Source organism: Streptomyces sp. JJ38, assembly GCF_019303475.1.
Taxonomy (GTDB): domain Bacteria; phylum Actinomycetota; class Actinomycetes; order Streptomycetales; family Streptomycetaceae; genus Streptomyces.
In genome coordinates this window covers 1-48,019 of record NZ_JABLSI010000040.1, presented here as the reverse complement: position 1 = coordinate 48,019, position 48,019 = coordinate 1, and the positions used below count along the sequence as shown (strand labels likewise).

Annotated in this window: 47 protein-coding genes; 12 read left to right on the top strand and 35 right to left on the bottom strand. The window is 72.8% G+C overall.

Annotated features, from left to right (window positions below; genetic code table 11):
* Positions 1-69: 69 nt before the first annotated feature.
* The 9 genes from trpA to hisI form a co-directional block, all read right to left on the bottom strand.
* On the bottom strand, positions 70-969 hold the full coding sequence (gene trpA, locus HPT28_RS20430) for a tryptophan synthase subunit alpha (RefSeq protein ID WP_219092618.1): 900 nt from the start codon (positions 967-969) through the stop codon (positions 70-72).
* A complete protein-coding gene (trpB, locus tag HPT28_RS20425) occupies positions 969-2,267 on the bottom strand; it encodes a tryptophan synthase subunit beta (protein ID WP_219092617.1) in 1,299 nt (432 codons plus the stop codon). Before trpB ends, trpA begins: the two co-directional genes overlap by 1 nt.
* 98 nt (positions 2,268-2,365) lie before the next feature.
* Positions 2,366-2,530 (bottom strand): tryptophan biosynthesis modulator TrpM, encoded by a 165-nt coding sequence (gene trpM / locus HPT28_RS27765; RefSeq protein WP_374226990.1) that lies wholly within the window; start codon positions 2,528-2,530, stop codon positions 2,366-2,368.
* A gap of 26 nt (positions 2,531-2,556) precedes the next feature.
* Positions 2,557-3,363 (bottom strand): indole-3-glycerol phosphate synthase TrpC, encoded by an 807-nt coding sequence (gene trpC / locus HPT28_RS20420; RefSeq protein WP_219092616.1) that lies wholly within the window; start codon positions 3,361-3,363, stop codon positions 2,557-2,559.
* Between the two features lie 157 nt (positions 3,364-3,520).
* A complete protein-coding gene (locus HPT28_RS27650) occupies positions 3,521-3,928 on the bottom strand; it encodes a DUF2752 domain-containing protein (RefSeq protein WP_219092615.1) in 408 nt (135 codons plus the stop codon).
* Between the two features lie 78 nt (positions 3,929-4,006).
* Entirely contained in the window at positions 4,007-4,252 is a 246-nt protein-coding gene (locus tag HPT28_RS20410; protein ID WP_219092622.1) for an HGxxPAAW family protein, read from the bottom strand.
* Between the two features lie 75 nt (positions 4,253-4,327).
* A complete protein-coding gene (locus tag HPT28_RS20405) occupies positions 4,328-5,065 on the bottom strand; it encodes a TIGR02234 family membrane protein (protein ID WP_374226989.1) in 738 nt (245 codons plus the stop codon).
* Positions 5,062-6,606 carry an anthranilate synthase component I gene (locus HPT28_RS20400; RefSeq protein ID WP_219092614.1) on the bottom strand — a complete coding sequence of 515 codons (1,545 nt, stop codon included), beginning with the start codon at positions 6,604-6,606 and terminating at the stop codon, positions 5,062-5,064. Before HPT28_RS20400 ends, HPT28_RS20405 begins: the two co-directional genes overlap by 4 nt.
* Positions 6,607-6,614: 8 nt before the next feature.
* Positions 6,615-7,022 carry a phosphoribosyl-AMP cyclohydrolase gene (gene hisI / locus HPT28_RS20395; protein ID WP_219092613.1) on the bottom strand — a complete coding sequence of 136 codons (408 nt, stop codon included), beginning with the start codon at positions 7,020-7,022 and terminating at the stop codon, positions 6,615-6,617.
* Between the two features lie 146 nt (positions 7,023-7,168).
* Here hisI and HPT28_RS20390 point away from each other — a divergent pair, with 146 nt between their 5' ends.
* On the top strand, positions 7,169-8,047 hold the full coding sequence (locus tag HPT28_RS20390) for a hypothetical protein (RefSeq protein WP_219092612.1): 879 nt from the start codon (positions 7,169-7,171) through the stop codon (positions 8,045-8,047).
* 39 nt (positions 8,048-8,086) lie between these two features.
* Positions 8,087-8,719 (top strand): TIGR03085 family metal-binding protein, encoded by a 633-nt coding sequence (locus HPT28_RS20385; RefSeq protein WP_219092611.1) that lies wholly within the window; start codon positions 8,087-8,089, stop codon positions 8,717-8,719.
* Between the two features lie 70 nt (positions 8,720-8,789).
* Here the strand turns inward: HPT28_RS20385 and hisF are convergent, their stop codons facing one another.
* From hisF to hisD, 8 genes are read right to left on the bottom strand one after another with little or no spacing between them, the layout of a single operon-like run.
* Positions 8,790-9,545, bottom strand: coding sequence for an imidazole glycerol phosphate synthase subunit HisF (gene hisF, locus HPT28_RS20380; protein WP_219092610.1), 756 nt, complete (start codon positions 9,543-9,545; stop codon positions 8,790-8,792).
* Positions 9,542-9,940, bottom strand: coding sequence for a Rid family hydrolase (locus tag HPT28_RS20375; RefSeq protein WP_219092609.1), 399 nt, complete (start codon positions 9,938-9,940; stop codon positions 9,542-9,544). The genes hisF and HPT28_RS20375 overlap by 4 nt, the downstream gene beginning before the upstream one ends.
* On the bottom strand, positions 9,937-10,668 hold the full coding sequence (priA, locus tag HPT28_RS20370) for a bifunctional 1-(5-phosphoribosyl)-5-((5-phosphoribosylamino)methylideneamino)imidazole-4-carboxamide isomerase/phosphoribosylanthranilate isomerase PriA (RefSeq protein WP_219092608.1): 732 nt from the start codon (positions 10,666-10,668) through the stop codon (positions 9,937-9,939). The genes HPT28_RS20375 and priA overlap by 4 nt, the downstream gene beginning before the upstream one ends.
* A complete protein-coding gene (gene hisH / locus HPT28_RS20365) occupies positions 10,668-11,312 on the bottom strand; it encodes an imidazole glycerol phosphate synthase subunit HisH (protein WP_219092607.1) in 645 nt (214 codons plus the stop codon). Before hisH ends, priA begins: the two co-directional genes overlap by 1 nt.
* Positions 11,303-11,467 (bottom strand): hypothetical protein, encoded by a 165-nt coding sequence (locus tag HPT28_RS20360; RefSeq protein WP_219092606.1) that lies wholly within the window; start codon positions 11,465-11,467, stop codon positions 11,303-11,305. The genes hisH and HPT28_RS20360 overlap by 10 nt, the downstream gene beginning before the upstream one ends.
* Positions 11,464-12,057 (bottom strand): imidazoleglycerol-phosphate dehydratase HisB, encoded by a 594-nt coding sequence (gene hisB / locus HPT28_RS20355; protein WP_219092605.1) that lies wholly within the window; start codon positions 12,055-12,057, stop codon positions 11,464-11,466. The genes HPT28_RS20360 and hisB overlap by 4 nt, the downstream gene beginning before the upstream one ends.
* Positions 12,054-13,178 carry a histidinol-phosphate transaminase gene (locus HPT28_RS20350; RefSeq protein ID WP_219092604.1) on the bottom strand — a complete coding sequence of 375 codons (1,125 nt, stop codon included), beginning with the start codon at positions 13,176-13,178 and terminating at the stop codon, positions 12,054-12,056. The genes hisB and HPT28_RS20350 overlap by 4 nt, the downstream gene beginning before the upstream one ends.
* On the bottom strand, positions 13,175-14,512 hold the full coding sequence (gene hisD, locus HPT28_RS20345) for a histidinol dehydrogenase (protein ID WP_257579005.1): 1,338 nt from the start codon (positions 14,510-14,512) through the stop codon (positions 13,175-13,177). Before hisD ends, HPT28_RS20350 begins: the two co-directional genes overlap by 4 nt.
* Positions 14,513-14,676: 164 nt before the next feature.
* Between hisD and HPT28_RS20340 the strand changes: the two genes are divergently transcribed.
* The 3 genes from HPT28_RS20340 to ybaK all read left to right on the top strand — a co-directional run bounded on the left by HPT28_RS20340 (position 14,677) and on the right by ybaK (position 17,674).
* Complete coding sequence (locus HPT28_RS20340) at positions 14,677-16,341, top strand: oxidoreductase (RefSeq protein WP_219092603.1); 1,665 nt, start codon at positions 14,677-14,679, stop codon at positions 16,339-16,341.
* A gap of 69 nt (positions 16,342-16,410) precedes the next feature.
* Complete coding sequence (locus tag HPT28_RS20335) at positions 16,411-17,148, top strand: LON peptidase substrate-binding domain-containing protein (RefSeq protein WP_219092602.1); 738 nt, start codon at positions 16,411-16,413, stop codon at positions 17,146-17,148.
* Between the two features lie 13 nt (positions 17,149-17,161).
* The gene (ybaK, locus tag HPT28_RS20330; protein ID WP_219092601.1) at positions 17,162-17,674 is read left to right on the top strand and encodes a Cys-tRNA(Pro) deacylase; all 513 of its coding nucleotides are present in this window, start codon (positions 17,162-17,164) and stop codon (positions 17,672-17,674) included.
* Between the two features lie 63 nt (positions 17,675-17,737).
* Here the strand turns inward: ybaK and HPT28_RS20325 are convergent, their stop codons facing one another.
* The 4 genes from HPT28_RS20325 to HPT28_RS20310 all read right to left on the bottom strand — a co-directional run bounded on the left by HPT28_RS20325 (position 17,738) and on the right by HPT28_RS20310 (position 21,799).
* Positions 17,738-18,565: a TMEM198/TM7SF3 family protein gene (locus HPT28_RS20325; RefSeq protein WP_219092600.1), complete on the bottom strand. Its 828-nt coding sequence runs from the start codon at positions 18,563-18,565 to the stop codon at positions 17,738-17,740.
* 58 nt (positions 18,566-18,623) lie between these two features.
* The gene (locus tag HPT28_RS20320; RefSeq protein ID WP_219092599.1) at positions 18,624-19,457 is read right to left on the bottom strand and encodes an ABC transporter permease; all 834 of its coding nucleotides are present in this window, start codon (positions 19,455-19,457) and stop codon (positions 18,624-18,626) included.
* Positions 19,454-20,467, bottom strand: coding sequence for an ABC transporter ATP-binding protein (locus HPT28_RS27490; RefSeq protein ID WP_219092598.1), 1,014 nt, complete (start codon positions 20,465-20,467; stop codon positions 19,454-19,456). Before HPT28_RS27490 ends, HPT28_RS20320 begins: the two co-directional genes overlap by 4 nt.
* A gap of 102 nt (positions 20,468-20,569) precedes the next feature.
* Entirely contained in the window at positions 20,570-21,799 is a 1,230-nt protein-coding gene (locus tag HPT28_RS20310; RefSeq protein WP_219092597.1) for an NYN domain-containing protein, read from the bottom strand.
* Positions 21,800-22,057: 258 nt separating this feature from the next.
* Between HPT28_RS20310 and HPT28_RS20305 the strand changes: the two genes are divergently transcribed.
* The gene (locus HPT28_RS20305) at positions 22,058-22,210 is read left to right on the top strand and encodes a hypothetical protein (RefSeq protein WP_219092596.1); all 153 of its coding nucleotides are present in this window, start codon (positions 22,058-22,060) and stop codon (positions 22,208-22,210) included.
* Between the two features lie 239 nt (positions 22,211-22,449).
* Here the strand turns inward: HPT28_RS20305 and dnaE are convergent, their stop codons facing one another.
* Positions 22,450-25,992, bottom strand: a complete 3,543-nt coding sequence (dnaE, locus tag HPT28_RS20300) for a DNA polymerase III subunit alpha (protein WP_219092595.1) — start codon at positions 25,990-25,992, stop codon at positions 22,450-22,452.
* Between the two features lie 198 nt (positions 25,993-26,190).
* Here dnaE and HPT28_RS20295 point away from each other — a divergent pair, with 198 nt between their 5' ends.
* The 3 genes from HPT28_RS20295 (at position 26,191) to HPT28_RS20285 (ending at position 29,735) form a co-directional block, all read left to right on the top strand.
* The gene (locus HPT28_RS20295) at positions 26,191-26,874 is read left to right on the top strand and encodes a hypothetical protein (RefSeq protein WP_219092594.1); all 684 of its coding nucleotides are present in this window, start codon (positions 26,191-26,193) and stop codon (positions 26,872-26,874) included.
* 79 nt (positions 26,875-26,953) lie between these two features.
* On the top strand, positions 26,954-27,841 hold the full coding sequence (locus HPT28_RS20290; RefSeq protein ID WP_219092593.1) for a DsbA family protein: 888 nt from the start codon (positions 26,954-26,956) through the stop codon (positions 27,839-27,841).
* A gap of 205 nt (positions 27,842-28,046) precedes the next feature.
* Positions 28,047-29,735 carry an alkaline phosphatase gene (locus HPT28_RS20285; RefSeq protein ID WP_219092592.1) on the top strand — a complete coding sequence of 563 codons (1,689 nt, stop codon included), beginning with the start codon at positions 28,047-28,049 and terminating at the stop codon, positions 29,733-29,735.
* 52 nt (positions 29,736-29,787) lie between these two features.
* On the opposite strand, the gene HPT28_RS20280 is transcribed toward HPT28_RS20285, so the two are convergent.
* Complete coding sequence (locus tag HPT28_RS20280; protein WP_219092591.1) at positions 29,788-30,396, bottom strand: dienelactone hydrolase family protein; 609 nt, start codon at positions 30,394-30,396, stop codon at positions 29,788-29,790.
* Between the two features lie 106 nt (positions 30,397-30,502).
* Here HPT28_RS20280 and HPT28_RS20275 point away from each other — a divergent pair, with 106 nt between their 5' ends.
* Positions 30,503-31,531, top strand: a complete 1,029-nt coding sequence (locus HPT28_RS20275) for a mechanosensitive ion channel family protein (RefSeq protein ID WP_219092590.1) — start codon at positions 30,503-30,505, stop codon at positions 31,529-31,531.
* A gap of 52 nt (positions 31,532-31,583) precedes the next feature.
* Here HPT28_RS20275 and HPT28_RS20270 read toward each other — a convergent pair whose 3' ends face one another.
* The gene (locus HPT28_RS20270) at positions 31,584-32,531 is read right to left on the bottom strand and encodes an RluA family pseudouridine synthase (protein ID WP_219092589.1); all 948 of its coding nucleotides are present in this window, start codon (positions 32,529-32,531) and stop codon (positions 31,584-31,586) included.
* Between the two features lie 147 nt (positions 32,532-32,678).
* Between HPT28_RS20270 and HPT28_RS20265 the strand changes: the two genes are divergently transcribed.
* Complete coding sequence (locus HPT28_RS20265) at positions 32,679-33,929, top strand: peptidase M6 (protein ID WP_219092588.1); 1,251 nt, start codon at positions 32,679-32,681, stop codon at positions 33,927-33,929.
* Between the two features lie 12 nt (positions 33,930-33,941).
* On the opposite strand, the gene lspA is transcribed toward HPT28_RS20265, so the two are convergent.
* Together lspA and HPT28_RS20255 are read right to left on the bottom strand one after the other, a co-directional pair.
* Positions 33,942-34,499, bottom strand: a complete 558-nt coding sequence (gene lspA, locus HPT28_RS20260) for a signal peptidase II (protein ID WP_219092619.1) — start codon at positions 34,497-34,499, stop codon at positions 33,942-33,944.
* A 46-nt stretch (positions 34,500-34,545) separates the two neighbouring features.
* A complete protein-coding gene (locus tag HPT28_RS20255; protein ID WP_219092587.1) occupies positions 34,546-35,439 on the bottom strand; it encodes a TraR/DksA family transcriptional regulator in 894 nt (297 codons plus the stop codon).
* A gap of 511 nt (positions 35,440-35,950) precedes the next feature.
* Here HPT28_RS20255 and ileS point away from each other — a divergent pair.
* The gene (gene ileS / locus HPT28_RS20250) at positions 35,951-39,094 is read left to right on the top strand and encodes an isoleucine--tRNA ligase (RefSeq protein WP_219092586.1); all 3,144 of its coding nucleotides are present in this window, start codon (positions 35,951-35,953) and stop codon (positions 39,092-39,094) included.
* Positions 39,095-39,328: 234 nt separating this feature from the next.
* On the opposite strand, the gene HPT28_RS20245 is transcribed toward ileS, so the two are convergent.
* From HPT28_RS20245 to ftsW, 9 genes are all read right to left on the bottom strand, one after another.
* Positions 39,329-40,459, bottom strand: coding sequence for a DivIVA domain-containing protein (locus tag HPT28_RS20245; RefSeq protein ID WP_219092585.1), 1,131 nt, complete (start codon positions 40,457-40,459; stop codon positions 39,329-39,331).
* 49 nt (positions 40,460-40,508) lie between these two features.
* Entirely contained in the window at positions 40,509-40,793 is a 285-nt protein-coding gene (locus tag HPT28_RS20240) for a YggT family protein (protein WP_219092584.1), read from the bottom strand.
* A gap of 69 nt (positions 40,794-40,862) precedes the next feature.
* On the bottom strand, positions 40,863-41,483 hold the full coding sequence (locus HPT28_RS20235; protein WP_219092583.1) for a cell division protein SepF: 621 nt from the start codon (positions 41,481-41,483) through the stop codon (positions 40,863-40,865).
* A 120-nt stretch (positions 41,484-41,603) separates the two neighbouring features.
* Positions 41,604-42,362: a YggS family pyridoxal phosphate-dependent enzyme gene (locus tag HPT28_RS20230; protein ID WP_219092582.1), complete on the bottom strand. Its 759-nt coding sequence runs from the start codon at positions 42,360-42,362 to the stop codon at positions 41,604-41,606.
* A gap of 3 nt (positions 42,363-42,365) precedes the next feature.
* Positions 42,366-43,097, bottom strand: coding sequence for a peptidoglycan editing factor PgeF (pgeF, locus tag HPT28_RS20225; protein WP_219092581.1), 732 nt, complete (start codon positions 43,095-43,097; stop codon positions 42,366-42,368).
* Between the two features lie 35 nt (positions 43,098-43,132).
* Complete coding sequence (ftsZ, locus tag HPT28_RS20220; RefSeq protein ID WP_219092580.1) at positions 43,133-44,359, bottom strand: cell division protein FtsZ; 1,227 nt, start codon at positions 44,357-44,359, stop codon at positions 43,133-43,135.
* A gap of 397 nt (positions 44,360-44,756) precedes the next feature.
* A complete protein-coding gene (locus HPT28_RS20215) occupies positions 44,757-45,620 on the bottom strand; it encodes an FtsQ-type POTRA domain-containing protein (RefSeq protein WP_219092579.1) in 864 nt (287 codons plus the stop codon).
* A 33-nt stretch (positions 45,621-45,653) separates the two neighbouring features.
* Positions 45,654-46,748, bottom strand: coding sequence for an undecaprenyldiphospho-muramoylpentapeptide beta-N-acetylglucosaminyltransferase (gene murG, locus HPT28_RS20210; RefSeq protein ID WP_219092578.1), 1,095 nt, complete (start codon positions 46,746-46,748; stop codon positions 45,654-45,656).
* A 6-nt stretch (positions 46,749-46,754) separates the two neighbouring features.
* Positions 46,755-48,014 carry a putative lipid II flippase FtsW gene (ftsW, locus tag HPT28_RS20205; RefSeq protein ID WP_257578996.1) on the bottom strand — a complete coding sequence of 420 codons (1,260 nt, stop codon included), beginning with the start codon at positions 48,012-48,014 and terminating at the stop codon, positions 46,755-46,757.
* Between the last annotated feature and the right edge of the window lie 5 nt (positions 48,015-48,019).

The following is a 48,019-nucleotide window of genomic DNA, read 5'->3' as shown; positions in this document are numbered from 1 at the left end:
CGCCGGGGGCGGCGCTTGCCGGCCCTGCGCGAAGGCGCGGGGCCGGCAAGCGCAGGCCGCGTGACGGCCTCAGCCGCGGCGGACGCCGGCCGCGAGCTCACCGGCCAGGCGGCGGACGCCGGCGAGCCCGGCCTCCAGGTCGTCCGGGTGGGCGAGCAGCTCCTTGACGAACGCCGAGCCGACGATGACCCCGTCGGCGAATCCGGCGACCTCGGCGGCCTGTTCCGGGGTGGAGACGCCGAGGCCGACACACACCGGCAGCTCGGTCGTCGCCCTCGTGCGGGCGACCAGGTTTGCGGCCTCCCGGCCCACGGACTCGCGCGTCCCGGTGACGCCCATCAGCGAGGCCGCGTACACGAAGCCGCTGCCGGCCGCGGTGATGGTGGCCAGCCGCTCGTCGCGGCTGCTGGGCGCCACGACGAAGACGGTGGCGAGCCCGTGATGGGCCGCCGACTTCCGCCAGCCGTCGGACTCCTCCACCGGCAGGTCGGGCAGGATGCAGCCCGCCCCGCCCGCGGCGGCCAGCTCGGCGGCGAACCGCTCGGGGCCGTAGCGGTCCACCGGGTTCCAGTACGTCATGCACAACACCGGCTTGCCGGTGGCGGCGTGGGCCTCACGCACCGTGCGCAGGACGTCGGCGATGCGGACGCCGCCGCGCAGCGCGATGTCGTCGGCGGTCTGGATGACCGGGCCGTCCAGCACCGGGTCGCTGTGCGGGAGTCCGACCTCGACGACGTCGCAGCCGCTCTCCAGCAGTGCGGTACAGGCGGCGATGCCGCCGTCGACGGTCGGGAAGCCCGCGGGCAGGTAACCCACCAGGGCGGCGCGGTTCTCGGCCCGGGCCGCGGCCAGGACGGAGGTGAGGAGCTCCAGGTTGCCGCGCGCGTCGCCGGGGACGGGCGGCAGGTCGGCCGCGTCGTGGTGGGCGGCCGGGGTCGGGGTGCCGTGGACGTGTGCGGTACCGGCCATCACTCGGCCTCCTTCGGCTGCGCGGCGGACGGGGCGGCGGACGGCCCACCGCCCTGGTCGTCGGGCTCGTCGTAGTACCCGAAGTAGCGGGCGGCGGTGTCCATGTCCTTGTCCCCGCGGCCGGAGAGGTTGACCAGGACCAGCCCCTCGGGGCCGAGCTCCCGGCCCAGGTCCAGGGCCCCGGCCAGCGCGTGCGCGCTCTCGATGGCCGGGATGATGCCCTCGGTCTGGGAGAGCAGCCGCAGCGCCTGCATCGCCTCGTCGTCGGTGACGGGACGGTACTCGGCGCGGCCCGTGTCCTTCAGGTAGGAGTGCTCGGGGCCGATGCCCGGGTAGTCCAGACCCGCGGAGATGGAGTAGGGCTCGGTGATCTGGCCCTCGTCGTCCTGGAGGACGTAGGAGCGGGAGCCGTGCAGGATGCCCGGCTCGCCCGCGGTGAGCGTGGCGGCGTGCTCCCCGGAGTCCACACCGTGCCCGGCGGCCTCCAGACCCACCAGGCGGACGTGTTCGTCGCCGATGAAGGCGTGGAAGAGGCCGATGGCGTTGGAGCCGCCGCCGACGCAGGCGGCCACGGCGTCCGGCAGCCGCCCGGCGCGCTCCTGGATCTGGCGGCGTGCCTCGACGCCGATGACCCGGTGGAAGTCGCGGACGAGCGCGGGGAAGGGGTGCGGTCCGGCGACGGTCCCGAAGAGGTAGTGCGTGTGGTCGACGTTGGCGACCCAGTCGCGGAACGCCTCGTTGATGGCGTCCTTGAGGGTGCGGCTGCCGGAGGTCACCGGGACGACCTCGGCGCCCAGCATCCGCATCCGGGCGACGTTGAGCGCCTGGCGCCGGGTGTCGACCTCGCCCATGTAGATGGTGCACTCCAGGCCGAAGAGCGCGCAGGCGGTGGCGGTGGCGACGCCGTGCTGGCCGGCGCCGGTCTCGGCGATGACCCGGGTCTTGCCCATGCGACGGGTGAGCAGGGCCTGCCCGAGCACGTTGTTGATCTTGTGCGAGCCGGTGTGGTTGAGGTCCTCGCGCTTGAGGAACACCCGGGCACCGCCCGCGTGCTCGGCGAAGCGCGGGACCTCGGTGAGGGCGCTGGGCCGGCCGGTGTAGTTGACGAGCAGGTCGTTCAGTTCGGCGGTGAAGGCGGGGTCGGCCTTGGCCTTGGCGTACTCGGCGGCGACCTCGTCCACGGCGGCGACGAGGGCCTCCGGGATGAACTTGCCACCGAACGCACCGAAGTAGCCGGATGCGCTGGGCACGCGGCCTTCGGGATCGGGAAGGAAGGAATCAACGGATTCGACGGACATCGGGGCACTCCACGAAGGTGACACGAAGAGACACGAAGAACGGGGCGGGCGGCGGCGCCGCGTCGCCCGGGAAGGCGCGGTGTGGCCGCCCCCCGGCGTCAGCGACGGGGCCGCGGCCTGCCCGGGCGCCATCGCCGCCCGTTGATCTGCCCCGGCTCGGCTCCGATGTGGTACCGCACCCGCCGCCCGTGCACGCGCCGCGCCGGGGCGCGGCAGCCGCGCGGCCGGCAGCCGCGGGCGAGTCGGGCGTGGGTGGCGTTCATGGCGGGCTCGTGCTCGGCTTCCCTGTTCAGCGTCCGTGGCGCAGGGCGGGGTGGGCCCCGGCGGCGACGAGGTCGGCCACCGCGGCCTTCGGGTCCTTGCCGGTGACCAGCGACTCGCCGACGAGCACGGCGTCCGCGCCGTCGTTGGCGTAGGCGATGAGATCGTGCGGGCCGCGGACGCCGGACTCGGCGATCTTGACGACGGTGTCCGGGATCTCGGGGGCGACGCGGGCGAAGTTGCCGCGGTCGACCTCCAGGGTCTTCAGGTTGCGCGCGTTGACGCCGATGATCCGGGCGCCCGCGTCGAGGGCCCGGGCGACCTCCTCCTCGTCGTGCACCTCGACGAGCGGGGTGAGGCCGATGGACTCGGCCCGCTCGATCAGCGAGACCAGGGCGTCCTGTTCGAGGGCCGCGACGATGAGCAGTGCGAGGTCGGCGCCGTAGGCGCGGGCCTCCCACAGCTGGTACGCGGTGACGATGAAGTCCTTGCGCAGGACGGGGATGCCGACGCGCCCCCGCACGGCCTCCAGGTCGGCGAGTGAACCGCCGAAGCGGCGCTGCTCGGTGAGCACGGAGATGACCGCGGCGCCGCCCGTCTCGTAGTCGGCCGCAAGCCCGGCCGGGTCGGCGATGGCCGCGAGCGCACCCTTGGAGGGGCTGGAGCGTTTGACCTCGCAGATGACCTTGATGTCCTCGCCCTTCAGGGCGGCCACGCCGTCCTGGGCCGGCGGCGCCTTCGCGACGCGCTCCTTGAGGTCGTCGAGGCTGACGCGCTGCTGGCGCTCGGCGAGGTCCGCGCGGACTCCGTCGATGATCTCGGCGAGCACACTCACGCGAGCGGCCCCTTTCTGCTGAGTTACGGAACGTCGCGGTCAATCCCTGTGATGGTATCCGGCCAGCCACGGAGGACTCGCATCCGGTTGACCGTGATCTCATATTCCGGACAAATCACCCAGTCGCGCCGCGTTCGGGCGGGCCTGCCGACAGGCGCTACGGCGCGAGAGCGGCCCCGAAGGGGAGGTTGCGGACCACGGTGAAGCCGCAGGCCACGGCGAGAACCACACCGGCGTGCCAGGCCCGCACCCGCGGCGGACGCTCCGGCCGCAGCCACCACGCCAGCCACAGCACGGCCAGCGCGGCCGCCCCCAGGACGACGAGCGCGTTCGCGCCGAGCGCCACGCCGAACTCGCCACCCGCCAGGCCGTGGACGGCACGGAGCCCGCCGCAGCCGGGACAGAGCAGCCCCGTCAGGCGCGGCACCGGGCAGGGCGGGAAGAGACCGGACTCGGCCGGGTCGACGACGCCGAGCCAGGCCGTACCGGCCACGGTGACGGCGAGAGCGGCGAGCGGCGCCGGGCGGCCTGCCGGGGCCGGGCGCGGCGGAACGGTGCGTGCCACCGCTCCAGCTTCCTCTCCCGGCCGCCGCGCCGCAGCCGGGAGACCCCCGAGCGGGGGTCTTCGACGGCCGACCGGGGCTCAGCTCTGGAGGCTGGCGGCCTTCTCGCGGCGCGCGACGAGCTCCGGGTCCTCCTTGGGCATGCCCATTCCCATCGAGCTCATCACGCCGCCCACGACGCCGCCCAGCGCGACCACGACCAGCCCGGCCCAGAAACCCACCGGCTCGGCCATGACCATGAACACACCGGCGATGCAGAAGCCGATGAAGGCGATGCTGACGCCGGTCCAGGCTGCGGGGGTGTGTCCGTGGCTGCTGTCCGCCATGATGTGCTCCTCGTCGATCTGCGAATCGGGCGAGCCGACCGCCGCGGGGGCGCCGGGGCTCACCGGATCATTCTGTCAGGACGCCTGCGGGCGCTCGCCCCCGGCTGCCCCACCGGCGGGCGGGGCCTCCCGCGGCTCGGAGGAACCGGTCGGATCCTCGCCCCGGTCGAGGGCCTGCCACAGGTCCTCGGGCCGCTCCACGGCATCGGCCGACGCGCGACGGGCGCGCCGCGGGGCCGCACCGCGCTCGTACCGGCTCCCCATCGCCGGCCAGTGGCGTCCGTACCGCAGTGCCAGCAGACCGGCCAGGAGCAGCAGCACGCCCCCGGCCGCCGCGCCGTACGGCCACCCGGTGCGGCTCACCTGCTCGAGCGAGACGCTCGTGACCCCGGCCGCGGAGACGGCCGTCTCGCGCAGGGCGTCGTCGCCGGCGGAGGCCGCGAGGGCCGCGGTGGCGGCGCCCGCACCGCACAGGGCGAGCACCGCGGCCACCAGCGTCCGGGGCCTGCCCCGGACGGCGAAAACCGCGACGAGCCCGGCCAGCCCGACCAACGCCAGGGCGCTGGGCAGCCCGGTGACATCGCTGCCGCTCGCCTCCACCGGCATCCGCGTCAGGCCGCCCGTCGCGAACGCGCGCGCCCAGGTCTGCCCGGCCGACACCAGGGCGAGCGCGGCGCCCAGCGCGCCGAGGAAGAGGGCGGCGCCGAGGGCGCGGCGCGCGTGCGCGGCCGGCCCGACCGGCTCCGGGTCGGGCTCGGCCACCGGCTTGGGCGCGGCGTCGGGCGAGGAGGAGTCTGAGCGGGAACTGGTCACCCCGCCACGCTACCCCCGAGCCGTCCGGCCGCGTGGACCGCCCGGAGCACTGCCGAGGCCTTGTTCCGGCACTCCGTGTCCTCCGCGACGGGGTCGGAGTCGGCCACGACCCCCGCGCCCGCCTGGACGTAGGCGGTGCCGTCCCTCAGGAGGGCCGTGCGGATGGCGATGGCCGTGTCGGCGTCCCCGGCGAAGTCCAGATAGCCCACACAGCCGCCGTACAGGCCGCGCCGGACGGGCTCCAGCTCCTCGATGATCTGCAGGGCCCGCGGTTTGGGGGCGCCGGAGAGCGTCCCGGCGGGGAAGCAGGCCAGCAGCGCGTCGAAGGCCGTCCGGTCCTCGGCGATCCGGCCGGTTACGGTCGAGACGATGTGCATGACGTGGCTGTAGCGCTCGATCGTCATGAACTCGACGACCTCGACGCTGCCCGGCGCGCACACGCGGCCGAGGTCGTTGCGGCCCAGGTCGACGAGCATGAGGTGCTCGGCCCGCTCCTTGGGGTCGGCGAGGAGTTCCTCGGCGAGGGCGTTGTCGCGCTGCGGCGTCTCGCCCCGCGGCCGGGTGCCGGCGATGGGGTGCACCATCGCCCGCCCGTCCTCCACCTTGACCAGGGCCTCGGGGCTGGAGCCGACGACGTCGAACGCCGCCTCGCCGTCGGAGGCGCCGCCCCCGCCCGAGGGGTCGCCGAAGCGGAACAGGTACATGTACGGGCTGGGGTTGGTCGCGCGCAGTACCCGGTAGACGTCCAGCGCGCTGGCGTCGGACGGCGTCTCGAAGCGCTGGGAGGGCACCACCTGGAAGGCCTCCCCGGCGCGGATGCGCTCCTTGATGTCCACCACGGCCGCCTGATAGTTCTCCCCGCCCCACAGCCCGGCGTACCCGGGCACGGCTGGCTCGGGGAGGACGGCCGCCCCGGAGCCCGGGGCCGGGCGGTCGAGGTCGGCCGACATGGCGTCCAGCCGGGCGACGGCGTCGGCGTACGCCTCGTCGACGCCGGTGTCCAGGTCGTTGTGGTTGATGGCGTTGGCGATGAGGAGCACGGTGCCGTCGCGGTGGTCGAGGACCGCGAGGTCGGAGGCGAGCAGCATGGTCAGTTCCGGCAGCCCCATGTCGTCCTCGGCGCTGTCGCCGATACGCTCCAGGCGGCGGACGACGTCGTAGCCGAGGTAGCCGACCATGCCGCCGGTGAACGGCGGCAGCTCGGGGTCGCGCGGGGTGTGCAGCGTCTCCACCGTGGCGCGCAGCGCGGCGAGCGGATCGCCTCCGGTGGGGACGCCGACGGGCGGGGTGCCGATCCAGTGCGCCTCGCCGTCGCGCACGGTGAGGGCCGCGGCACTGCGGACCCCGACGAACGAGTAGCGCGACCAGGTGTGGCCGTTCTCCGCGGACTCCAACAGGAAGGTGCCGGGGCGTTCGGCGGCGAGCTTGCGGTACAGGGCGATCGGGGTGTCGGCGTCGGCCAGGAGGCGGCGGGTCACCGGGATGACCCGGCGGTCCTTGGCCAGGGTGCGGAAGGTCTCGAGGTCGGGGGCTGCGGTCATGGGGTGGCTCAGCGCTCCTGTTCCGGCGTTCCGGCCCGCTGGTCGGCCGCGGCGTCGATCCCGGCGCCGGCGAGCGGCAGCCGGCCGGCGTCGAAGCAGGTCCGGTCGCCGGTGTGGCAGGCGGCGCCCACCTGGTCGACCTGGACGAGCACGGTGTCGCCGTCGCAGTCGAGCGCGACGGACCTGACGTGCTGGACGTGCCCCGAGGTGTCGCCCTTCACCCAGTACTCGCGGCGACTGCGGCTCCAGTAGGTGCACCGGCCGGTCGTGAGCGTGCGGCGCAGGGCCTCGTCGTCCATCCAGCCGAGCATGAGGACTTCACCGGTGTCGTACTGCTGGGCGATGGCGGGCAGCAGGCCGTCGGCGTTCCGCTTGAGGCGGGCGGCGATGGCGGGATCGAGCGCTGATGCGGGCATGGGGCCATTCTGCCGTCGTCACGGCCGAAACGAGAAAGCCGACATAACACGCTTATCCGGATGGGGTGTTCGACAACGTCCCCTGTTCCAGAGCTGTGACGGGGCCGGGACATGCCATGTCGGCGCCATGGGGCATGCTTTCGGACATGAGTTATCCTCCGCCGCCGAACAACCAGTCCGGGTCCGGCGCCGGCGGCGGCTTCGGTCCGCCGCAGGGTTTCGGTCCCGCAGAACAGCCCGGTCCGCCCGCTGGCGGCTACGGCTATCCCCAGCAGCCCGGCCAGCCCGGAGGCTACGGCTATCCGGGCGCGCCCGGTGGCCCGCCCGGCCAGCCGCCCTACGGCGGCGGCCCGGGCATACCCGGCGGCCCGCCCGGTGGCCCGGGCGGCTATCCGCCACCGCCGCCGCCGAGCGGGGGCAACGGGCCGAAAGTCGCCGCGATCGTCATCGCCGCCGTCCTGGTGGCCGCCCTCGCCGTGGGCGGCATCCTGATCGCCACCTCCGGCGGGGACGACGACGAGCCGAACCAGGCCAACAGCAGCGCGACGCCGACCGCCGACGAGAGCCCGGGCCCCGACGGCTCCTCGGACGACCCCTCCGAGGAGCCGTCCGAGGACCCGCACGAGTTCGAGACGCCGACGACGGACCCGGCGGAGCCCGAGGTCCTGGACTACGTCATCCTCAAGCCGGGCACCTGCTTCGACCACCCGTCCCTGAGCAGCGATGTCGACGACATCGAGAAGAAGCCCTGCTCGGGGCCGCACGACGCCGAGGTCATCACGAACATCACCCTCACCGGTGACTTCGCGGACGACAGCGCCATCGGGGACAAGTCGATCTCCCTGTGCGAGACCGACGCCCAGGGCCGGGTGAACAAGATGCCCGCCGACGGGAAGACGTACTACCCGTTCGCCCTCTACCCGCTGGTGTCGACGTACGAGATCCAGGGCGAGGACCAGGTCTCGTGCGCGCTCACCCTGAGCAACGTCCAGGACGGCCCGGAGCTCACGGGCACCCTGCCCTGACGCCGGCGGCCGTAGGTCCACAGAGCCTACGCTGGGCGCATGTCGACTCATGCCAAGCGTGAACGTCTGCTCCTCGCCGACCTGTTGGAGGCCGCGGGTCCGGACGCCCCGACCCTGTGCGGGGCGTGGCGGGCCCGCGACCTCGCCGCCCACCTCGTCGTCCGCGAGCACCGTCCGGACGCGGCGGGCGGCGTTCTGATCAAGCCGCTCGCCGCCCGGCTGGAACGGGTGCAGGGCGAGTACGTGGCGAAGCCCTACGAGGAGCTGATCCGGCTGCTGCGCAGCGGCCCGCCCCGGCACTCGCCCTTCTCCCTCAAGCAGGTCGACGAGGCGGCGAACACCGTCGAGTTCTACATCCACACCGAGGACGTGCGCCGGGCGCAGCCGGAGTGGAGCCCGCGCATCATGGACCCCGTCTTCGCGGACGTGCTGTGGCGGCGGCTGGAGACGGCCGCCCGGCTGCTGGGACGCAGGTGCCCGGTGGGCCTCGTCCTGCGCCGCCCCGACGGCCGGACCGTCGTGGCCCGCAAGGGCGCCCCGGTCGTCACGGTCACCGGCGAACCGGGCGAGCTGTTGCTGTTCACCTACGGCCGGCAGAGCGTCGCGAAGGTCGAGCTGGACGGTGAGGACGCGGCGGTGGAGCAGGCCCGCACCGCCGACCTCGGCATCTGAACCGCCCGGACGCACGGGACCGGAGCCGGGCCGGGCGGCCACCGAGCACCAGGCCGCCCGGGCCCCGGGCTCAGCGGACGGGCTGGCCCGCGCCGCGCAGCGCCTCCTTGACCTGCGCGATGCGCAGATCGCCGAAGTGGAAGACGGAGGCGGCCAGCACCGCGTCCGCGCCCGCGGTGACCGCGGCCGGGAAGTCGGCCACCCGGCCCGCGCCGCCGGAGGCGATGACCGGCACCGAGACGTGCCGGCGCACCGCAGCGATCATCTCCGTGTCGTAGCCGTCCTTCGTGCCGTCGGCGTCCATGGAGTTCAGCAGGATCTCCCCGGCCCCCAGCTCGGCGGCACGGTGCGCCCACTCCACGGCGTCGATGCCGGTGCCCTTGCGCCCGCCGTGCGTCGTCACCTCGAAGGAGCCGGACGGCGTGCGGCGGGCGTCCACCGACAGGACGAGCACCTGACGGCCGAACCGCTCGGCGATTTCCCGGATGAGCTCCGGGCGGGCGATCGCCGCGGTGTTGACGCCGACCTTGTCGGCGCCCGCGCGCAGCAGCCGGTCCACGTCCTCGGCCGTGCGCACGCCGCCGCCGACCGTGAGCGGGATGAAGACCTGCTCGGCGGTCCGCCGCACGACGTCGTAGGTCGTCTCCCGGTTCCCGGAGGAGGCGGTGATGTCGAGGAAAGTCAGCTCGTCGGCGCCCTCGGCGTCGTAGACCTTCGCCATCTCCACCGGGTCGCCGGCGTCGCGCAGGTTCTGGAAGTTGACGCCCTTGACGACCCGGCCCGCGTCCACGTCCAGGCAGGGGATGACTCGTACGGCCAGGGTCACGAACGTTCTCCCGATACTTCTCGCTGTGCTTCCACTTCGACCTCCACCAGGATCCGGGAGTCGGCGAAGCCCGACACCACGACGAGCGTGGCGACGGGCCGCACCGCGCCGAAGATCTCCTGGTGGGCCCGGCCCACCTCGTCCACGTCACGTGCGTGGGCCAGATACATGCGGGTGCGGATGACGGACCCGACGCCCGTGCCGAACTCGGCCAGCGCGTCCAGCGCGAGGGTGAAGGCGGCCCGTGCCTGCTCGTACGGATCGCCCTCGGCCAGCACCATGCCGTCCGTGAACGGCATGGTGGCCGCCACGACCAGGTCACCCGCGGCGACCGCGCGTGCGGAACCGATCGTCTCCTCCCAGAAACTGCGGCCAGGCACGCGCTCGATGGTCATCCCGACACCGCCTCCAGAGCCTCTTCCAGGGTGAACGCCTTCGCGTAGAGAGCCTTGCCCACGATGGCGCCCTCCACGCCCTGCGGCACCAGCGAGGCGATGGCCCGCAGGTCGTCCAGGGAGGAAACGCCCCCGGAGGCCACCACGGGGCGGTCGGTGGCGGCGCAGACGTTGCCCAGCAGCTCCAGGTTGGGGCCCTGCAGCGTGCCGTCCTTGTTGATGTCGGTGACGACGTAGCGGGCGCAGCCCTCGGAGTTGAGCCGCTCCAGCGTCTCGTACAGGTCGCCGCCGTCACGCGTCCAGCCGCGTCCGCGCAGCGTGGTGCCCCGCACGTCGAGGCCGACGGCGATCCGGTCGCCGTGCTCGGCGATGGCCTTGGCCACCCACTCGGGCGACTCCAGCGCGGCCGTGCCCAGGTTGACGCGGGTGCAGCCGGTGGCCAGCGCGGCGGCGAGGGAGGCGTCGTCGCGGATGCCGCCGGACAGCTCGACCTTGAGCTCCATCCGGCGGACGACCTCGGCGATCTGCTCCCGGTTGTCCCCGGTACCGAAGGCGGCGTCCAGGTCGACCAGGTGCAGCCACTCGGCTCCGGCCGCCTGCCAGGCGAGGGCCGCCTGCAACGGGTCGCCGTAGGAGGTCTCGGAGCCGGACTCGCCGTGCACGAGGCGGACGGCCTGGCCGTCGCGGACGTCGACGGCGGGAAGCAGTTCGAGCTGCTGGGTGGTCATCACAGGGTCTCGATCCAGTTGGTGAGGAGCTGCGCGCCGGCGTCGCCGGACTTCTCGGGGTGGAACTGGGTGGCCCACAGCGGCCCGTTCTCCACGGCCGCGACGAAGCGCTCGCCGTGCGTGGACCAGGTCACCTTGGCCGCCTTGAGCGCGGGGTTGTGTGTCTCCAGCTCCCAGGTGTGGGCGGCGTAGGAGTGCACGAAGTAGAAGCGGGCGTCGGTGTCCAGCCCCGCGAACAGCGCGGAGTCGGCGGGCGCGGTGACGGTGTTCCAGCCCATGTGCGGGACGACGTCGGCCTTGAGCGGGCCGACGGTGCCGGGCCACTCGTCCAGGCCCTCGGCCTCCACGCCGTGCTCGACGCCGCGGGCGAAGAGGATCTGCATGCCGACGCAGATGCCCATGACCGGGCGGCCCCCGGCCAGCCGGCGGCCGATGACCCAGTCGCCCCGGGCCGCCCTGAGCCCCTCGATACAGGCCGCGAACGCGCCGACCCCGGGGACGAGCAGCCCGTCGGCGTTCATGGCCGCGTCGAAGTCACGGGTGATCTCCACGTCGGCGCCGACGCGGGCCAGCGCGCGCTCGGCGGAGCGCACGTTGCCGAAGCCGTAGTCGAAGACGACGACCTTCTTGGCGGTCACTGCCACACCTCCAGACGCAGGACGCCGGCCAGCAGCGCGAGGGCGGAGCCGATGCCGAGCAGGACGACGACGCCCCGGGGCAGGCCCTGCCGCCAGAACGAGATCGCCCCGCCCAGCAGAAACAGGCCGACGAAGATCAGAACAGCCGACAATCCTGTCACAGCGCGCCCTTGGTGGAGGGGATGCCCGTCTGCCGGGGGTCGATCTCGCTGGCGTAGCGCAGGGCCCGCGCCAGGGCCTTGAACTGGCACTCCACGATGTGGTGCGCGTTGCGCCCGTAGGGCACGTGGACGTGGAGGGCGACCTGCGCCTGGGCGACGAAGGACTCCAGGATGTGCCGGGTCATCGTCGTGTCGTAGTCGGGCCCGATCATCGGGGCCATGTTCTCCGGCTCGGTGTGCACCAGGTAGGGGCGCCCGGAGAGGTCCACGGTCACCTGGGCGAGGGACTCGTCCAGCGGCACCGAGGCGTTCGCGAAGCGCACGATGCCACGCTTGTCGCCCAGCGCCTGGCGGAAGGCGGCGCCCAGGGCCAGCGAGGTGTCCTCGATGGTGTGGTGGCTGTCGATGTGCAGGTCGCCGTCGGTCTTGACGGTGAGGTCGAACAGGCCGTGCCGGCCCAGCTGGTCGAGCATGTGGTCGAAGAAGCCGACGCCCGTGGCCACATCGACCCTGCCCGTGCCGTCGAGGTTGATCTCGACGACGACGGATGTCTCCTTGGTGGTGCGTTCCACCCGGCCCACGCGGCTCATCGGTTGCTCTCCTTCATCACTGCGCGTACTGCGTCCAGGAACGCGTCGTTCTCCTCGGGGGTGCCGGCCGTGACGCGCAGCCAGCCGGGCACGCCGTTGTCGCGCACCAGGACCCCCTGCTCCAGCAGCGCCTGCCAGACGGCGTGCGCGCCGCCCTCACCTTCGAACCGGCCGAACTGCACGAAGTTCGCGTCCGACGCGGTGACCTCGCAGCCGGCCGCCCGCAGCTCCGTGACCAGCCGGTCGCGCTCGGCCTTGAGCTGCTCGACGTAGCCGAGGAGCGTGTCGGTGTACTCCAGCGCGGCGAGCGCGGTGGCCTGGGTGACGGCCGAGAGGTGGTAGGGCAGCCGCACGAGCTGCACGGCGTCGACGACGGCCGGGGCGGCGGCCAGATAGCCGAGCCGCAGCCCGGCGGCGCCGAACGCCTTCGACATCGTACGGGAGAGCACCAGGCCCGGTCGGCCCTCCAACAGCGGCAGCAGGGACGGGTGGTGGCTGAACTCGCCGTACGCCTCGTCCACGACCACGAGGGCGCCCTTGCCGGGTGCCGCGCGCTGGGCGGCCTCGTACAGGGCCAGCACGGTGTCGGCGTCGACGGCCGTGCCGGTCGGATTGTTGGGCGAGCAGACGAAGACGACGTGCGGGCGGTGCCGGGCGATCGCCTCCCGGGCGGCCTCGACGTCGATGGTGAAGTCGGCGCGGCGCGGGGCGGAGACCCAGTCGGTGCCCGTGCCGCGGGCGAGGAGCGCGTGCATCGAGTACGACGGGTCGAAGCCGAGGGCGGTGCGCCCGGGCCCGCCGAAGGCCTGGAGGAGCTGCTGGAGGATCTCGTTGGAGCCGTTGGCCGCCCACACGCCGTCGGCCTCGACGGGGTGTCCGCAGGTGCGGGTGAGGTAGGCGGCGAGGCGGGCGCGCAGCTCGACGGCGTCCCGGTCGGGGTAGCGGTTGAGGCCGCGGGCGGCCTCGCTCACCCGCTCGGCGATCCGGGCCACCAGGGCCTCGGGCAGCGGGTAGGGGTTCTCGTTGGTGTTGAGCCGGACGGGGACGTCGAGCTGGGGCGCCCCGTAGGGGGACTTGCCGCGCAGCTCGTCCCTGATCGGCAGGTCTTCCAGGGCGGTCACGCGACGGGCACCTTCCAGTCGAACCGGGCCTTGAGTGCCGCGCCGTGGGCGGGGAGGTCCTCCGCCTCGGCGAGGTTGACCACGTGGTGGGTGACCTCGGCGAGGGCGTCGCGGGAGTAGTCGACGACGTGGATGCCGCGCAGGAAGCTCTGCACGGACAGGCCGGAGGAGTGGCAGGCGCAGCCGCCGGTGGGCAGGACGTGGTTGGACCCGGCGCAGTAGTCGCCCAGGGAGACGGGGGCGTAGGGGCCGACGAAGACGGCGCCCGCGTTGCGCACCCGGGCGGCGACGGCGGTGGCGTCGGCCGTCTGGATCTCCAGGTGCTCGGCCGCGTAGGCGTCCACGACCCTCAGCCCGTGCTCGACGTCGTCGACGAGGACGACGCCGGACTGCCGGCCGCTGAGCGCCTCGGTGATGCGTTCGGCGTGCTTGGTCGCGGCGACCTGGGTGGCCAGCTCGGCGTCGACGGCCTTCGCCAGCTCCTCGGAGTCGGTGACGAGGACGGCGGCGGCCAGCGTGTCGTGCTCGGCCTGGCTGATCAGATCGGCGGCGACGTGCGCGGGGTCGGCGGTGGCGTCGGCGAGGATGGCGATCTCGGTGGGCCCGGCCTCGGCGTCGATGCCGATGCGTCCCTTGAGCAGCCGCTTGGCCGCCGCGACCCAGATGTTGCCGGGGCCGGTGACGAGCTGGGCGGGGCGGCACTCCTCGGTGCCGTAGGCGAACATCGCGATGGCCTGCGCGCCGCCCGCGGCGTAGACCTCGTCGACGCCGAGCAGGGCGCAGGCGGCCAGGATCGTGGGGTGCGGCAGGCCGCCGAACTCGGCCTGCGGCGGGGAGGACACCGCGAGGGAGGCCACTCCGGCCTCCTGCGCGGGCACGACGTTCATCACGACCGAGGAGGGGTAGACGGCCCGGCCGCCGGGCACGTAGAGGCCCACGCGCTCGACGGGCACCCAGCGCTCGGTGACGGTGCCGCCGGGGACGACGTTCACGGTGTGGTCGGTGCGCCGCTGGGCGCGGTGGACGGTCCGGGCGCGGCGGACGGACTCCTCCAGGGCGGCGCGCACCGCCGGGTCCAGCTCCTCCAGCGCCCGATCGAGGGCCTCGGCGGGGACCCGGACGCGCTCCAGGGTGACGCCGTCGAACCGCTGGGCGTACTCGACGAGGGCGGCGGTGCCGCGATGCTGCACGTCCTCGCAGATGGGCCGTACCTTCTCCAGGGCGGCTTCGACGTCGAGCTCGGCGCGGGGCAGCAGATCACGATCGATCCCGTGGGCGCCGTCGGTGTCGGCGGTTCCGCGCAGATCGATGCGGGTCAGGGAAATGGTTCGCAGCACGCGTCCAGTTTCGCAGACGGCTCGGGGTGGCCTCGCGTCGTATCAGTGCGTGATACGGGTGTCCGTTGTCGGTGCTGACCGTTAGCGTTGGTTCCGTCACACACTGGTACGGGCGCGGCGCCGGGTGCGGCCGGGCCCCGAGGGGACGAGGGGGGACGGGTGTGAGCGAGCCGCTGACCGACGGCGAGCCACCTGCCGAGCTGCGGCTGACGACCGCGGAGTGGGGCCTGTGGCAGGCGTTCCGCAACGGCAGCCCGCACGACCTGCGCACGGGCGATCCGGTGCTGGACGATCCACGGGCGGAGGGCTCGTGGGGGCCGCAGCGCACGGTGCGCGCCCGTATCATCGCCCTGCTCCTGCTGCACGGGCCGCCGCCCCTGCTGGGCCGCGTCGCGTCCCTCCACCTCACGGGCGCGCGGATCACCGGCCGGCTCGACCTCTCCGGCGGGCGGGTGCAGCCGTACGTGGAGCTGACGCAGTGCCGGTTCGACGAGGCGGTGCTGCTCACCGAATGCCGGATGGGCACCGTCCGGCTGCTGGACTGCCTGCTGCCGCGGCTGGAGGCCGCCCGCGCCGCAACCGACGGGGATCTCCACCTCGCACGCTGCACCGTGCCCGAGGGGATACGGCTGACGGATGCCTCGATCGGCACCGACCTGCTGCTGAACGAGGCGACGGTCGGCAGCGGGCACCGGAGCCGGGCCGTCGCGGCCGACGGGCTGAACGTCGGGCAGGACCTCCAGGCGAGCCTGCTGCGGTGCGAGGGCGAGCTGAGCCTGCGCGGCGCGCAGATCGGGGGGTCGCTGTATCTGTACGGGAGCGTGCTGCGCAGCCACGGTGGCCGGTACGCGCTGCACGCGCCCGAGATGCACGTCGCCCGGTTCATGCACTGTGCGACATCGGGGCCGGGCACCGTCCACTACACCCAGGGCCTCACCCCGCCCGCGGGCGTCGGGTACCGGCTCGACCACCGCCCGCTCCCGGAGGCGGGGACGAGCCCGGGAGCGCCCAGGGACGCGTCGGCGGGCGGGGCGCCGGGGGTGCGGCGGTTCCGGTGCACGGGCGGGCTGAAGCTGGACGACGGCCGCTTCGGCGACTCCCTCGTGCTGGACCAGGCGCTGTTCACCCTCCGGCGCGGCCAGGAGATCTCGCTGCGCCGGGTGCAGACCCCCGAGCTGTGCTTCACCCCGGAGCGGCCGTCGGGCGGCCGGGTCGTGCTCTCCGGGGCGACGGTGGGGAACCTCGTGGACCGCATGGAGAGCTGGCCCGTGCGGGACGGGCTGTGGATGGCCGGCTTCTCCTACGACCAGCTCATACCCGTCGGCCCCTTCCCGCTCTCCCAGCGGCTGGCCTGGCTGGCGACGGCGACCCCCGAGTACAGCCCGGGCCCCTACGAGCACCTCGCCGCCGTCCTGCGCAACGACGGGGAGGACGCCGAGGCCCGGCTCGTGCTGCTGGCCAAGCAACGGCGCCGGCGGGAGACGCTCTCCCCGGCCGGAAAGCTGTGGGGCTACCTGCAGGACTGGACGGTCGCCTACGGCTACCGGCCCGGCCTGGCCGCCCTGTGGATGGCCGTGCTCTGGCTGGCGGGGGCGCTGTTCTTCGCCGGCCGCCCCCCGGCCCCGCTGGAGCAGGACAAGGCCCCGCACTGGAACGCCGCCGTCTTCGCGCTCGACCTGCTGCTGCCCGTCATCGACCTCGGTCACGACCGGTCCTGGAAGCCGGCGGGGCTGGCCCAGTGGGTCGCCGTGGGCCTCGTCCTGGCCGGCTGGATCCTCGCCACGACGGCCGCGGCCGGGGCGACGCGCCTGCTGCGCCGCCAGTGAGGGGGGCGACGGGGCCGAGCGCCGGGGCACGGAGCGACGGAGCACGGCGGCGCCGTAAGGTGGCCGACTGTGACGATCGCACTGCCGCTGTTCCCGCTCAACACCGTGCTGTTTCCTGGGCTGGTGCTGCCGCTGAACGTCTTCGAACCGCGCTACCGCGCCCTGATGCGGGATCTGCAGGAGATCCCGGAGGACGAGCCGCGTCCCTTCGGCGTCGTGGCGATCCGGGACGGATTCGAGGTGGCGCCCACGGCCGTCGGGCTCCCGGGCGACGACACCCCGGACCCCGGGCCCGCCGCGGGCTTCGGCCCCGACCCGTCCGCCTCCTTCCACAGCGTGGGCTGTGTCGCGGACGCCTCCACGATCCGGGAACGCGAGGAGACCGACGGCTACGAGGTGCTGGCGACCGGCACCTCGCGGTTCCGGCTGCTGTCCGTCGATGCCTCGGGCCCCTACCTCGTCGGCGAGGTGGAGGAGCTGGAGGAGGACAGCGGAGAGGGCGCGGGCGCGCTGGCCGCCGGAGTCCTGCGGGCCTTCGGCGAGTACCGCAAGCGGCTGGCCGGGGCGCAGCAGCTCACCCTCACCACCGGGCAGGAGCTACCCGAGGAGCCCTCGGTCGTCTCGTATCTGGTGGCCGCCGCGACGGTCCTGGACACCGTCACCAAACAGCGGCTGCTCCAGGCACCGGACACGGCCTCGCGGCTGGCCGAGGAGCTGCGGCTGCTGCGCCGGGAGACGGCGGTCCTCGGCGAGCTGCCCTCGCTGCCCGCCGTGGACCTCACACACCGGCCGACCAGCCCGAACTGAGGGGGAGGGCGCTGTGGGGAAGGCCAGGAAGCGGTCGTCCGGCGGCTCGAAGGGCTCCGGCGGCACCCCGGCGACGGTGGCGCTGACGGCCGCGGGCGTGGCGTTCACCGTCCACACCTACGAGCACGACCCGGCCGCCGCGTCCTTCGGCGAGGAGGCGGCCGCGGCGCTCGGAGTCGAGGCGGCACGGGTCTTCAAGACGCTGGTCGCCGAGGTGGACGGGGCGCTGACGGTCGCCGTCGTCCCGGTGTCGGGTTCGCTGGATCTGAAGGCGCTGGCGGCGGCGGTCGGCGGCAAGCGCGCCACGATGGCCGATCCGGCGGCCGCCGAACGGTCGAGCGGGTACGTGCGGGGCGGCATCTCCCCGCTCGGCCAGCGCCGGGCGCTGCCCACGGTGGTGGACACCTCGGCACGAGAGCACGCCACGGTGTGCGTGTCGGCGGGTCGCCGGGGGCTGGAGGTCGAGCTCGCGCCGGCTGATCTGATCGCCCTGACCGGCGCCCGCACCGCCGCCATCGGCGGCTGACTCCGAGAACCGGCCGGCGCGGCGGCCCGCCGCGCTCCGGGTGGGCTGTGGGTCGTGCCCGCGTCAGCCCCGGTCGCGCCCCGACGGGCGCGACCCCGGCGGTGGCGACGTCGCGCCGGGCGGCGGCGCGACGGGCCGGGCCACATCGGGCCTGGGCACGGCGGGCTGGGCCGCATCCGGTTGCGGAGCACCGGGCTCCGGCGGTGTGGGCCGGGACGGCGGCTGGCCCCAGCCCTGCGGGACGGGCAGCGGCTGCGGCTCCCGCGGCCCCAGGGCCGCGAGCAGCAGCAGCTGCGTGGTGAGGGCGGCCAGCGGCCAGAGCAGCAGCAGCGTCCAGCTGCTCAGCTCCAGCGGGCCGTCGAAGACTCCGCCCCGCCCGGCCTCGACGGCCCGCGCGTCCAGGTCGCCGTCGGGGCCCAGCAGCCCGCCGAACCACGCGGCCACCCAGGAGCCGAGCGTCGCGCCGGAGGCCAGCCCCAGCACGATGCCGACGCCGCCACGCCGGCGGAGGGCGAAGGCCAGCGCTCCACACAGCACGCCGACGCCGATGGCGAGCAGGACGAAGGTGCCCTGGACCCCGAAGGACTCCTCGCTCTCGCTGTTGCGCAGGAAGGCGTTCCGGCCGTCGGAGATGTAGCCGACGTTGGGTGCGAGCCACCACCACAGCAGGCCCAGCAGCAGACCGCCCGCCGTCAGCGCCGCCGTCGTCGCCAGCCCGTCCCACAGGTCGCGGCGCCCCATCGCCGGCCCGACGGGCCGGGACGGGGCCCGGTGCACTCCCTCGGGCCCTTGAGGACGGCCGCCCCACGGGTCGTGGGGCGGCTGCCCGGCGCCCTGCTCGGGCTGGGAGGGGCGTCCTGGCTGGGGGGAGGCGGGTGTCGGTGCGGTCACACCGCCATCGTGCCAGGTCCGCGTCCGCGCCCGGGAACGGGGCGGCGGGCCGGTGGGGTCATCGGACGGCCGCCCGGCGGTAGGCCCAGGTGGCGGCGGTGAGCGCGAGGGCGCCGACCGCGGCGCAGACGCCGAGGTCCACCGCGACGCGCGGCCAGTCGGGGGAGGGCCCGAAGGTGGCGGCGAGCGCCTCGACGCCGTAGGTGGACGGGAGCAGTTCGCGGGCCCAGCGCACCGGGACGGGCAGCGCGGTGGCCGGCAGCACGCCCAGGAGCAGGGCCGCCGACATGCCCAGCTGTCCGCAGAGTGTGGCCAGTTCGGGCCGCGGTGCGAGGAGCCCGAGGGCCGCCCCGAGGCCCGCCAGCGCCGCTCCGGCCAGGGGGATGACCCCGGCCAGCACCCACAGCCCGGTCAGCGGCAACTCGTAGAGCACGCTGCCGGTCACGGCCGTGACGAGGACGCCCGGCACGGTGAAGGAGGCGTAGGCGCCCGCGGCGCCGAGCACCACGGCGGCCGGGGGCACGGGCAGCGTCGCGTAGTGGTCGAGGCCGCCGGAGGCCCGCAGGGAGCCGAAGTACTGGGCGAGGAGGTTCAACGCCACGAAGGCGACGACGAGCACGCTCGACCCGGCGACCACCGCCCGCGCCTCCGGTCCCGGGCCCGGCTCCACGACACCGCGCAGCAGCACCATGATCCCGATGGACTGGAAGGTGGCCACGAAGAGCAGCGGGATGCGCGCGACCCTGGCGCGGGAGAGCTGGGCACGGTAGACGGCGCCCAGGGCGGGCCACAGCCCCACCCGGGGGGCCAGGGGCGCACGGTCCGCCCGCTCGGCCGGCCGGCCGGTGGCGGCCGCCGCGGGGGCGACGTGTTCGACGGATGCGGCGCTCACGCCTTCACCAGACCTTCCGTTCGGCCGCCAAGGGCCAAGTACACGTCCTCCAGGCTCGGCGTGGCCAGGGAGAAGTCGTCGAGTGCCGCGAAGGCGGGGCCACCGGTGACGGTGGCGACGGCGGCCCGCGCGGCGTCCGGGGGCAGCCGCAGCGTCCAGCGTCGCCCGGAGCGCTGTGCCGTGGCACCGAGGGCGGCGACCTCGGGCAGATGCAGGGGCGGCTCGTCCCGCCAGACGAGGTCGAGGCGTACGTCCTCGCCGACGAGGGCCTTGAGCCCACCGGGCGTGTCGCAGGCGATGACGCGGCCGCGGTCGAGCACGGCCACCCGGTCGAGCACGGACTCGGCCTCGATGACGTTGTGGGTGACCAGGACGACGGTGACGCCCCGCTCCGACCGCCGCCGGTCGACCGCCGCCCACACCGACCTGCGGGCCACCGGGTCCATGCCGGTGGTCGGCTCGTCCAGGACGAGGAGGGGCCGCTCACCGACGAGGGCCGCGGCCACGCAGGCCAGCCGGCGCTGGCCGCCGGAGAGCTTCTTGAGGGGACGGCCGGCCAGCGGGGTCAGCCCCAGCTCCTCCAGGACGTCCCCGGTGGCACGCCGGGCCTCGGCGGTGGGCAGTCCGCGCAGCCGGGCGGTCGTCTCGGCGGCGAGCGCGACGGTCAGCTCGTCCAGCGCCGCGGACTCCTGCCCCAGGTAGGCCAGCAGCCGGGAGGCCCGGCCGGGGTGCCGGACGAGATCGTGGCCGAGAACGTCGATGTGCCCGGAGTCGGGCCGCAGCAGCCCGGTGAGCTGGCGCACCAGGGTGGACTTCCCGGCGCCGTTGGGGCCGAGGATGCCGAAGAGCTCGCCGCGCCGCACGGTGAGGCTGACGCCGTCGCAGGCGCGCACGGCGGGCGCGGCGGGGGCCTTGCGCCGGGGCCGCTGCGCCGGGTACGTCTTCACCAGGTCCCGTACGGCACACACCGTCCCGGCGAGGGTGTCGTCCTGTCGTGCGCCCGTCTCCACGAGCTACGAGGGTACGCGCCCGCGGCGGCCGCTTGGTCACCCACCCGGGTTCACCGGGCCGACCGTGCCCGGACGGCGGCCGGGCGGCGGCCGGACGGCGGCTCAGCCGTCGGCGGGAACGCGTTCTTCCCCGGTGTGTCCGCCCACCTCGCGCCAGAAGCCCGCCCGGATGGCGTAGCGGTCGTGCTCGTCGATCTGGTCGTCCTTGTGTGCGAGGAGGCCGAAGCGGGCGGCGTAGCGCAGCAGCTCACCGTCGATGCGGTGCGGGATGCGCGGGTACTGGCTGGAGAGGTGGCCCAGGTGCACGGAGGCGCCGAGGCGGGCCGTCCAGCGGCGGGCGAAGACCTGGCCGACCTCGAAGGGGTCGCCGCTGACGGTGGTGATGTCCTCTTCGCGGTCGGCCCAGCGCTGCTCGGCGGTGGTGAGCTGGGCCAGCGTCGGCAGCGCGGCCACTTCGGGAGGCTCGGCCGGCGCGCCGCCGCGGTCCACCCAGCCCTTGTCGGACGACCAGCGCAGGGTCGCGCCCGCGGGCGCGTTGTTCGGGGTGACCGTGGGACGGCCGAGGCTCGCCAGGTCCTTCGGGGTGGGCACGCCCCGCGCGGCGGGGGTGTCCGCGGTGCCCCCGGCCGCGGACTGCGCGCCGCGCCCGTTCTCGCTCGGGACGCCGTTCCGGGAGCCGGGGGACTCCTTGGACGGGGTTTCGGGCCGCTCGGGCAGCGGGGCGGAGAGGATGGCCGCGATGTCCGGTCGGGTGGGCGTCTGCGGTGCGCAGACGCCGGTGGGCTCCTTGGCCCGGACGGCCCGGGTGATCCAGGTGCGGTCCAGCACGCGGCGCTCGTCCGCCTCGGCCACCAGGTCCTCGGACTGGTTGTAGTCGCCGTCGGCGGCCTGGACGGCCCACAGGTGGACGGCGACTCCGTGCTCCTTGGCCGACATCAGCCCCGGCAGCAGATCGCCGTCCCCGGTGACCAGCACGATGTCCGAGCACGCCCGGTTGCGGGCCAGCTCGGTCAGCTCGGCGTGCATGGCGGCGTCCACGCCTTTCTGGGCCCAGCGGCCGTCGCTGCGGGTCAGGGCGCCCAGCCGGACGGTGACCCGGGGCATGACGCGGAGCCTGCGGTGCTCGGGCTGCGGGACGCGGTCGGGCGCGCCGTCGAACCAGTAGATGCGCAGGAGGGCACGGCCCGTGTCCTGCTCGGCACGCTCGCGCAGGCCCTGGATGAGCACGGAGTGGTCGACGCTGATGCGGGACCGGGTGGGCTCCCCCGCCAGCAGACTCGCCGCCGCCCCCAGCAGATATCCGGCGTCCACCAAGACGACGCAGCGGTCCACGGTTCACCCACTCTCGTCGACGGCAACGGCAGCCGCAGCGGCCGGTTCCCTTCGAGTCTGCCCGACCGTACCCGGGGTTATCAGCCGGAACTCGATCTTCGGCGTGGCGAATCGGCCGGTGACGCGCGCAGACCCGCTTGCGGACGGCCGTGCACACGAGGGGTATTGCCCGAAATGCGAAGAGTATCCGCCCATGCGAATCTGATTCCGGCCGAGTTCCACGGACCACGCGTCCACGGATCCAGAGGAGGTTCACCCATGGCCAAGAACAAGAACCGAGATCGCAACAAGCAACGTAACCGTCCGGCACCGGGCGGGGACGTGCAGAACCCGGGCACCGACCGCCCCATGGAGGCGGAGGAGCCCGAGACGTCGGCAAAGCGCAAGAACCGGCGGCTCGGTCACAACTGACCGCGCACGCCAACCGGTTCCCCTTCGCACGCGGCACCGGTGAGTGAGGGCGCCCCGGCCCACCCGAGGCGCCCTCACTCCCACGTCGGCCGTGCCCGGGCGGGGTGCGGGGACCTGCGCGAACAGCCACACCGCACCCCACAGCCCGCGAGGCACAGGACGGCACGGCACCCGGGCCCGAGAGACCGCGTCAGCCGGCCGGGCGCCTCGGCGCGGACCTCCCGAGAAGGCGCCGCGCCTCAGCCCGCCAGGCAGGACGGCCCGAGCAGCTCCTTGAGATCGCCGAAGAGCGCCGGATCAGCCGTGACGCGGTGGCGGTCGAGCCGCAGGACCGTGGTCCTGCGGGCTCCCTCCAGCCGCACCCGCACCTCGGAGGAGCCCCGGTGGTGGGTGAGCACCTCACCCAGCTTCGCCACCAGCGGCGGGGTGACCTTGACCGACGGAATCGTGATCGTCACGGGAGCGTTGGCGGAGGCCTCGCTCAGGTCCGGGACCATCAGCTCCATCGCGACCAGCCGCGGCACGTCCTCCCGCTTGTCCAGCCGCCCCTTGACGAACACCACGGCGTCCTCGACGAGCTGGGTGGAGACCAGCTGGTAGGTGGCCGGGAAGAACATGCAGTCGATCGAGCCCGCCAGATCCTCCACCGTGGCGATGGCCCAGGCGTTGCCCTGCTTGGTCATCTTGCGCTGGAGGCCGGAGATGATGCCACCGATGGTGACCGTCGAGCCGTCGCTGTACTCCCCGCCCGTGAGCTGCGAGATGCTCGCGTCGGCGCGTTCGCCCAGGACGTGCTCGATGCCGAAGAGCGGGTGGTCGGAGACATAGAGGCCCAGCATCTCCCGCTCCTGGGCGAGCAGGTACGTCTTCTCCCACTCCTCCGGGGAGAACTCGACGTCGAGCCCGAATCCGGGGCCGTCGGAGCCGTCGTCCGCACCGAGGTCGCCGAAGAGGTCGAACTGCCCCTCGGCCTCCTTCCGCTTGACCTGCACCACGTTGTCGATCATCGGTTCGAACTGCGCGGTGAGCCCCTTGCGCGTGTGGCCCAGCTCGTCGAACGCCCCGGCCTTGATCAGGGACTCGATCGTCCGCTTGTTGCAGACGACGGCCTCCACCTTGTCCAGGAAGTCGGGGAAGGACTCGTAGGCGCCCTTGGCCCTCCGGCAGCGCACGATGGCGTCCACCACGTTCTGGCCGACGTTGCGCACGGCCGTGAGGCCGAAGACGATCGTGTCGTCGCCGCGCGGCGTGAAGTTGGCGTCGGACTCGTTGACGTCCGGGGGCAGCACCTTGATGCCCATGCGACGGCACTCGTTGAGGTACACCGCCGACTTGTCCTTGTCGTCCCGCACGGAGGTGAGCAGCGCGGACATGTACTCGGCCGGGTAGTTGGCCTTGAGGTAGGCCGTCCAGTAGGTGACCAGCCCGTACGCCGAGGAGTGCGCCTTGTTGAACGCGTACCCGGCGAACGGCACCAGGACGTCCCACACGGCCTGGATGGCCTCGTCCGAGAAGCCCTTCTCCCGGGCGCCCTTCTGGAAGTTGGCGAACTCCTTCTCCAGCACCTCCAGCTTCTTCTTGCCCATGGCCCGGCGCAGCAGGTCGGCCTGGCCGAGGCTGTACCCGGCGAGCACCTGGGCGGCCTTCTGCACCTGCTCCTGGTACACGATGAGGCCGTAGGTGATGTCCAGGACCTCCCGGAGCGGCTCCTCCAGCTCCGGGTGGATCGGGGTGATCTCCTGCTGGCCGTTCTTGCGCAGGGCGTAGTTGATGTGCGAGTTCATGCCCATCGGGCCCGGCCGGTACAGGGCCGAGACGGCGGAGATGTCCTCGAAGTTGTCGGGCTTCATCATGCGCAGCAGGGAGCGCATGGGGCCGCCGTCGAACTGGAAGACTCCGAGGGTGTCGCCGCGCTGGAGCAGCTCGTACGTCTTCGGGTCGTCCAGGGGCAGGTCGAGCAGCTTGATGTCGACGCCCTTGTTCTTCTTGATGGCCTTCTGGGCGTCGTCCATGATCGTCAGGTTGCGCAGACCCAGGAAGTCCATCTTCAGCAGGCCGAGCGACTCACAGCTCGGGTAGTCCCACTGGGTGACGACCACGCCGTCGTTCTTCGGGGAGAAGACCGGGACGTGGTCGATCAGCGGCTCGCTGGACATGATCACGCCGGCCGCGTGCACGCCCATCTGCCGCACCAGACCCTCGATGCCGCGGGCGGCGTCGATGACCTTGGTGACGTCCGGCTCGTTCTCGTACATCGAGCGGATCTCGCCCGCCTCGCTGTAGCGCGGGTGGTTCTTGTCGGTGATGCCCGACAGCGGCAGGCCCTTGCCCAGGACGTCGGCGGGCATGGCCTTGGTGATGCGGTCCCCCACGGCGTACGGGTAGCCCAGCACCCGCGCGGAGTCCTTGATGGCGTTCTTCGCCTTGATGGTGCCGTACGTGCCGATCATGGCGACCTTGTCGGCGCCGTACTTCTCGGTGACGTAGCGGATCACCTCACCGCGCCTGCGCTCGTCGAAGTCGATGTCGACGTCGGGCATGGAGACGCGCTCGGGGTTGAGGAACCGCTCGAAGATCAGACCGTGGTCGATCGGGTCGAGGTCGGTGATGCCCATGGCGTAGGCGACGATCGAGCCGGCCGCCGAGCCGCGGCCCGGGCCGACGGCGATGCCGTTGTTCTTGGCCCACATGATGAAGTCGGCCACGACGAGGAAGTAGCCGGGGAACCCCATCTCGATGATGACGCCCATCTCGTAGGCCGCCTGCCGCTGGCGGTCCTCCGGGACGCCGCCGGGGTAGCGGCGGGCCATCCCCCGCCTGACCTCCTCCTGGAACCAGCTCACCTCGTCGTAGCCGTCGGGCACGTCGAACCTGGGCATGAGGTTGCGGGGCTTGAACATGCCCGTCGTGTCCACGCGGTCGGCGATGAGCCGCTGGGTGTTGCGGCAGCCCTCCTGCCAGGCGTCCGAGTTGTCGATCGCGTACATCTCGGCCGCGGACTTCAGGTAGTAGCCGGAACCGTCGAACTTGAAGCGGTCGGGATCGGAGAGGTTGCTGCCGGTCTGGATGCACAGAAGCGTGTCGTGCGCGGACGCCTCGTGCTCGTAGGTGTAGTGCGAGTCGTTGGTGACGACGAAGGGGGCCCCGAGCTTGCGGGCGATCTCCTCCAGACCGGCCCGGGCCCGGCGGTCGATGTCGATGTTGTGGTCCATCAACTCGACGAAGAAGTTCTCCTTGCCGAAGATGTCCTGGAACTCCCCCGCGGCCTTCAGGGCCTCGTCCATCTGCCCCAGCCTGATGCGGGTGGACACCTCGCCCGACGGGCAGCCCGTCGTCGCCATCAGGCCCTCGGAGTACTCGGCCAGCAGCTCGCGGTCCATGCGGGGCTTGCGGAAGAAGCCCTCCAGGCTGGCCCGGGACTGCGCGCGGTAGAGGTTGTGCAGGCCGGTGAGATCGCGCGCCCACATCGTCATGTGGGTGTAGGCGCCGGCACCCGCCACGTCATCCCGCTTCTGGTGCGGCGCGCCCCACTTCACCGGCCGCGTGTACCGCCGCGACTCCGGTGCGACGTACGCCTCGATGCCGACGATGGGGGTGATCCCGGCGCCCTCGGCCTGGTGGAAGAAGTCGTAGGCGCCGTGGAGGTTGCCGTGGTCCGTCATGGCGATGTGGGACATCTCCATGTCGCCACACGCCTTGAACATGTCCTTCAGCCGTGCCGCTCCGTCCAGCAGCGAGTACTGAGTGTGCACGTGCAGATGCGTGAACGGCTGGTCTGTCACGGGTGGGGCTCCTCCGGCACGGGGTTTTCCTGTGGTTCTGGACGTCTCGCGCGTCTTCCTGTGGCGGTGTCGAAGTCTACGACCGGGGTGTGACAGCGACCGCATCCCGCGTCCCTCCGCGCCTCCCGGGTCACGGGAAGATTCCGGTACCCGATCTTCACCTGACGCTTACGGCCCGGCGTGGCACACTCGGCCCCGATGGGCGCAGCATCGAGTACCGGCATCCGGACAGCACGCGCCGCGGTCTTCACCGCGGTGTGCGTCGCGCTGTCCGCGGGCACGCACGTGCTGCTGTCGGCCACCCCGGTACCGCTGCCCACCCTGCTGGCCGTCACCGCCGCCGTCTTCCTGTGCGCGTTCGTCCTCGCGGACCGACGCCGCGGTCTCGGCACCATCGCCGCGGCCCTGATACCGCTGGAGCTGGCCGCCGACACCGTCTTCACCTCGGGCCAGGCCGCCTGCTACGGCACGGCCGGCGGACCCGTGACCGGTCCGCTGCGCTCGATGGGCGTGGACCTGGTGTGCGCGGGCGGCGGCTTCGGCACGCCGCTGGCCCGCATGGCCGCCGACACGCCCGTCCCCGAGCTGGCGCACCCGCTGACCCCCTGGCTGCTGCTCGGCGCGCACGTCACCGTCGGGCTGGCCGCCTCGCTGTGGCTGTGGCGCGGCGAAGAGGCCTTCGCCCGGCTGCTGCGCGCCGCCGCCACCCACGCCCACGCGCTGCTGTGGCCGCCCTCCGCCGCCGCCCTGGCCACCGTCCTCCCCCCGGCCCCCGGGCGCCCCCGGCTCCGCCCCGAGGACCGGGCCCGCGCGCCACGCGCGCTCCCCCTGCTGACGCACTCCGTCGTACGGCGCGGGCCGCCCCGCCCCGCCGCCGGCTGACCCGCCGGCCGCCACCGCCCGCCCCACCGGGGCCCGGGCGCCGTACCTTCCCGTACCGAACACCACGGAGCATGACGTCATGAGCAAGCGCAACAGCCAGGAAGCCAAGAGGGCCGCCCGCGAGCGGCTGCGCATCGAGCGCGAGCAGCAGGCCAAGAAGGAGAGGATGCGTCGCCAGCTGGGCGTCGCCGGGGCCGTCGTCGCCGTCCTGGCCATCGCCGCCGGTATCGGCGTCGCGATCACCAACATGACCACCTCAGGTGGCGAGGGTGACAACAGCGACTGGTCCGCCGCCTCCACCGTCGCCGGCGACCCGAAGGAGTCAAAGGGCGAGGGCGACTACAAGAAGTACGTGGCGCCCGCGAACACGCAGGGTGAGAACGGCACGGACATCATCATCGGTGACGAGGACGCGAAGAACACCGTCACCCTGTACGAGGACATGCGCTGCCCCGTCTGCGCCGTGTTCGAGCAGTCCGTCGGCGACATCGTCATGAAGGACGTCGAAGACGGCAATTACAAGGCCGAATTCGTCTTCGGGACGTTCCTCGACGGTGACACCGCCGACAAGCTGGGAAACAGCAGCGGCTCCAAGAACGCCCTCAGCGCCCTCGGCGCGGCACTCGACGTCAGCCCCGAAGCGTTCCTGGAGTACAAGAAACTGCTGTACTCGGCCGATGTCCACCCCGATGAGCGCGTCGACGAGTTCGCCGATGACGAGAAGCTCATCGAGATCGCCCAGGACGTGAAGGAACTCAAGGACAACGATCAGTTCGAGAAGGCCGTCACCAACGGCACCTTCGACCCGTGGGCCCTCAAGATCTCGGACAAGTTCCGCGCCGCCGAGGACGTCCAGGGCACGCCGACCGTCAAGCTGAACGGTGAGAAGGTCACCAACGAGCGCGGCACGGCGCCGATGACACCCCCGGAGTACAAGTCCGTCGTCCAGGACAAGCTGGAGAAGTAACCCGGGTTCCCGGGGCGGCGGGCGGTGTCCTTCGGGGCACCGCCCGCCGGCGTGTGCGGGGTCCGGGGCGCGGCCGGACGGGGGTACGCGTGGCCGGTCGGGCGCATGTGGCGGGCGCGGGTGCGTGTGGCGAGTGGCGGGCGATTGCGTGAACAGCCGGAAGTCACCCTTGCGTTGACGCCGGGTTGTCCTACCCTGCGGTAACGTGACGCAACTTGACGCTGACACCTCAACCACCGCCGCGCCGTCCGACAGACTCGCGCGGCCCGCGACCGCCCCCCGGCGTCGCACCGTCCTCGCCGCCGCCGCGACCACCGCCGCCTTGGTACCGCTCGGCGCGGGCGCCACGGCCGGCGCCGCCGAGACCGGCCCCGCCTTCCTGCACGGCGTCGCCTCCGGCGACCCGCTGCCCGACGGCGTCCTGCTGTGGACCCGCGTGACCCCCGAGCCCGGCGCCACCCCCGGCTCGGGGCGCGGCGCCGCCCTGGACGTGGCGTGGGAGGTGGCCGAGGACGCCGCCTTCAGCCGCGTCGCCGCCCGCGGCACCGTCCAGACCGGCCCCGGCACGGACCACACGGTCAAGGCCGACGTGCGCGGGCTGCGGCCCGGCACCGCTTACCACTACCGCTTCACCGCGGGCGGCACCCGCTCCCCCGCCGGGCGCACGCGCACGGCACCGGCCGCCGACGCGACCCCGGACAACCTGCGCCTGGGCACCGTCTCCTGCTCCAACTGGGAGGCGGGCTACTTCTCCGTCTACCGGCACCTCGCGGCCCGCGACGACCTGCACGCCGTCCTGCACCTGGGCGACTACCTCTACGAGTACGCGACCGGCACCTACGGTACCCGTGGCCGGACGGTCCGTCCCCACGAACCGGCCCACGAGATGACCAGCCTGGCGGACTACCGCACGCGCCATGGCCAGTACAAGACCGACGGCGACCTACAGGCTCTGCACGCCGCCCACCCGGTCATCGCCATGTGGGACGACCACGAGTTCGCCAACAACGCCTGGTCGGGCGGGGCCGAGAACCACACCCCGGGTGAGGAGGGCTCCTGGTCGGCCCGCGTGGCCGCCGCGAAGCAGGCCTACTTCGAGTGGATGCCCGTCCGGCCCTCCACCGCCGGCACCACCTACCGCCGCCTGCGCTTCGGCACCCTGGCCGACCTGCACCTGCTGGACCTGCGCTCGTTCCGCAGCGAGCAGTCCGGCTTCGGTGACGGCGCCGTCGACGACCCCGAGCGCACCGTCACCGGCCGCGCCCAGCTGGACTGGCTGAAGTCCGGCCTGGCCGCCTCCTCCTCACGCTGGCGGCTCGTCGGCACCTCGGTGATGATCTCGCCGATGGCGTTCGGCTCACTGCCCGCGTATCTGCTGCGGCCCATCGCCGAGCTGCTGGGGACGCCCAGCGAGGGCCTGGCCCTCAACACCGACCAGTGGGACGGCTACACCGACGACCGCCGCGAGCTCCTCTCCCACCTGCGCTCGCGCGGCATCGACAACACCGTCTTCCTGACCGGCGACATCCACATGTCCTGGGCCAACGACGTCCCCGTGGAGGCGGCGACGTACCCCCACTCGGGCACGGCGGCGACCGAGTTCGTCGTCACCTCCGTCACCTCGGACAACATCGACGACTACGTGCGGCTCCCGGAGGGCTGGACGAGCCCGATCGTCTCGGGGACGCTGCGGGCGGCCAACCGGCACGCCCAGTGGATCGACTCGGACATCCACGGCTACGGCGTCCTGGACGTGACCGCCGAGCGCACGCAGATGGACTTCTACCGCGTCTCCGACAAGACCGAGCGGGGCGCCGACAGCCACCACGTGCGTTCCTACCTGACGCTCTCCGGCACCCAGCGGGTGGCCGAGGCGGACGGTCCGGTGCGCTGACCGCGCCCCTCCGGTCCCGGGGCCCGCGGAACGTGCCCCGGGACCGGACGCGTCAGGCGGCCCCGGAGGCCGCGGCGGCGTCCGTCCCGGCGAGGAAGTCCAGGGCGACGCGCCACGTCCGCTCCGCGGCCTCGGCGTCGTGGTCCTCCAGGTCCGGGTCGGTGTAGAGGTGCCCGGCTCCGGCGTAGCGGTGGACCTCGACGTCGGCTCCCGCCCGTTCCATCCGGAGGTACCAGGCGTTCAGCCAGTCGTCGGGCTCGAAGGGGTCGGGCTCGGCGACGTGGAGCTGCACGGGCAGGCCGTCCACGGCGGCTCCCTCGGGCACGTCGGAGGTGCCGTGCAGGAGCAGCAGGGCACGGGCCTTCTCGTCGCCCAGCGCGACGCTCTGCGCGATGGCGGCCCCCAGCGAGAATCCCGCGTACACCACGCCGCGTTCGGAGAGCGGGGCCACCGCGGCCACGGCGCGGCGCAGGAGCTCCTCCCGGCCGAGCTCCTCCATGACGGCACGGCCCTCCTCGACGGTCTCCAGGACCCGGCCGTCGTAGAGGTCGGGCACGTGCACCTCGTGCCCGGCGGCCCGCAGCCGTTCGGCCGCGGCCTCCACTGCGGGCCTGCGCCCGTAGATCGAGTGGAACAGCACCACGGTGGCCAACGCCGTCACTTCCTTCCGTTCCCGTCCCCGCCCCCGACGGTCCCGTGGGCGGGGGTCCCCATCGTGACAGGTACGGTCGAGTGAGCCTCTCACCCCTCAAGGAGTTCGAAGCGCCATGGAGAACGTGCTGCGACCGGTCATCGTGTTCGGTGGTGCCCTCGTCGTCGCCTGGATCGTCGCCTGGGTCGTGGACCGGCTGCTCGTGCGGATCGACGCCCGGCACCCGGAGACCCCGATGTGGGGCCTGCTGCGTCAGGGACGCACCCCGTTCACGGCGGTGCTGTTCGTCGCCCTGGTACGCGGCTTCTTCGGCAGCACGCACCTCGCGGTCGACAGCCGGGAGACGGTCGAGCTGTGGCTGACGATCATAATGATCGCCGCCTCCGCCTGGCTCGCCCTGCGCGTGGCGGCGGCGGTCATGGAGACGACGTCCGCCCGCTACACCGGCGCCGCCCACGATCCGGCGCGCGCCCGCCGGGTGCGGACGCAGCTGACGCTGATCCAGCGCCTGGTGACGACCGTGGTCATCGTGGTCGCGGCGGCGGCCATCCTGTTGCAGTTCGACGGCATGAAGACCGTGGGCACCTCGATGCTGGCCTCGGCCGGCGTCCTCGGCATCGTCGCGGGCATCGCGGCGCAGTCCACGCTGAGCAACCTGTTCGCCGGGCTGTCGATCGCCTTCGGTGACATGGTGCGCATCGGCGACACCGTCGTCGTGGACGGCGAGTACGGCGTCGTGGACGAGATCACCGTGTCCTACCTCGTCCTGCTGACCTGGGACGAGCGGCGCATCACGATGCCGGTCTCCTACTTCACCAACAAGCCCTTCGAGAACTGGTCGCGCGGCGGCTCGCAGATCATCGGCACGGTGTACCTGCACCTGGACCACAACGCGCCCGTGGCCGCGCTGCGCGCCAGGACGGAGGAGGTCGTGCGGGCCAGCGACGCCTGGGACGGCCGCAGCTGGAGCCTGGTCGTGACGGACACCACGCCCAGCACGATCGAGGTCCGCGCGGCCATGTCCGCCCGGTCCGCGGACGACATCTGGACGCTGCGCTGCGAGGTGCGCGAGCAGCTCCTCGCCTGGCTGCGCGACGAGCACCCCGAAGCGCTGCCGCGCGTCCGCACCACCCGCGAGGGTTGAGCGGACCGGGGCGTCCCGTCCGCTCAACCCTCGCGGGCGGCGCCCGGGGCGGCTACGCGCTGTCGGCGCGTACCCGGTCCAGGGCCGACTGGAGGTCCTCCGGGTACGCGCTCTCGAACTCGACCCAGCCGCCGTCGGACGGGTGCTCGAAACCCAGCCGCATGGCGTGCAGCCACTGCCGGGTGAGGCCCAGCCGGCGGGCCAGCGTGGGATCGGCGCCGTAGGTGAGGTCGCCCGCGCACGGGTGCCGGTGGGCCGCCATGTGGACCCGGATCTGGTGGGTGCGGCCCGTCTCCAGCTTGATGTCCAGCAGGCTGGCCGCGCGGAACGCCTCGATCAGGTCGTAGTGGGTGACCGACGGCTTGCCGTCCGCGACGACCGCCCACTTGTAGTCGTGCTGCGGGTGCCGGCCGATCGGTGCGTCGATGGTGCCGCTGAGCGGGTCGGGGTGGCCCTGGACGAGGGCGTGGTAGCGCTTGTCCACCACCCGGTCCCGGAACTGCTGCTTGAGCCGGCTGTAGGCACGCTCCGACTTGGCGACGACCATCAGCCCCGACGTGCCCACGTCCAGCCGGTGCACGATGCCCTGGCGCTCGGCGGCGCCCGAGGTGGCGATCGTGTACCCGGCCGCGGCCAGACCGCCGATGACGGTGGGCCCGGTCCACCCGGGGCTGGGGTGCGCCGCGACTCCGACCGGCTTCATGACGACGACGAGGTCCTCGTCGTCGTGCACGATCTCCATGCCCTCGACGGGCTCGGCGACCACCCGCACCGGGGCGGGGGGCGCGGGCATCTCGACCTCCAGCCAGGCCCCGCCCTGGACGCGGTCCGACTTGCCGGCCGCCGCGCCGTCCACCCGCACCTTGCCGTCGGCGGCCAGCTCGGCGGCCTTCGTCCGGGAGAAGCCGAACATCCTGGCCAGGGCGGCGTCGACGCGTTCGCCCTCCAGGCCGTCGGGCACGGGAAGGGTACGGACCTCGGGGGATGCTGGGGTGCTCACCCCGTCGAGTATGCCGGACTCCCGCCACCCGTTCGGACCAGCCCCGCGTGCACCGGTCCCGCGCCGGGCGTAACAGTGCCATTACCCGCGGTCCCGCCCCTTCGTCGGCACGGGCCGGCACGGTCGACGCGGGGAGAGGAGCCCGCCGTGGTCCCCCGCGCCTCCGGCCGACCCCGCGCCCGCGGCCCCCGCGGCGTCCGCCACCGGCCCCCGCGTCCGCTCCCGGCCGCCGTCCTCGCACTCGCCGCCGCGGCCGTGACGCTCGCCCCCGCACCGGAGCGGGCCGCCGCGGCCCAGCGCGCCGACATCACCGGACCGTGCGCGATCGCCCCGGAGCCGCGCGGCTGGGTGGGCGAGGGCCCGTACACCGGCCGCCACCTGCAGCCGCTCGGCGAGCAGACGGCCACCGTGCTGATGGTCGACTTCCCCGACATCCCCGCCCGCAGCGCGGCGGCCGAGCGTGCCGCGTTCTTCACCGATCCAGCGGCCGACTTCCTCGCCCGCTCCTCCTACGGCCGCTACCGGCCGCGCTTCGCACCGACCGACGGCTGGGTGCGGATGCCGCGCCCCTGGAGCGCGTACGGCATCGGGCGGCGCGTTCCCACGGCCACGATGAAGCGCTACGTACAGGACGCGGTCGACGCTGCCCAGGGCCGCGGGACCGGCTTCGCCGAGACCGACCTGCTGCTCGTCGTCGCGGACGACAACGTACCCGCCTCCCCCGCGGTCTCCCAGGCCCGGACGTTCGCGGAGCTGGACGTGGGCGGACGGTCCGTCACCGCCGCCGCGCTGGTCTTCGGGCGCGAACAGGACGGCGCCGACTGGCAGCGCGGCAACTTCACCCACGAGACGCTGCACCTGTTCGGCCTGCCCGACCTCTACAACGCGGCCCGCGGCGCCTCGGTGGAGTTCGCCGGCGCCTGGGACCCGATGAGCGTGGCGGCGCGCAGCGACCTGCTCGGCTGGCACAAGTGGAAGTTCGGCTGGCTGCGCGACGCCGACGTCGGCTGCCTGCCGGACGGCGGCACCTGGCTGCTGCGGCCCGTCGGCTCCGCGGAGGGAGGCAGCATCGCCGTGGTACGGACGGGCGAGAGCACGGCGCTGGTCGCCGAGGCCCGCACCCGCACCGGGCCGGACTCCGGGATCTGCACGGAGGGTGTGCTGCTGTACACCGTCGACTCCAGCGTGCGCACGGGCCACGGCCCGGTCCGCGTGCTGGACGCCACCCCCGGCAGCGGCGGTGGCAGCCGGTGCGGGGCGTGGCGGCCGCCCGCCCTGGCCGAACTGTGGGACGCGCCGGTGCTGCCGGGCGGCAGCCACCAGCACGGGGCCGACGGCGTCACGGTGACCGTCGAGACGCGCACCGAGGACGGCTACCGCGTGCGGATCAGCCGGTGACGTCCGCCGGGCTCAGTCCCGGTGGACCCTGCCGTCCGGGTCGAGGCCGCGGAAGGACAGGATGACGATGAGGAAGCCGCCGCAGACGATGGCCGAGTCCGCCAGGTTGAAGACGGCGAAGTGGGCCGGGGCGATGAAGTCGACCACCGCCCCCTGGAAGACGCCGGGGGAACGGAAGACGCGGTCGGTCAGGTTGCCGAAGGCCCCGCCCAGCAGCAACCCCAGGGCGATCGCCCACGGCGTGCTGTAGAGCTTGCGGGCGATCCGGAAGATCACCACGATCACGGCCGCCGCGATGGCCGTGAACACGATGGTCAACGCCTCCCCCATGCCGAAGGCGGCCCCGGGGTTGCGTACGGCGTGGAAGCGCAGCAGCTCGCCGACGACCTCGATGGAGGGCTCGCCCTCCAGATACTCGACGACGACGATCTTGGAGATCAGGTCCAGCGCGTAGGCCACCGCCGCCACCCAGAGGAGTACGGCCACACGCCGCCTGCCGCGTGGCGCCTCGCCAGCGCCCCCGGACTCGTCCCTGGCCTTCTCCGGCACGTCTTCGATGGCCTGCTCCACCTCTGCTGTCACGTGACGAGCGTACGACACCGGCCGTCGCCCGCCCTCAGTGCCGCTCCTGCTTCTGCTTGCACTCCACACACAGCGTGGCCCGGGGAAACGCCTGCATCCGCGCCTTGCCGATCGGGTTGCCGCAGTTCTCGCACAGGCCGTAGGTGCCCGCCGCGATGCGTTCGAGGGCACGCTCGCTCTGGTACATCATCTCGCGGGCGTTCTCGGCCACGGCCATCTCGTGCTCACGCGTGATGTTCTTGGTCCCGGTGTCGGCCTGGTCGTCCCCGGCCCCGTCCCCCGGGTCCCGCATGAGGCCCGCCAGCGCCCGCTCGGCCGCCTCGATCTCGGTGCGCAGGCGTTCCACCTCGGTCGCCAGCTCGCTCCGGGCCTCGGCGACCTCGGTGTCCGTCCAGGGCTCCTCGCCCACCCGGACGGCCAGCTCCTCCGGTGCCGCAGCGATGCGGGCCTGGGGCACGGCCGTCTGGGTACCCGTCGTCGTCTTCTTCGCAGCCACCGCTCCGGCTCCCGTCTTCCGTCGGGCCGCTTCTGGGCCCAGCGTGTCCTTCTCGTGTCGGTCCGGCTTCCGCGCCGGGGCCTTCCCGGCCGTCGCCTTCTTGGCCGCCGTCTTCTTCGCGGCGGTCTTCTTCGCCGCTGTCTTCTTCGTGGTGGTCGTCTTCGCCGCCGTCTTCTTCGCCGCTGTCTTCTTCGTGGTGGTGGTCTTCTTCGCGGCCTTCTTGGCGGCGGCCCGCTGAGCAGGTGCCTTGCCGGTCGTCTTCCCGGGCGTCTTCCTCGCCGTGGCCTTCCCCTCCGGGGGCTCGGCGCCACCCCGGGCCGCCTCGGTGCCGGCGGGCTTGGCCGGCGCCTTCTTCGCCGCCGCCCTCCCGGCCGCGGGGCCACCCTTGGCCGGCGTCTTCCTGGCGGCTGCCTTCTTCGCCACGCCTGCCATCGCCGCGACCCCTTCACATAGTGTGATCTTGCTCGCGAATCGTGCCGGAACGATAAATCGACTCGAAGCACGCGGCAACGGGACGCGCCGTTCGGTACGTGATCTTCGCGGGAGCGCCGCCCGGCGCCCGCGAAGGCGTTGTGCCCCAGCCCCACGCCGCGGAAACCGCTCGGCAGCGCTTCCGCACGGCCCGTACACTGGTCGGCAGCGAAAGGCATGGATGGGGACGAGTAGCGTCCGTACGCAGCCCAGAGCGACCCGGGGACGGTGAGAGCCCGGGGGCGAGCGCGACGCGAAGATCACCCCGGAGCCGCCGGAAGAAAGCCGCACCCTCCGGGTGGGTGAGTAGAACCGGCACCGCAGGGGCCGCCCCCGGGCGTCACCCCGGCCCAATGAGCGGGCGGTGGGTCACGAGCATCACCGCCAAGGAGGGTGGTACCGCGGGAAGCGCCGCTCGGGCGCGTCTCGTCCCTCCGACGGAAGCTGCCCTGTCCGCCGGAGGAACCATCCGATGAGTCCGACCCCGCAATACCGCCAGGTGCCCGCACAGGTGGACCTGCCCGCGCTGGAACACGCCGTGCTCGAGTTCTGGCAGGAGCAGAAGATCTTCGCCCGGACGCTGGAGGCGTCCGAGGGCCGCCCCGAGTGGGTGTTCTACGAGGGCCCCCCGACCGGCAACGGCATGCCCGGCGCGCACCACATCGAGGCCCGGGTGTTCAAGGACGTCTTCCCGCGCTTCCGCACGATGCAGGGCTACCACGTGTCTCGCAAGGCCGGGTGGGACTGCCACGGGCTGCCGGTCGAGCTGGCCGTGGAGAAGGAGCTGGGGTTCAACGGCAAGCAGGACATCGAGGCGTACGGTATCGCCGAGTTCAACGCCAGGTGCCGGGAGTCGGTGACGCGCTACACCGACGCCTTCGCCGAGCTCACCCGCCGCATGGGCTACTGGGTGGACCTGGACGACGCCTACCGCACGATGGACCCGCAGTACATCGAGAGCGTGTGGTGGTCGCTGAAGGAGATCTTCGGCAAGGGCCTGCTGAAGCAGGACCACCGTGTCGCCCCCTGGTGCCCGCGCTGCGGCACCGGCCTGTCCGACCACGAGCTGGCGCAGGGCTACGAGACGGTCGTCGACCCGTCGGTCTACGTCCGGCTGCCGCTCACGTCCGGGCCACTGGCCGGGGAGGCGTCGCTGCTGGTGTGGACGACGACGCCGTGGACGCTGGTGTCGAACACCGCCGTGGCCGCGCATCCGGAGGTGACCTACGTGGTCGCCACCGACGGGAACGAGAAGCTGGTGGTCGCCGAGCCGCTGCTGGCCAAGGCGCTCGGCGAGGGCTGGACGGCGACGGGGCAGAGCTTCACCGGCGCGGAGATGGAGCGCTGGGCCTACCGGCGTCCGTTCGAGCTGGTCGAGCTGGAGGGCGCCAACTTCGTCGTGGGCGCCGACTACGTGACGACGGACGACGGCACCGGCCTCGTCCACCAGGCCCCCGCCTTCGGTGAGGACGACCTGCGGGTGTGCCGCGCGTACGGGCTGCCGGTGGTGAACCCGGTGCGGCCCGACGGCACTTTCGAGCCCGGGCTCGGCCTCGTGGGCGGCCAGTTCTTCAAGAAGGCCGACGAGGTGCTCGTCGCCGACCTGGACGCCCGCGGGCTGCTCTTCCGCCACCTGGCGTACGAGCACAGCTACCCGCACTGCTGGCGCTGCCACACCGCGCTGCTCTACTACGCGCAGCCGTCCTGGTACATCCGCACCACGCAGATCAAGGAGCAGCTGCTCCAGGAGAACGAGAAGACCAACTGGTACCCCGACTCGGTCAAGCACGGCCGCTTCGGCGACTGGCTGAGCAACAACATCGACTGGGCGCTGTCCCGCAACCGCTACTGGGGCACCCCGCTGCCCATCTGGCGCTGCGCCGAGGGACACCTGATCTGCGTCGGCTCGCTGACGGAGCTGAGTGAGCTGAGCGGTACGGACCAGAGCGAGCTCGACCCGCACCGGCCGTTCATCGACGCGGTGACGTTCCCGTGCACCGCCGAGGGCTGCGGGCTGGAGGCCACCCGCGTCCCGGAGGTGATCGACGCCTGGTACGACTCCGGCTCGATGCCCTTCGCGCAGTGGGGCTACCCGTACCGGAACAAGGAGATCTTCGAGCAGCGCTACCCGGCGCAGTTCATCTCCGAGGCCATCGACCAGACCCGCGGCTGGTTCTACACGCTGATGGCGGTCGGCACCCTGGTGTTCGGCCGGTCCAGCTACGAGAACGTGGTGTGCCTGGGCCACATCCTGGCCGAGGACGGCCGCAAGATGTCCAAGCACCTGGGCAACATCCTGGAACCCATCCCGCTGATGGAGCAGCACGGCGCGGACGCGGTGCGCTGGTTCATGGCGGCCGGCGGCTCCCCTTGGGCGGCGCGCCGCGTGGGGCACGGCACGATCCAGGAGGTCGTGCGCAAGACCCTGCTGACCTACTGGAACACCGTGGCCTTCCAGGCCCTCTACGCCCGGACGAGCGGCTGGGCACCGGGGGACGCCGACCCGGCTCCGCACGAGCGCCCACTGCTGGACCGCTGGCTGCTGAGCGAGCTGCACGCGCTCGTCGACCTGGTCACGCGGGCCATGGAGAACTTCGACACGCAGCGCGCGGGCAAGCTGCTGTCGACCTTCGTCGACGACCTGTCCAACTGGTACGTGCGCCGTTCCCGGCGTCGGTTCTGGCAGGGCGACGCGGCGGCGCTGCGGACCCTGCACGACGTCCTGGAGACGGTGACGCGGCTGATGGCGCCGCTGGTCCCGTTCGTCACCGAGCGGGTCTGGCAGGACCTGGTGGTGCCGGTGACGCCGGACGCGCCGGAGTCGGTGCACCTGGCCAACTGGCCGGTCGCCACGCCGGAAGCCATCGACGAGCGGCTCTCAGTGGACATGCTGCTGGTGCGCCGGCTCGTGGAGCTGGGCCGGGCGACCCGGGCGGAGTCGGGGGTGAAGACGCGTCAGCCGCTGTCCCGGGCACTGATCGCCGCGCAGGGCTTCGAGTTGCTGGACGACGACCTGCGCGCCCAGATCGCCGAGGAGCTGAACGTCAGCCGCCTCGCGTCGCTGGGCGAGGTCGGCGGCTCACTGGTGGACACCACGGCGAAGGCCAACTTCCGTGCGCTGGGACGCCGCTTCGGCAAGCGCACGCAGCCGGTCGCCGCGGCGATCGCCGCGGCCGACGCCGCCGAGCTCTCGGCGGCGCTGCGGGCGGGGACGGCCGGGGTGACGGTCGACGGCGAGCACATCGCCCTGACCCCGGAGGAGGTCATCATCACCGAGACGCCCCGCGAGGGCTGGTCGGTGGCCTCCGACTCGGGCGCGACGGTCGCGCTGGACCTGGAGATCACGCCAAAGCTGCGCCGGGCTGGTCTCGCCCGGGACGCCATCCGGCTGGTCCAGGAGGCGCGGAAGAACAGCGGTCTCGACGTGGCGGACAAGATCCACCTGCGGTGGACGTCTGACGACGAGGAGCTCGCGGCCGCGCTGACCGAGCACGCGGAGCTGATCGCCGGCGAGGTGCTGGCGGAATCGCTGTCCGCCGAGCCGGCGGACGACGCGTTCGGGCCGGAGTTCTCGGACGAGTCGCTGTCCCTGACGTTCCGCCTCCGCAAGGCGTGACCCCCGCTCCCCGCGCCCCGCAAGGGGCGCGGGGAACTGCGCGACCGGCCACAGCGGAGCCGCGGCCCGCGACGCGCCGGCGGGGGCACCCCCTGCGCGGGCCGCGCCCGGAGCCGGGGGCTGCGCTTGCCAGCCCTGCGCCTCGGCGCGGACCTCCCCAGCGCAGCACGTGAACGGGCCGAACCCCTCAAGGGGTTCGGCCCGTTCACGTCGGCTCGGCTCAGCGGCGCAGGCTCAGTTGTCGTCCTCGTCGATCAGGAAGCCCCGCATCGGCGACGGCGCCTGCTGCTGCATCGGCTGCTGACCCTGCGGGCGGACCGGTGCCATCGGCTGCGTCATGGCCGGGGACATCTGCTGCTGACCGCCGTAGGTCTGGCCGCCGCCCTGGCCGTGTCCACCGCCGGGGTTGCCGCCCTGCGTGTGGCCACCGCCCATGGACTGGCCGCCCATCGTCTGGTGGCCGCCCATCGTGCCGCCCGAGGGGGCACCGGCTGAGGCCATCGACGGGGAGGCCGGCAGCGAGGCGGCGGCCGGGCTGCGCGGCGGCGCGAGTGAGTCGTCGGACTGGTTCTCCAGCTGGCGGAGCTGGCTCTCCAGGTAGGACTTCAGCCGCGTGCGGTACTCCCGCTCGAAGCCGCGCAGGTCCTCGACCTTGCGCTCCAGCGTGGCGCGGGCGGACTCCAGGGAGCCCATCGCGACGCGGTGCTTCTCCTGGGCGTCCCGCTCCAGCGCGTCGGCCTTGGCGCGGGCGTCGCGCTCCAGACCCTCGGCGCGGCTGCGGGCCTCACCGACGATCTTGTTCGCCTCGGAGCGCGCCTCGGCGATCGCCTGGTCGGCGGTCTGCTGGGCCAGCGAGAGCACGCGGGCGGCGCTGTCGTTGCCACCACCCTGCTGCATCTGCGGAGGACCGCCGTGACCGCCCATCGGGCCCGGGCCGCCACTCATCGGGCCGGGACCGTGCTGCTGCTGGTGCTGGCCGTGCTGGCCAGGACCGGGCTGGCCGCCCTGAGGGCCGCCGGGACCTGCGGGCAGCTGGGGTGCACCGGGGAGCTGGGGCGGACCGCCCATCTGCTGCTGACCCGGGGGCACCGGCTGCGGACCGGATATGGCCGGCGGCACCGGACCCTGCTGGGTTCGGTCCTCCGGGGGTTTGCGCATGCCCTGTTGTTGCTGCTGTTGGTTCTGCGCCGCGGCCCGCGTGGCAGCGGCCAGCTTGGCGCGCAGATCCTCGTTCTCCCGCAGCAGCCTGGTCAGCTCTGCTTCGACCTCGTCGAGGAAGGCATCGACCTCGTCCTCGTCATAGCCTTCTCGGAGGCGGACGGTCGTGAACTGCTTGTTCCGCACGTCCTCGGGGGTCAGCGGCATCTCTTCACCTCAACGTAGGTCATCGGCATATCGGCAAGACCGTACTCGTTCACAGCCCGCCCACGATCCGGATCAGGATGAAAACGATGATCATCAATACGAAGAAGGACAGGTCTAGCGCCACGCCCCCGAAGCGCAGCGGCGGAATGAACCGCCGCAGAAGCCTCAGCGGCGGATCGGTGACAGTGTAGGTCCCCTCCAGAACGACCACCATCGCCTTGCCGGGTTGCCATGAGCGGGCGAACATGAAGACGTAGTCCATGATCAGCCGGAAGATCAGCACGTACAGGAAAACGTTCAGCGCCACGAGGACCACTTGTTGTGCGATGCCCATCGTGTGCTTCCCTCTCCCCTGGGACATGCCCGGCCGCCGATCGGCCGGGGCTGTTTCCGGTGTTGCGTCTCAGCTCTGGTTGAAGAACCCGCCCTCTGCGATGCGGGCCTTGTCCTCCGCCGTTACATCGACGTTAGCAGGAGACAGCAGGAAGACCTTCTGCGTCACCCGTTCAATGCTCCCGTGCAGGCCGAAGACGAGGCCGGCAGCGAAGTCGACAAGTCGCTTCGCGTCCGTGTCGTCCATCTCGGTGAGGTTCATGATCACCGGAGTGCCCTCACGGAAGTGTTCCCCGATGGTACGGGCTTCGTTGTACGTCCGCGGGTGCAGCGTGGTGATCCGATAGGGCTCCCGCTCTGACACGACCTTGGGCATGATCACCGGTGCGCTCTTCTCCAGGTTCGGACGTTCGGATGTGATGGAGGACACGGGGGCGATTCTGCTCACCCGCCCGCCGTCGCCCACCAGCGCCGGCGACTGCTCCCGCTCCCGCTGGGCGGGCGGCTGGACGACGCGGACCGGATCCTCCGGCGGCGTGTCGTGGGGCGCGTGCGCCGACTGGCGCCTGCGCTCCCGCTCGGGTTCCGGTTCGGGCTCGAACTCGTCGTCGGGGTCGTACCCCCGGCCGTCATAACCATCGTCCTCCACGAGGCCGAGGTAGACCGCCATCTTGCGCATCGCGCCGGCCATGCTCCGCATCCTCCGCTCTGTGGTGGATCGGCTCCGTCCGATGGCCCCGAATCCACGTAGTCTGCCCGTTTAGCCGGAAATGACCATATTTTCGTCTGTAGTCCGACTTTCTTGGCGACGTTACCCGAGCCGGGGACGGACTCCGAGTACCGCGGTGCCGACGCGTACATGTGTCGCTCCCGCCGCCACCGCTTCCTCGAGGTCCGAACTCATCCCTGCCGACACCATGTTTGCAGCAGGATCGTTCCGTCGCAGCCCGCTTGAGATTTCCCCCAACCGCTGGAACGCCTCGGCGGGGCGACCCGCGTAGCGTCCCGCCAGCGGAGCCACGGTCATCACCCCGGCCAGCGAGAGGGCGGGAGCGGCGCGGACCGCCTCGGCGAGTTCCGGCACGTCGGCCGGCGCGACACCGCCGCGGCCCCCCGTGCCCGTCCCCGCGGACTCCTCCTTGTCCAGGGCCACCTGGAGGAGGCAGCGCAGCTCGCGATCCTGCCGCTCGGCCGCGGCGGACAGCGCGTTCACGAGCCGGATACGGTCCACGGAGTGCACATAATCACAGAACTCGGCAACAGAACGTGCCTTGTTGGTCTGCAGCTGCCCCACGAAGTGCCACACGAGCGGTAGGTCCGCACACGCGGCCGCCTTCGGCGCCGCCTCCTGGTGACGGTTCTCCGCGACGTGCCGCACCCCGAGTTCGGCCAGGAGCCGCACGTCGCTCGCCGGGTACGTCTTGGTGACGACGATCAGCGTCACCTCGTCGCGGGAGCGTCCGGCCGCGGCGCACGCACGGGTCAGCCGCTCCTCGACCCGGGCGAGGTTCGCCGCCAGCTCCGCCGCCCGCTCGCCCTGATCACCCGGTGTCCGCGCTTCCTGCGCCATCGTTCAGTCCTCCAGCCAGACGTAGCTCGCCAACCGCCCGGTCGTCCGTTCACGGCGGTACGAGAAATGGTCGTCCGACTCCAGGGTGCACACCTCGCTGCCGAGGACGTCGCCGACCCCCAGCTCGGCGAGCTGGGCCCGCACCCCCGCGGCCACGTCCACGGACGGCGTCCCCCACCGGGTGGTGGCGTGCGCGGCGGGAACGACGGCCGCCACCTCCGCCCGCATCGCCTCGGGTACCTCGTAGCACCCTCCGCACACCGCGGGCCCGGTACGGGCGGTGATGCGGGACGGGTCGGCGCCGAGCGCGAGCATGGCCCGCACGGTGGCGGGCACCACCCCGGCCACCAGCCCCGGGCGTCCGGCGTGCGCCGCGCCCGCGACCCCGGCCACGGGGTCCGCCAGCAGAACGGGTGTGCAGTCCGCGGTGAGGACGGCCAGGGCCAGCCCGCGGCAGGCGGTCACCACCCCGTCGACGGCGGGGGCGGCCTCCGCGCCCCAGGGCCCGTCCACCTCGACCACCTCGGCGCCGTGGACCTGGTTCATCCAGACGACCGCCGCCGGGTCCAGCCCGAGGCCTTCCGCGGCCAGTGCGCGGTTGGCCCGCACCGACAAGGCCTCGTCGCCCACCGCACCGCCCAGGTTGAGGGTGCCATAAGGAGCGGCGCTCACCCCGCCCCACCGGTCGGTGAAGGCGAAGTGGGCGCCGCTGACGGAGTCGTGCTGGCGTATCACGTCGTGCTGTGCCCGGTTCGTCAGAAGGTCGTCGGCTACTTGAGGAAGTCCGGGACGTCCAGTTCCTCGGCCTGGCTGTCCTGGTAGTCCCGGGCCGGGGGGACGTGCGGCGGCGTGACCGGCGCGGCCTCGGCCGCCGGGGCCGGGTCCACCGGTGCGGCGGGCTCGGGCTCCTCCTCGCGGGCGGGGACACTGCCCAGGCCGCCGAAGGAGGGCCGCTCGTCCGGCACCGGCGGGGCGGACCGCGGCGCGCTGCTCTGCCCGTCCTCCCTGCCGTAGGACCCGAGCGCCTTCTCCCGGTTCTTGGCCGGCGGCTGGCCCCCGTCGAACCCGGCCGCGATGACCGTCACGCGGACCTCGTCGCCCAGGGCGTCGTCGATGACGGCACCGAAAATGATGTTGGCCTCCGGGTGCGCCGCCTCGCTGACGAGCTGCGCTGCCTCGTTGATCTCGAAGAGACCGAGATCCGAGCCACCGGAGATGGAGAGCAGGACGCCGCGGGCGCCGTCGATGGACGCCTCCAGCAGAGGCGAGGAGATGGCCATCTCGGCGGCGGCGACCGCACGGTCGTCACCGCGGGCCGAGCCGATGCCCATGAGGGCCGAACCCGCCTCGGACATGACGGACTTGACGTCCGCGAAGTCCAGGTTGATGAGGCCCGGCGTCGTGATGAGGTCGGTGATGCCCTGCACACCGGACAGCAGCACCTGGTCGGCCGACTTGAAGGCGTCCAGCACGCTGACCTGCCGGTCCGAGATGGACAGCAGCCGGTCGTTCGGGATGACGATGAGGGTGTCGACCTCGTCCCGCAGGGCGGCGATGCCGTCCTCCGCCTGGTTCGCCCGGCGGCGGCCCTCGAAGGTGAACGGCCGCGTGACGACGCCGATGGTCAGCGCACCGAGCGAGCGCGCGATGTTCGCGACCACCGGGGCGCCGCCGGTACCGGTGCCGCCGCCCTCGCCCGCGGTCACGAAGACCATGTCGGCCCCCTTGAGGACCTCCTCGATCTCCTCGCGGTGGTCCTCGGCGGCCTTCCGGCCGACGTCGGGGTTGGCCCCTGCGCCGAGGCCGCGGGTGAGCTCGCGGCCGACGTCGAGCTTGACGTCGGCATCGCTCATCAACAGCGCCTGCGCGTCGGTGTTGATCGCGATGAACTCGACGCCCTTGAGACCGACCTCGATCATCCGGTTGATGGCGTTGACGCCACCGCCGCCGATGCCGACGACCTTGATGACTGCGAGGTAGTTCTGCGGTGCTGCCACGTCGAAGGCCTCTCGCCTCGAGTTACCTGTCGCCGCGCCACAGTGGGTGTGGCCGCCGACCTATGCCGATTGGGGACGGTTCGAACGCCGACCCCCAACCCTAACGCTGAAGTTTAGGGTTAACAGTGCCAGTCATTCCTTGGAGTCTCCGGAACGGACACTAAGTCGACTCGTACTGCGCGTTCAACGAACACGCCGAACCTCCCGTTTTTCTTTTCACCCTATGTGATCACTCTCGGTGCAACGCTCCCGGGTCCTGGTCAGGGCGAATACCCGTCAACCCACTTCCCGGCGGTCACCGGGAGGAGTGCCCCGCCAGAGGCGCGGGGAACGCGCGAAGCACCACAGCGGGCCCGCGGCCTGCGACGGCGGGCAGAGGCGACGGGATGGCGCGGCGTCAGCCGCCGGACGCGGCCGGGGCGCTGGGGACGCTGACGTTGTAGTGCTCGGCGTCCTTCTCCACCTTCATCAGCGCGGTGAGCACCTTCGCCTTGGCCGCGCCGTCCTCGCTGCTGCCCCACAGCACCGTCCGGTCCCCCGTCAACTCCAGGGTGATGGAGTCGAACGACCGCACGCGCACGGTCCGGGTGTCCCTGCGGACGGCCTTCGGCAGGGCGACGGCCACGCGCACCGCCTCGGCGCGCAGCCGTCCGGTGCCGAAGAACGCGTCGCTGCGGGCGTCGTCGAGGTCGAGCACCAGCAGCGGCACCCCGGCGGGACGCTCGCGGACCTCCGCGTACCGCACGCCCTCGGCGTCGACCTCGACGTAGGTGCCCTCCTCACCCGGCTTGGCGACGACGAGCCGGGGGGTGCGCTCGGTCAGTTCGAGGGTGATCCCGTCCGGCCAGTCGCGAACGGCCTCCGCCTCGGCGACCCGCCCGAGCGCCTCCTCGATCCGGCGCTCGATGGCACCGGTGTCCACCCCGGCCAGTGGCTCACCAAGCGGAACGTCGGCCGCGGCGCGCACCTGGTCCGGCGTCAGTTCGCGGGTGCCCTCGACGCGGACGTGCTCCACCCGCAGCCAGCTCGAGCCGTACAGCAGCCAGACACCGAAGCCCGCCACGGCCGCGGTCGCGACGACGGCGAGGAGGAGAGCGGTCCTGCGCGAGAGCCCCCAGGGCAGCCGGGGCGGGCGCAGCCGGCGCGGCCAGCGGGGCAGCCGCGGGCGGCGCGGCTGCCCCGGTTCCTCACCGGACCCGGCCTGCTCGCCGCCCTCGCCTCGGGTGTCCTCGGCGGTGACCGGTCCGGCTGCGCCGCCCACTGCTCCCTGCCTTCTGCGCCCCGTCTCCTGCGGCTAGGCCGCCGGTCGGGCCGCGATCGCTTCGTGCACCATGCCGACCAGCAGCTCGTCGGCGTCCCGGCGGCCGAACTCCGCCGCGCAGCGCGCCATGTCGTACAGCCGGTGCGGATCGGTGAGGACGGGGAGCACGTTGTCCTGGATCCACTCGGCGCTCAGCTCGGCGTCGTCGACGAGGAGTCCGCCGCCCGCCTTCACCACCGGCTGGGCGTTCAGCCGCTGTTCACCGTTGCCGATCGGCAGGGGGACGTAGGCGGCGGGCAGCCCGACGGCGGACAGCTCCGCGACGGTCATCGCGCCCGCGCGGCAGAGCATCATGTCCGCCGCGGCGTACGCGAGGTCCATCCGGTCCAGATACGGTACCGGTACATAGGGCGGCATTCCGGGCATGTTGTCCGGTTGCGGCAGTTCGTTCTTCGGCCCGACCGCGTGCAGGATCTGGATGCCGGAGCGCTGGAGCGTCGGCGCGATGGCCTGGACGACCTCGTTCAGCCGCCGGGCCCCCTGCGAGCCGCCCGTGACGAGCAGCGTGGGCAGGTTGGCGTCGAGCCCGAACGTGGCCCGCGCCTCGGCGCGCATCGCCTGCCGGTCGAGCGTGGCGATGGAGCGGCGCAGCGGGATGCCGACGTAGCGGGCGTGCCGCAGCTTGCTGTCGGGCGTGGAGACGGCGACGTGCCGCGTGTAGCGGGAGCCGATCTTGTTGGCCAGGCCGGGACGGGCGTTGGCCTCGTGGACGACGATGGGCACCCCGAGCCGCTTGGCGGCCAGGTAGCCGGGGAGGGCGACGTAGCCGCCGAAGCCGACGACGCAGTCGGCCTTGGTGCGCTCCAGCACCTGCTCGGCCGCCTTGATGGTGCCGCGCAGCCGCCCGGGGACCGTGATCAGCTCCGCGGTCGGTTTGCGGGGCAGCGGGACGGCCGGGATGAGGGCCAGCTCGTAGCCGCGTTCGGGGACGAGCCGGGTCTCCAGCCCGCGTTCCGTGCCCAGGGCCGTGATCCCCACGGTCGGGTCCTGCCTGCGCAGGGCGTCCGCGAGGGCGAGCGCGGGCTCGATGTGGCCGGCGGTCCCCCCACCGGCGAGTACGACATGCACCGAAATTCACCGCTCTCCGGACGACCGTTTCCTGATGGGTCGTCGCATCGTCTTCCATCTCGCGCCAGCCGGCGTCCTTGGCACACCAGGCTGCCGCATGGCCAGCGCCGCGCGTGCCGCGGGGTCGCTGCGGGCGAACGCGATCAGCAACCCGACGGCACACATTGTCGGAAGCAGCGCGGAGCCTCCGTAGGAGAACAGCGGCAGGGGGACGCCGGCGATGGGCAGCAGCCCGAGTACGGCACCGACGTTGATGGCCACCTGGCTGAGGATCCAGATGGTCACACCCCCCGCGGCGTATCTCACGAAGGGCTCCTCCGTGCGTCCGGCCACGCGGATACCCGCATAGCCTAGAGCCGCGTAGAGCATGAGGACGGACAGCGTCCCCGCCAGGCCCAGTTCCTCACCGGTGATGGCGAAGATGAAGTCCGTGTGGGGCTCTGGCAGTTCACCCCATTTCTCCACACTCGCCCCGAGGCCGGAACCGAACCAGCCGCCGGAGGCGAGGGCGTAGATGCCGTGCAGGGCCTGCCAGCAGCGGTCGTCGGGCCCCGGGTCGGAGGCGCCGAGGCAGGCGAGCCGGTCCATGCGGTGGGGCGCGACGGCGATGAGGACGACGGTGGCCCCGGCCGCGCACACGAGCGCGGAGCCGAACATGCGCACGGGGGCGCCGACGAGCCAGAGCAGGCCGAAGAGGATCGCCATGATGATCATCACGGTGCCCATGTCCCGGCCGAGCATGACGAGTGCGCAGATCAGCAGGGCTCCGGGCAGCAGCGGGACCAGCAGGTGCTTCCACTGCGTGAGCAGCTCGCGCTCCCCCTTGCGGGCCAGCAGGTCGGCCCCCCACAGCACGAGGGCGAGCTTGGCGAACTCGCTGGGCTGGAGCATGAACGGTCCGCCGACGCTGAGCCAGTTGGTGCTGCCGTTGACCTCCACGCCGACGCCCGGCACCTGGACGAGGACGAGCAGGAGGACGGTGATCACGAGAACGGGGTACGCCAGCGCACGCAGCAGCTTGACGGGCAGCCGGGAGCCGATGAGCAGGGCGGCCGTGCCCAGGACGGCGGCGACGAGCTGCTTCTTGAAGTAGTAGGTGGCGGGCAGGTCGTAGCGCAGGGCCTGGATCTGCGAGGAGGAGAAGACCATGACCAGGCCCAGCGAGGTGATCAGGAGGCTGCCGCCCAGAATCAGGTAGTAGGCGGTGAGCGGCCGGTCCCAGGCCCGCAGGGCGCGGCCGTGCAGCCGCGTCACCCGGTCGAGCAGGGCGC

Coding starts and splice junctions, on each gene's coding strand:
- trpA (WP_219092618.1), bottom strand. CDS start 969: ATGGCCGGTACCGCACACGTCCACGGCACCCCGACCCCGGCCGCCCAC.
- trpB (WP_219092617.1), bottom strand. CDS start 2,267: ATGTCCGTCGAATCCGTTGATTCCTTCCTTCCCGATCCCGAAGGCCGC.
- trpM (WP_374226990.1), bottom strand. CDS start 2,530: ATGAACGCCACCCACGCCCGACTCGCCCGCGGCTGCCGGCCGCGCGGC.
- HPT28_RS20410 (WP_219092622.1), bottom strand. CDS start 4,252: ATGGCGGACAGCAGCCACGGACACACCCCCGCAGCCTGGACCGGCGTC.
- HPT28_RS20400 (WP_219092614.1), bottom strand. CDS start 6,606: ATGACCGCAGCCCCCGACCTCGAGACCTTCCGCACCCTGGCCAAGGAC.
- hisI (WP_219092613.1), bottom strand. CDS start 7,022: ATGCCCGCATCAGCGCTCGATCCCGCCATCGCCGCCCGCCTCAAGCGG.
- HPT28_RS20390 (WP_219092612.1), top strand. CDS start 7,169: ATGAGTTATCCTCCGCCGCCGAACAACCAGTCCGGGTCCGGCGCCGGC.
- HPT28_RS20385 (WP_219092611.1), top strand. CDS start 8,087: ATGTCGACTCATGCCAAGCGTGAACGTCTGCTCCTCGCCGACCTGTTG.
- HPT28_RS20375 (WP_219092609.1), bottom strand. CDS start 9,940: ATGACCATCGAGCGCGTGCCTGGCCGCAGTTTCTGGGAGGAGACGATC.
- priA (WP_219092608.1), bottom strand. CDS start 10,668: ATGACCACCCAGCAGCTCGAACTGCTTCCCGCCGTCGACGTCCGCGAC.
- hisB (WP_219092605.1), bottom strand. CDS start 12,057: ATGAGCCGCGTGGGCCGGGTGGAACGCACCACCAAGGAGACATCCGTC.
- HPT28_RS20305 (WP_219092596.1), top strand. CDS start 22,058: ATGGCCAAGAACAAGAACCGAGATCGCAACAAGCAACGTAACCGTCCG.
- HPT28_RS20295 (WP_219092594.1), top strand. CDS start 26,191: ATGGGCGCAGCATCGAGTACCGGCATCCGGACAGCACGCGCCGCGGTC.
- HPT28_RS20290 (WP_219092593.1), top strand. CDS start 26,954: ATGAGCAAGCGCAACAGCCAGGAAGCCAAGAGGGCCGCCCGCGAGCGG.
- HPT28_RS20275 (WP_219092590.1), top strand. CDS start 30,503: ATGGAGAACGTGCTGCGACCGGTCATCGTGTTCGGTGGTGCCCTCGTC.
- HPT28_RS20255 (WP_219092587.1), bottom strand. CDS start 35,439: ATGGCAGGCGTGGCGAAGAAGGCAGCCGCCAGGAAGACGCCGGCCAAG.
- ileS (WP_219092586.1), top strand. CDS start 35,951: ATGAGTCCGACCCCGCAATACCGCCAGGTGCCCGCACAGGTGGACCTG.
- HPT28_RS20245 (WP_219092585.1), bottom strand. CDS start 40,459: ATGCCGCTGACCCCCGAGGACGTGCGGAACAAGCAGTTCACGACCGTC.
- HPT28_RS20240 (WP_219092584.1), bottom strand. CDS start 40,793: ATGGGCATCGCACAACAAGTGGTCCTCGTGGCGCTGAACGTTTTCCTG.
- HPT28_RS20235 (WP_219092583.1), bottom strand. CDS start 41,483: ATGGCCGGCGCGATGCGCAAGATGGCGGTCTACCTCGGCCTCGTGGAG.
- HPT28_RS20230 (WP_219092582.1), bottom strand. CDS start 42,362: ATGGCGCAGGAAGCGCGGACACCGGGTGATCAGGGCGAGCGGGCGGCG.